50 protein-coding genes, 1 pseudogene and 1 riboswitch (1 of these 52 running past the window's edge) are annotated in these 57671 nt (G+C 34.2%); of the genes and pseudogenes, 37 read left to right on the top strand and 14 right to left on the bottom strand.

Translation table 11 applies throughout. The features are described 5' to 3' along the window. Positions 1–115: 115 nt before the first annotated feature. From gldB to EG358_RS15425, 8 genes and pseudogenes are all read left to right on the top strand, one after another. Complete coding sequence (gldB, locus tag EG358_RS15460; RefSeq protein WP_076560921.1) at positions 116–1102, top strand: gliding motility lipoprotein GldB; 987 nt, start codon at positions 116–118, stop codon at positions 1100–1102. Positions 1103–1212: 110 nt separating this feature from the next. Beyond that, positions 1213–1539 carry a gliding motility protein GldC gene (gldC, locus tag EG358_RS15455; protein WP_076560627.1) on the top strand — a complete coding sequence of 109 codons (327 nt, stop codon included), beginning with the start codon at positions 1213–1215 and terminating at the stop codon, positions 1537–1539. 98 nt (positions 1540–1637) lie between these two features. After that, a complete protein-coding gene (locus tag EG358_RS15450; protein ID WP_076560629.1) occupies positions 1638–2777 on the top strand; it encodes a cystathionine gamma-synthase in 1140 nt (379 codons plus the stop codon). Positions 2778–2838: 61 nt separating this feature from the next. Beyond that, a complete protein-coding gene (locus EG358_RS15445; RefSeq protein ID WP_076560631.1) occupies positions 2839–3288 on the top strand; it encodes a GNAT family N-acetyltransferase in 450 nt (149 codons plus the stop codon). A gap of 78 nt (positions 3289–3366) precedes the next feature. Further along, the gene (locus EG358_RS15440) at positions 3367–3870 is read left to right on the top strand and encodes a DinB family protein (RefSeq protein WP_076560633.1); all 504 of its coding nucleotides are present in this window, start codon (positions 3367–3369) and stop codon (positions 3868–3870) included. Positions 3871–4004: 134 nt separating this feature from the next. Then, positions 4005–4428 (top strand): annotated as a pseudogene (tnpA, locus tag EG358_RS19965) (IS200/IS605 family transposase). A 64-nt stretch (positions 4429–4492) separates the two neighbouring features. Beyond that, entirely contained in the window at positions 4493–5041 is a 549-nt protein-coding gene (locus tag EG358_RS15430) for an L-threonylcarbamoyladenylate synthase (protein WP_076560635.1), read from the top strand. Between the two features lie 173 nt (positions 5042–5214). Beyond that, complete coding sequence (locus EG358_RS15425; protein ID WP_076560637.1) at positions 5215–6636, top strand: CCA tRNA nucleotidyltransferase; 1422 nt, start codon at positions 5215–5217, stop codon at positions 6634–6636. A gap of 107 nt (positions 6637–6743) precedes the next feature. Here EG358_RS15425 and EG358_RS15420 read toward each other — a convergent pair whose 3' ends face one another. The 3 genes from EG358_RS15420 to cdd form a co-directional block, all read right to left on the bottom strand. Then, positions 6744–7793, bottom strand: coding sequence for a DUF5074 domain-containing protein (locus EG358_RS15420; RefSeq protein ID WP_076560639.1), 1050 nt, complete (start codon positions 7791–7793; stop codon positions 6744–6746). Between the two features lie 12 nt (positions 7794–7805). Beyond that, complete coding sequence (locus EG358_RS15415) at positions 7806–9644, bottom strand: TonB-dependent receptor plug domain-containing protein (protein WP_076560641.1); 1839 nt, start codon at positions 9642–9644, stop codon at positions 7806–7808. Between the two features lie 35 nt (positions 9645–9679). Next, a riboswitch (cobalamin riboswitch) is annotated at positions 9680–9857 on the bottom strand. Positions 9858–9925: 68 nt separating this feature from the next. Next, on the bottom strand, positions 9926–10408 hold the full coding sequence (gene cdd, locus EG358_RS15410; RefSeq protein ID WP_076560643.1) for a cytidine deaminase: 483 nt from the start codon (positions 10406–10408) through the stop codon (positions 9926–9928). Between the two features lie 108 nt (positions 10409–10516). Here cdd and namA point away from each other — a divergent pair, with 108 nt between their 5' ends. Genes namA through EG358_RS15395 form a run of 3 tightly spaced genes read left to right on the top strand, consistent with a single transcriptional unit; the run spans position 10517 to position 12241 of the window. Further along, positions 10517–11569, top strand: a complete 1053-nt coding sequence (gene namA, locus EG358_RS15405; protein ID WP_076560645.1) for an NADPH dehydrogenase NamA — start codon at positions 10517–10519, stop codon at positions 11567–11569. Between the two features lie 27 nt (positions 11570–11596). Continuing rightward, the gene (locus EG358_RS15400) at positions 11597–11890 is read left to right on the top strand and encodes a DUF2752 domain-containing protein (RefSeq protein ID WP_076560647.1); all 294 of its coding nucleotides are present in this window, start codon (positions 11597–11599) and stop codon (positions 11888–11890) included. 18 nt (positions 11891–11908) lie between these two features. Then, on the top strand, positions 11909–12241 hold the full coding sequence (locus tag EG358_RS15395; RefSeq protein ID WP_076560649.1) for a CCC motif membrane protein: 333 nt from the start codon (positions 11909–11911) through the stop codon (positions 12239–12241). A gap of 94 nt (positions 12242–12335) precedes the next feature. Here EG358_RS15395 and EG358_RS15390 read toward each other — a convergent pair whose 3' ends face one another. After that, a complete protein-coding gene (locus EG358_RS15390; RefSeq protein ID WP_076560651.1) occupies positions 12336–13535 on the bottom strand; it encodes an MFS transporter in 1200 nt (399 codons plus the stop codon). A 170-nt stretch (positions 13536–13705) separates the two neighbouring features. On the opposite strand from EG358_RS15390, the gene EG358_RS15385 reads away from it, so the two are divergent. The 9 genes from EG358_RS15385 to EG358_RS15345 all read left to right on the top strand — a co-directional run bounded on the left by EG358_RS15385 (position 13706) and on the right by EG358_RS15345 (position 27774). Continuing rightward, complete coding sequence (locus EG358_RS15385; RefSeq protein ID WP_076560653.1) at positions 13706–14536, top strand: CPBP family intramembrane glutamic endopeptidase; 831 nt, start codon at positions 13706–13708, stop codon at positions 14534–14536. An 88-nt stretch (positions 14537–14624) separates the two neighbouring features. Next, complete coding sequence (gene rdgB / locus EG358_RS15380) at positions 14625–15200, top strand: RdgB/HAM1 family non-canonical purine NTP pyrophosphatase (RefSeq protein ID WP_076560924.1); 576 nt, start codon at positions 14625–14627, stop codon at positions 15198–15200. Between the two features lie 147 nt (positions 15201–15347). After that, positions 15348–16262 carry a ribonuclease Z gene (locus tag EG358_RS15375; RefSeq protein WP_076560655.1) on the top strand — a complete coding sequence of 305 codons (915 nt, stop codon included), beginning with the start codon at positions 15348–15350 and terminating at the stop codon, positions 16260–16262. A 6-nt stretch (positions 16263–16268) separates the two neighbouring features. Further along, the gene (locus tag EG358_RS15370) at positions 16269–17036 is read left to right on the top strand and encodes a TIGR02757 family protein (protein ID WP_076560657.1); all 768 of its coding nucleotides are present in this window, start codon (positions 16269–16271) and stop codon (positions 17034–17036) included. Positions 17037–17043: 7 nt separating this feature from the next. Continuing rightward, complete coding sequence (locus tag EG358_RS15365; protein WP_076560659.1) at positions 17044–17598, top strand: coiled-coil domain-containing protein; 555 nt, start codon at positions 17044–17046, stop codon at positions 17596–17598. Positions 17599–17773: 175 nt separating this feature from the next. Next, positions 17774–20143 carry a choice-of-anchor L domain-containing protein gene (locus tag EG358_RS15360; protein WP_115596383.1) on the top strand — a complete coding sequence of 790 codons (2370 nt, stop codon included), beginning with the start codon at positions 17774–17776 and terminating at the stop codon, positions 20141–20143. 171 nt (positions 20144–20314) lie between these two features. Next, complete coding sequence (locus tag EG358_RS15355) at positions 20315–23911, top strand: choice-of-anchor L domain-containing protein (protein WP_076560663.1); 3597 nt, start codon at positions 20315–20317, stop codon at positions 23909–23911. A gap of 450 nt (positions 23912–24361) precedes the next feature. After that, positions 24362–26857 carry an ATP-dependent Clp protease ATP-binding subunit gene (locus EG358_RS15350; RefSeq protein WP_076560665.1) on the top strand — a complete coding sequence of 832 codons (2496 nt, stop codon included), beginning with the start codon at positions 24362–24364 and terminating at the stop codon, positions 26855–26857. A gap of 68 nt (positions 26858–26925) precedes the next feature. Further along, on the top strand, positions 26926–27774 hold the full coding sequence (locus tag EG358_RS15345; protein WP_076560667.1) for a lytic transglycosylase domain-containing protein: 849 nt from the start codon (positions 26926–26928) through the stop codon (positions 27772–27774). A gap of 51 nt (positions 27775–27825) precedes the next feature. Here EG358_RS15345 and EG358_RS15340 read toward each other — a convergent pair whose 3' ends face one another. The 5 genes from EG358_RS15340 to EG358_RS15320 form a co-directional block, all read right to left on the bottom strand. Continuing rightward, positions 27826–28956: a pepsin/retropepsin-like aspartic protease family protein gene (locus EG358_RS15340; RefSeq protein ID WP_076560669.1), complete on the bottom strand. Its 1131-nt coding sequence runs from the start codon at positions 28954–28956 to the stop codon at positions 27826–27828. Positions 28957–29167: 211 nt separating this feature from the next. Continuing rightward, entirely contained in the window at positions 29168–31450 is a 2283-nt protein-coding gene (locus EG358_RS15335) for a cation:proton antiporter (protein ID WP_076560927.1), read from the bottom strand. A gap of 186 nt (positions 31451–31636) precedes the next feature. Further along, positions 31637–33358 carry a cellulase family glycosylhydrolase gene (locus EG358_RS15330; protein WP_076560671.1) on the bottom strand — a complete coding sequence of 574 codons (1722 nt, stop codon included), beginning with the start codon at positions 33356–33358 and terminating at the stop codon, positions 31637–31639. A 131-nt stretch (positions 33359–33489) separates the two neighbouring features. Next, on the bottom strand, positions 33490–33852 hold the full coding sequence (locus tag EG358_RS15325; RefSeq protein WP_076560673.1) for a hypothetical protein: 363 nt from the start codon (positions 33850–33852) through the stop codon (positions 33490–33492). Next, positions 33853–34815, bottom strand: a complete 963-nt coding sequence (locus tag EG358_RS15320) for a Gfo/Idh/MocA family protein (RefSeq protein ID WP_076560675.1) — start codon at positions 34813–34815, stop codon at positions 33853–33855. A 122-nt stretch (positions 34816–34937) separates the two neighbouring features. Between EG358_RS15320 and EG358_RS15315 the strand changes: the two genes are divergently transcribed. The 4 genes from EG358_RS15315 (at position 34938) to EG358_RS15300 (ending at position 37880) form a co-directional block, all read left to right on the top strand. Beyond that, positions 34938–35588 carry a protein-L-isoaspartate(D-aspartate) O-methyltransferase gene (locus EG358_RS15315; RefSeq protein ID WP_076560929.1) on the top strand — a complete coding sequence of 217 codons (651 nt, stop codon included), beginning with the start codon at positions 34938–34940 and terminating at the stop codon, positions 35586–35588. Positions 35589–35934: 346 nt separating this feature from the next. After that, positions 35935–36330 (top strand): DUF1801 domain-containing protein, encoded by a 396-nt coding sequence (locus tag EG358_RS15310; RefSeq protein WP_076560679.1) that lies wholly within the window; start codon positions 35935–35937, stop codon positions 36328–36330. 144 nt (positions 36331–36474) lie between these two features. Further along, on the top strand, positions 36475–37443 hold the full coding sequence (locus EG358_RS15305) for a 2-hydroxyacid dehydrogenase (RefSeq protein ID WP_076560681.1): 969 nt from the start codon (positions 36475–36477) through the stop codon (positions 37441–37443). Positions 37444–37580: 137 nt separating this feature from the next. Next, the gene (locus tag EG358_RS15300) at positions 37581–37880 is read left to right on the top strand and encodes a hypothetical protein (protein ID WP_076560683.1); all 300 of its coding nucleotides are present in this window, start codon (positions 37581–37583) and stop codon (positions 37878–37880) included. Positions 37881–37959: 79 nt separating this feature from the next. Here the strand turns inward: EG358_RS15300 and EG358_RS15295 are convergent, their stop codons facing one another. Next, positions 37960–38496, bottom strand: coding sequence for a dihydrofolate reductase family protein (locus EG358_RS15295; RefSeq protein ID WP_076560685.1), 537 nt, complete (start codon positions 38494–38496; stop codon positions 37960–37962). 310 nt (positions 38497–38806) lie between these two features. On the opposite strand from EG358_RS15295, the gene EG358_RS15290 reads away from it, so the two are divergent. The 3 genes from EG358_RS15290 (at position 38807) to EG358_RS15280 (ending at position 42186) form a co-directional block, all read left to right on the top strand. Then, entirely contained in the window at positions 38807–40801 is a 1995-nt protein-coding gene (locus EG358_RS15290) for a S9 family peptidase (RefSeq protein WP_076560687.1), read from the top strand. Positions 40802–40962: 161 nt separating this feature from the next. Then, positions 40963–41451: a DNA-deoxyinosine glycosylase gene (locus tag EG358_RS15285; RefSeq protein WP_076560690.1), complete on the top strand. Its 489-nt coding sequence runs from the start codon at positions 40963–40965 to the stop codon at positions 41449–41451. 54 nt (positions 41452–41505) lie between these two features. Continuing rightward, positions 41506–42186, top strand: a complete 681-nt coding sequence (locus tag EG358_RS15280; RefSeq protein ID WP_076560692.1) for a hypothetical protein — start codon at positions 41506–41508, stop codon at positions 42184–42186. Positions 42187–42220: 34 nt separating this feature from the next. Here EG358_RS15280 and EG358_RS15275 read toward each other — a convergent pair whose 3' ends face one another. Then, positions 42221–42913, bottom strand: coding sequence for an AIM24 family protein (locus tag EG358_RS15275; protein WP_076560694.1), 693 nt, complete (start codon positions 42911–42913; stop codon positions 42221–42223). A gap of 198 nt (positions 42914–43111) precedes the next feature. Here EG358_RS15275 and queA point away from each other — a divergent pair, with 198 nt between their 5' ends. The 5 genes from queA to EG358_RS15250 all read left to right on the top strand — a co-directional run bounded on the left by queA (position 43112) and on the right by EG358_RS15250 (position 47643). After that, positions 43112–44161 (top strand): tRNA preQ1(34) S-adenosylmethionine ribosyltransferase-isomerase QueA, encoded by a 1050-nt coding sequence (gene queA, locus EG358_RS15270; RefSeq protein WP_076560696.1) that lies wholly within the window; start codon positions 43112–43114, stop codon positions 44159–44161. A gap of 47 nt (positions 44162–44208) precedes the next feature. Next, positions 44209–44556 carry a four helix bundle protein gene (locus EG358_RS15265; RefSeq protein WP_076560698.1) on the top strand — a complete coding sequence of 116 codons (348 nt, stop codon included), beginning with the start codon at positions 44209–44211 and terminating at the stop codon, positions 44554–44556. 41 nt (positions 44557–44597) lie between these two features. Further along, positions 44598–45632 (top strand): 23S rRNA (adenine(2503)-C(2))-methyltransferase RlmN, encoded by a 1035-nt coding sequence (gene rlmN, locus EG358_RS15260; protein ID WP_076560700.1) that lies wholly within the window; start codon positions 44598–44600, stop codon positions 45630–45632. Positions 45633–45714: 82 nt separating this feature from the next. Continuing rightward, a complete protein-coding gene (locus EG358_RS15255; RefSeq protein ID WP_076560701.1) occupies positions 45715–46593 on the top strand; it encodes a hypothetical protein in 879 nt (292 codons plus the stop codon). Between the two features lie 72 nt (positions 46594–46665). Next, positions 46666–47643: a polyprenyl synthetase family protein gene (locus tag EG358_RS15250; RefSeq protein WP_076560703.1), complete on the top strand. Its 978-nt coding sequence runs from the start codon at positions 46666–46668 to the stop codon at positions 47641–47643. Positions 47644–47940: 297 nt separating this feature from the next. Here the strand turns inward: EG358_RS15250 and EG358_RS15245 are convergent, their stop codons facing one another. Continuing rightward, positions 47941–48237 carry a hypothetical protein gene (locus tag EG358_RS15245; protein WP_076560705.1) on the bottom strand — a complete coding sequence of 99 codons (297 nt, stop codon included), beginning with the start codon at positions 48235–48237 and terminating at the stop codon, positions 47941–47943. A 139-nt stretch (positions 48238–48376) separates the two neighbouring features. Between EG358_RS15245 and EG358_RS15240 the strand changes: the two genes are divergently transcribed. Both EG358_RS15240 and EG358_RS15235 read left to right on the top strand, forming a co-directional pair. Then, positions 48377–50809, top strand: a complete 2433-nt coding sequence (locus EG358_RS15240) for an alpha-ketoacid dehydrogenase subunit alpha/beta (protein WP_076560707.1) — start codon at positions 48377–48379, stop codon at positions 50807–50809. Between the two features lie 93 nt (positions 50810–50902). After that, complete coding sequence (locus EG358_RS15235) at positions 50903–51613, top strand: tetratricopeptide repeat protein (protein ID WP_123890125.1); 711 nt, start codon at positions 50903–50905, stop codon at positions 51611–51613. Between the two features lie 49 nt (positions 51614–51662). Here the strand turns inward: EG358_RS15235 and EG358_RS15230 are convergent, their stop codons facing one another. Then, positions 51663–52052: a winged helix-turn-helix transcriptional regulator gene (locus EG358_RS15230; RefSeq protein ID WP_076560711.1), complete on the bottom strand. Its 390-nt coding sequence runs from the start codon at positions 52050–52052 to the stop codon at positions 51663–51665. Between the two features lie 170 nt (positions 52053–52222). Between EG358_RS15230 and EG358_RS15225 the strand changes: the two genes are divergently transcribed. Continuing rightward, entirely contained in the window at positions 52223–53284 is a 1062-nt protein-coding gene (locus EG358_RS15225; RefSeq protein WP_076560712.1) for an NADH:flavin oxidoreductase, read from the top strand. A 313-nt stretch (positions 53285–53597) separates the two neighbouring features. Here the strand turns inward: EG358_RS15225 and EG358_RS15220 are convergent, their stop codons facing one another. After that, positions 53598–54800 carry a C1 family peptidase gene (locus tag EG358_RS15220; protein ID WP_076560714.1) on the bottom strand — a complete coding sequence of 401 codons (1203 nt, stop codon included), beginning with the start codon at positions 54798–54800 and terminating at the stop codon, positions 53598–53600. A 383-nt stretch (positions 54801–55183) separates the two neighbouring features. Here EG358_RS15220 and EG358_RS15215 point away from each other — a divergent pair, with 383 nt between their 5' ends. Further along, positions 55184–55702, top strand: coding sequence for an RNA polymerase sigma factor (locus EG358_RS15215; RefSeq protein ID WP_076560717.1), 519 nt, complete (start codon positions 55184–55186; stop codon positions 55700–55702). An 11-nt stretch (positions 55703–55713) separates the two neighbouring features. Then, positions 55714–57671, top strand: partial view of a vWA domain-containing protein gene (locus EG358_RS15210; RefSeq protein ID WP_076560719.1) — the 5' portion only. 562 nt of this gene lie beyond the right edge of the window; the window shows 1958 of its 2520 coding nt (coding positions 1–1958); it begins with the start codon at positions 55714–55716; its stop codon lies beyond the right edge, outside the window.

Raw genomic sequence — 57671 nt, 5'->3', positions numbered from 1 at the left:
TGGTATTGTTTTAAAGATTTTTTATATAAATCTAATAGCCACAAAAAAATCCTTTTTCAGCATAAGTTTGTATTTATATCCTTATTTTTGTAAACTTAAATTTCATGTAAAAATAATGAAGATTTTTAGAATTGCAGCACTTTCATGCCTTTTAGTTTTAAGTTTAGCCTCTTGTAAAAAAGAGCAGGAAACTGATTGGAAAGTAGAAATAAAAAATCCTGCCGAAAAGGTAGAACTTACCGATATCTCAAAAGAATTTTACGACGTAAATGTTCCTTTGGATCAGTTTAAAGCTAAATTTCCTTGGTTTCAGGGAACAGTTTCTGATGCCGATTTCGCTGAAAACAGAGTGAATCCTGATGAAGTGAAGATTTACAAAGAAGCAATTTCAAAAATAGATCAGACAAAACTTCAGAAAGAACTTCAGGATCTGTTTTCGCACATCAAATATTATTTTCCGAAGTTTAAAACACCGAAAGTATATCTGTTTTCATCAACATTACAGATGATTCAGGATCCTATATTTTTTGATGAGAAAACTAATTTCCTTTTTGTTGATGTAAGTGGTTTTATGGGAAATAATAACCCAAATTATAAAGGTTTGGAAAATTATTTTCAGAAATCGATGAATCCGAATAATATCGTACCTAAAGTTTCAAGAATGTTTGCAGAGCAGGTTGTTCCTTTTTCTCCCGATCATCAGAAATTTATCGATCTTTTGGTTTATAATGGAAAAATAATGCTGCTTCAGGATGCTTTTCTACCCGAAATTCCAGATTATCTGAAAATGGATTATGATAAAAAGCAATACGACTGGTCTGTTGCCAATGAAGCCAATATTTATAATTATTTTGTTGAAAATAATTTAATTTTTGGAGACGATCACCGTTTGGTTGACCGTTTTATCAATCCGGGACCGTTTTCAAAATTTTATACAGAAATTGATAACGAATCTTCACCAATGGTCGGTGTGTTTATCGGATGGCAGATTTGTAAAGAATATTTAAAGAAAAACCCTGAGACGAAATTGACCGATTTCCTTAAAATGGATGCAACGGAAATTTTCAATAAAGCAGGATATAAACCGAAATTAGAAGAGTAAGTAGTGTTGATGGGGATTGGTTGATGGTTGATAGCTTTTAATATTATGTAATTCTAACAACTAACAACTAAAACCTAAAAACCAATTAAACATATTAGAAAAATAGAAAAATGAGAAAGACTCAAATAACGATAGATGTAGAATTAGACGAAAACCACATTCCTGAAAAAATGACATGGAATGCTCAAGATGGAGGAGTAGAAAAAGAAGAGACAAAAGCTGTAATGATTTCCGTTTGGGACGAAAAAGCATCAGAAGCTTTAAGAATCGATCTTTGGACAAAAGAAATGCCGGTTGACCAGATGAAAATGTTTATGCATCAGATTTTAGTCTCTATGGGAAGTACGTATCAGAGAGCAACAGGAGAAGATGATGTTGCAGCATGGATCGAGGAGATAGCAGAAGAATTTGCCATTAAATCAGCAATAAAAATGTAAAATCAATTTGAAAATTTGATAATGAATTAATTTGAAAATTAAACTTACTGTGTACATTTTCAAATTCTCAAATTTTCAGATTAATAAATTATAAAATAATGAATTTCAATACAAAAGTTATACACGGCGGACAACATCACGAATCTGCAACAGGTTCTGTAAACGTTCCGGTTTTTTTAACATCTACTTTCGCACAGAAAAGTCCGGGAGTACATTCAGGATACGAATATTCTAGAGCGGCAAATCCTACAAGACAGGCTTTGGAAGACTCTTTGGCAAGCATCGAAAACGGAGCAAGAGGTTTAGCTTTCGGTTCTGGTTTAGCAGCCATCGACTGTGTTTTAAAGTTATTAAATCCTGGTGATGAGGTTCTTGCAGTAGACGATTTATACGGCGGAACCTACAGAATGTTTACCAGACTTTTCGAAAAATATCAGTTGAAATTTACGTTCGTGAATTTTGATGATGTATCAAAAATTGCTGACGTCATTACTGATAAAACTAAATTGATCTGGGTTGAAACACCAACAAACCCGTTGATGAAATTGGTGGATATCAAAGCGGTGGTAGAAATTGCAAAAGGAAAAGATATTCTGGTTGCAGTTGATAACACTTTTGCAACACCTTATCTTCAAAGGCCAATCGATTTGGGAGCTGATATTGTGATGCATTCTGCGACAAAATATTTAGGAGGTCACTCTGATGTTATTGCAGGAGCTTTGATCGCTAAAGATGCTGAATTGGGAGAAAAACTTCATTTCATCCAGTTTGCAAGCGGAGGGATTTTAGGACCTCACGATTCTTATTTGGTGTTGAGAGGGATTAAAACCTTGGCTTTAAGAGTTCAGAGACATTCTGAAAACGGAATGGCAGTAGCAAAATATCTAGAATCTCATCCTGCAGTTGCACAAGTGATTTACCCAGGATTGGAATCTCACCCACAATATGAATTGGCAAAAGCTCAGATGAAGGATTTTGGAGGAATGGTTTCTTTCACTTTCAAATCAGGTAAAAAAGAAGATGCTATTAAATTCTTAGAAAAAGTGAGAGTTTTCACATTGGCTGAATCTCTTGGTGGAGTAGAATCTTTGGCAAATCATCCTGCTTTGATGACTCACGCTTCAATTCCTGCTGAAAAACGTGCTGAATTGGGAATTACTGATGATTTAGTTCGTTTAAGCGTTGGAATTGAAGATGCAGAAGATTTGATTGCAGATTTGGAGAAAGCATTCTCTTAAAATAAATGAATTTAAGCATCCTTTTTTATAGTGGATGCTTATTTTTAATTAAATTTCGTACATGAAAAATACAAGAAAAGCTACAGTTCAGGATGTATCTCAATTAGCGGAATTGTTTGATCAATACAGAGTTTTTTATCATAAAGAATCTGATATTCAGGCTGCTGAAAATTTTCTAAAAGAAAGAATAGAACGTAACGATTCCGAAATTTTTGCTGCCGAAAGTGATGATAAATTAGTAGGTTTTGTTCAGTTATTTCCTTTATTTTCATCAACAAGAATGAAGCGTTATTGGCTATTGAATGATCTTTTTGTAAATGAAAACTACAGAGGAAATGGCTTTTCTAAAGAATTGATTGAAGAAGCAAAAAGGTTAGCAAAATCTACCGATGCTTGCGGAGTTCTCCTTGAAACAGGAAAATCTAATGACATCGGAAACAAACTGTATCCAAGTTGCGGATTCGAAATTTACGATGAAGTGAATTTCTATGAATGGACAAATAAAATTTAATGTAACAATGTATCAATTTAGCAGTTTACCAATGATTGTTACATTGTTAGACTGCTATATTGTTAAATTTTAAAAATTATGACTGATTTTCAAAAATATATTCAAAGATATTTAGATTTAATTCCATCTGAAAACTGGTTGGAAGAATTGAAGAAATCGGGCGAGAAAACCGTTTCTTTATTTTCATTTTTAACAGAAGAACAATCAAAATTCGCTTATGCAGAAGGAAAATGGACGCTGAAAGAAGTTCTTCTTCATTTATCAGATACCGAAAGAATTTTCCAGTACAGAATTTTGGCTATCGCAAGAGGTGAAAAATCTGAATTACCTGGTTTTGATGAAGAATTGTATGCTCAAAACTCTTTTGCAAACGAAAGAAATTTAGATTCTTTATTGGAAGAGTATCAATTGGTGAGAAAATCTTCTCAGATTTTATTGGAAACAATGAATTCTTCAGTCTTGAATAATATTGGAACTGCGAATGGTAATCAAATTTCTGCACAAACTATCGGGAAACTGATTGTTGGACATAATATTCATCATTTGAATGTGGTGGATGAAAGGTATTTGCCGAAGTTGTAAATATTTAAAAGACTTTATCAAAGAACTTAATTAATATCAATAGGAACGGGCTTTAGCCCGTTTTATGTTTTAAATTCCAATATTGGCTTCAGCCAAAATCTAAAATTTTTATAATTTTGGTGAAAACAACACAAATGCCTTTCATTAAAATTTATATTCATCTTGTATTTTCTACTATAACCGAATTCCATTTTTAAACTCGACAGAAGTGCGAGTGAAGGTTTGGAAACATATAAAAGAAAACGCATCTAGCAAAGGAATTTATTTAGATATGATTAATGGTTATTCAGATCATTGCCATTGTTTAATTTCTTTAGGTTCGAATCAAAATATTGAAAAAATAATACAACTTATAAAAGGAGAATCTTCTTTTTGGATAATAAAAATCAATTGACTAAAGACAAATTTGCTTGGCAGGATGAATATTTTGCAGTTTCTGTGTCAGAATCTATGATTGAATCAGTTCGAAATTATATTAAGAATCAAGAAATACATCATAAGAAAAAATCGTTTGCAGACGAATATCAAGAATTTATCGATAAATATAATTTTAAATAGGCTTTGGCTAAAGCCGAATGAATGCTTAATTTTGAAGGCGGACTAAAGTCCGCCCCTACTGAATATGGAAAACATAATACAAATATTAAAATCCGGCGGAACAATTTTATATCCAACAGACACCATCTGGGGAATCGGTTGTGACGCAACAAATATAGACGCCATTAACAAGATTTTCGAGATTAAAAAACGTGAAAAAAACAAATCGATGATCATTTTGGTGGAAACTGAAAAAAGATTGCAGGATTTGGTAGACGTTCCGGAGATGGCGTGGGAAATTATCGATTTGAGCGAAAAACCTGTAACGATAGTTTACGAAAACCCAAAAGGTTTACCCAAAGAACTTCTTGCAGAAGACGGAAGCATCGGAATTCGTTTGGTGAAAAATGATTTCTGTAAAAAATTAATTACAAAATTAAATAAGCCATTGGTGTCAACTTCTGCCAATTTTAGTGGAGATAAAAGCCCGTTGAAGTTTTCAGATATTTCAAAAGAGATTATTGATCTTGTAGATTTTGCAGTAGAAGAAGACAGAGAAAAAGTCTCGCAATATTCGGGCTCTTCTGTGATAAAGATCTGGAGTGACAACAGAATAAAAATTCTTAGAGAATAAAAATTTATATTTAATTATCTTTGCAAAACTTCATAGCCATTAAGGAGTCAGAAATTTAGTTTTTAAACCTGAAAATCTGATTTTTTAGTGGTTTTACATTAGATAAAGACTGGAAATTTTAAATTAATTGTAAGTCTAATATCTGAAATCTAAAATCTTACATCTTTAAAAAAATGTTCATCAACCTCAATCAAAATCAAAACTTAAAACTTTTCAAAATTATTTCTGAAGTTGCTGCGGCAAACAATCAGTCGGTGTACATCGTTGGTGGTTTTGTGCGTGATCTTTTAATGAAAAGAAAAGCGTCTACCGATATTGATTTTGTGACCGAACAAAGCGGAATTGAGCTTGCTCAAAATGTAGGAAAAGAAATTGATCCGAAAATGAAAGTTTCGGTTTTTAAAACCTACGGAACAGCGATGATCCGATACAAAGATCTTGAACTTGAATTTGTAGGCGCAAGAAAAGAAAGCTATACCGAAAATAGCCGTAAACCCGAAGTGGAAGGCGGAACAATAGAAGACGACCAGAAAAGAAGAGATTTTACCATCAATGCAATGGCAATTTCTTTAAATAAAGATAATTTCGGTGAATTAATCGATCCTTTTGATGGAATTGGTGATTTAGGAAAAGGAATTCTGAGAACACCTTTAGCACCGGCTCAAACATATTCTGACGATCCTTTGAGAATGATGAGAGCGGTTCGTTTTGCTTCGACCTTAAATTTTACAATTGAAGAAAATTCTTTAAACGCAATTAAGCAGGAAGCAGAAAGAATCAAGATTGTTTCTATGGAAAGAATCATGGTTGAGTTTAATAAAATCATGTTGTCAAAAAAGCCTTCCGTTGGTTTGAAATTGATGGAAGAAACGGGCTTGATGAAATTAATCATTCCTGAATTGATTGATTTGAAAGGTGTAGAAGAAGTAGAAGGACAAACCCATAAAGATAATTTTTACCATACTTTGGAAGTCGTTGATAATATTTCTGAAAATACAGATAATCTATGGCTTCGTTGGGCTGCTTTGCTTCACGACATCGGAAAAGCTCCGACCAAAAAATTCGTGGAAGGAACAGGCTGGACTTTTCATGGGCACGAATTTTTAGGCTCAAAAATGGTGAAAACGCTTTTTCAAAAACTAAAATTACCATTGAATGCTGATATGAAGTACGTTCAGAAGATGGTGAAACTTTCGTCACGTCCGATTGCATTAATTACTGATGACGCTTCAGATTCTGCGCTAAGAAGGCTTTTATTTGATGCCGGAGAAGATATGGAAGATTTGTTTACCCTTTGTAAAGCAGATATCACAACTAAAAATTCTAAGAAACAGGAGAAGTTTAAAAAGAATTTCCAATATGTTGCCATTAAAATAAAAGAAGTTGAGGAGAAAGATCAGGTAAGAAACTTCCAGCCACCAATTTCGGGTGAGGAAATTATGGTAATGTTCAATTTGAAACCCGGAAGAGAAATCGGAATTTTAAAGGAAAAAGTAAAAGAAGCAATTCTGGAAGGCGAAATTGGAAATAATAGCGAAGAAGCAAGAAAATTTGTGATTGCTGAAGCTCAGAAACTGGGTTTGACTTTAGTTTAAAATAAATAAAAATTTGGAGCAACGGTTTATCTGTTGCCTTTTTCACACAATAAACAAAAAATGCGGCTTCCTTTTGAAACCGCATTTTTATTTTTCAAAATGAGAAATTAGTTTTTATAAACCGATGTAGCTCCCATTCCTGCTGTGAACTTACTGATAACAGTTCCTCCGGTTGTGTACACGGTGATTTCACTTGGCTGAGTAAATCCTTTTACATCAGAAGTGAAGATTCTTCCGTCAATAACGCTGAATCCGTAAAGAGTAAAGTTTGCTCCACCATCAACCGCAGTAATAATAGGATTGGTAGGTGCAGCCGTAGCATTCATATCCATAGAATAAACTTTATTGCTTGAAGTGAAGTAAAATCTACCACCATCAATCTGAAGGTTAGTACCATTAGCAATTCCTGTAAGAGTGGTTGTTTTTACAATACTTCCCGCTGGGTTGATCTGATAAATATAAGAATCAGCAGTTCCCTGAGCAATTACATACACATTGCTGTTGTACGTAATTGTTTTGGTGATATCTCCGTTTGGCATCGGTGTCGGTGTTCCTTCGATTGCATTAGTGGTCGTGTTGATTTTTGTGATGGTATTCCCAAAACCGTACGAAGCATTTTGCACAAAAATATTTCCTCCTGCTTCAACTACTCTCTCAACGGTGCTTGTAGATGCGAAATCGATTTTCTTTACAAAAGAATTATCAGACAATTTATAAACATTTACAAATTTTGCTCCGCCGTATTTATCATTTGAAACGTAAAGATTTCCATTTGCAATCGCCATATAACGAGGATTGTTTAACTGAGCTGTGATTTCTCCTGCTTTTTTAAATGAATAGCGGTCTACAATCTGAATTTTGTTTGAGTTATTAAGCAAAAGATATGCTTTATCTCCGTTTAAAATCATTGTCTGAAGTACATCACCAAGGTTTTCTTTATTGTTGTTTGCTTTGTAGATGTCATTCTGCATTAAGCTTAAATCTTTTGTAATAAAAGTAACATCTGCATTTGGTGACCCAAAATTACCTTCATTGGTAATAAGAAGTCCGTTTTGATAAGTGATTTCCGGAATTGTCTCTTCGTATTCTGATGTACACGAAATCGAAAATAACAGGACGAATCCAAAAATAAACTGTAATAGTCTGTTTAATTTCATAATATAATTGATTTAAAAATTTATTGTTGCGTTTATACTGTAATTTCTTTTAGGTAAAGGATAATACGCCATTGTTTCGTAGACAGTATCTGTAATATTGTTCACCTTTATCCCTAAAGTATAGTTTTTCATAAATGTTGCTGAAAGACCTGCATTCATCACAAAATACGGGTAGATCGCATATTTTTTGCTTTCATCAGACGTTGTATAGGTTAAACCGTTAAACATTCCCTGTGCGTAAACACGTAGAAATTTATACTGATAATCTACATTTGATGAAAACTTATGAAGCGGAACATAAGTAAGCTGCTTCTGAGTTTCCAAGTTAATAGATTTCGCATAAGTATAGCCCGCTACAAGCTTTACTGAATGATCTTCATTAAACAACTTTTGATAACTAAGTTGTGATTCTAAACCATAAGATTCTACTTTGTTAGTGTTGAATGGCGAATAGTATCCCAAACCGGTATCCAGCCAACGAATCATATCTGTGATTCGCATATAATAAGGGCTCAAAGTCAGCTTAAAATCTCCAACTTTAAACTCATGGTTCATATCGGTCTGAATTGATGTTTCAGGTTGCAGATCCTGGTTTCCGCCGGGAGTCCAATACAAGTCGTTAAAGGAAGGGAATCTGAAGTTTTTAGAGAAATTCAAATTCAGACTGTACCAATTATTGGCTTTCCATTTTCCTGAGAAAGAGTAGAGAAGAGGCGACTTGATATCTTCAACAAAATCTTGCTTAATTCCTGCTTCAAACCGAAGATTAGGTGTTGCAAAGTATCTCAATAGACCTGCGGCAGATCCTACATTTCTTTTTACTTTGCCGGTAATTCCTGAAGTTCCCAAACCTTCTCCCTGGTTTTGCTGAAATTCTCCAATTAAATTGATATTCCATTTGGGATCAATAAAATAGTTGAAGTCGTTTTTAAGAATATAATTTTTATTAATTCCGCCACTTGTGTAAGAGTCATTATAATTTCCGAAATATTGAAAATTATCTTCCGTATAAGCTGCCTTTAAGCTGTTTGAAATTTTAGAATTATTGATATCCCAGGAAAGTAAACTTCTTACCGTTTGCGATTCATATTTACTCTTGTTTCCGTTTTCTGTAAAAATAGGATAGTTTTGGGTTGCATCATAAAAATGACTTTGCCAGGAAATAGTTTGGTTGCTTGCAATTTTATAAGAAGTACCGATATTTAAAGTTGAGTTGTAGAATTTCCCATTTCTGTTGATGTAATTTTCCTCAGGAACTTTATAATCATTTTGGCTGATCAGATAATTTCCTGAAACTTTAAAACTGAATTTATCATTGCTGAAAGCAGCCTTTGCAAAATTATTATAAGTTCCGAAAGATGCAATTTCAGAATTAAACAATCCATTAAAACCTTTATTGAAACTCAGATCGTTATTCAGATGAATACTTCCGCCAATGGCACCGCTTCCGTAAATTACACTTCCGCCACCTGATTTTATTTCCATTTGATCGTATCCGAAAAGGGCAATATTGTTGATATCACCTTGTCCCAAAAACTGAGAATTGATGTTGATTCCGTTCCATACAAAAGCTGTTTGTTGAGCCGTTGTTCCTCGAAATGAAGGTGAAGAAACTGCTCCACGACCATTTTCTTTAATATAAACAGGCGACTGAAATCGTAAAACCTCAGAAAGATTCGAAGAGTTTTTTTGAATATCTGCAGCAGATAAAGTAGTTAAAGAATGAAAAAGTTTTACTTTTTTCATCTGATTGTCGAATACAAATACGGTGTCAATATCTTTTTCCTGACTATAATAAATCGTCAGGCAAGAAGACACAGAAAGTAGGGTTAATGCTCTTTTTAAAATCATGTCATACGCTGCCTTTCCTCCGAAAGCAATTCTATTATTAATGTTAAATTTCGGCAGGTCTCCTGACTTTCGCTTTGCTACACCTTCCCGTTTTGGCAGTGGTTTTTTTGTAGAAAATCATAGTGCGATTTACAGTTGCGGGGACAGCTTGGGATTTTCACCCAATTCCCTCTTAGTTCCAATCTCTTGGAAACCAAAATTTTTGCAAATATAGTTTTTTTGAAAAGAAAGATTAAATTTTATTAAACACAAATCTGCGGTATTAATTTGTGTGACAAACCTTACAAAAATGTTCCGTCAAAATAAAAAGGAAGCAAATCTTTTATAGAGGTTACTTTGATCACCTCATCATTTAAATTGGAAAAATAAAGCTCAATATTTTCGTTTTGCTTTGTCTCGTATTCTATAATACTTTGTCGGCAAGCTCCACATGGAGGAATTGGTGGGTTTTTCTCTGAAAATTCTTTTGGTCCGCCCACGATAAATATTTTTTTAATCTTTTGATCCGGAAAGTTAGCTCCGATCCAAAAGAGAGCCGTTCTTTCTGCACAAAGCCCGGAAGGAAAAGCAGCGTTTTCCTGGTTGTTTCCAGTATAAATTTCACCATTTTCCAATAAAACTGCGCATCCTACAAAAAAGTTGGAATAGGGAGCATACGCATTTTCTCTGGCCTGAATTGCTTTTTCAAAAAGGCTTTTTTCTATTTCTGTCAGTTCATTTTTGCTTGTAAAATGCTCGAAACCGATCTTTATATCTTTTTTCATTTTATTTCCTTAAAAAGGGCGGTAAATGTAACCCTTTTTAAGGAAGCTGGCAACATCTTTGTTACGATACTAAATTTGTAATTTTAACTTTTAGAAAAATTAAATTCGATGTTATATTCTCCAATAAAATTTAGAAATGTAGAGCTTAAAAACCGTTGGGTAATGTCTCCGATGTGTATGTACTCTTGCGAAAACGGTGTTGCCAACGACTTTCATTTTGTACATTACGGAAGCCGTGCTCAAGGTGGAACGGGACTTCTTGTGGTGGAAGCGAGTGGCGTAGAATCCAAAGGCAGAATTACCAATCACTGCATGGGAATCTGGAATGACGAACAGGCTGCTGAACTCCAGAAAATTGTAGAATTTGTACATAAGAATTCAGACAGCAAAATAGGAATTCAGATTGCACATGCCGGAAGAAAAGGTTCTACGTGGGAAAATAAACAAATCTCTTTGCAGGAAGGCTGGGAAACAGTTGCTCCAAGTGCAATTCCGTATCATCCGACAGAAAGAATTCCGCACGTTTTGACGGTTGATGAAATAAAGGAACAGGTTCAGAATTTTAAGAATGCAGCAAAAAGAGCAGTAAATGCAGGTTTTGATGTCGTTGAAATTCACGGTGCACACGGTTACCTGATTCATCAGTTTTTATCACCACTTTCTAATGTAAGAACTGATGAATATGGCGGAAGCTTTGAAAAAAGAATCAGATTTTTACTGGAAATTGTAGATGCCGTCAACGAAGAGCTTAATGAATACGTAGCGTTATTTGTAAGAATTTCAGGAACGGAATATGCTGAAAACGGTTGGGATATTGATGACAGTGTAGAGTTGGCAAAAATTTTAAAAGATCACAATGTTGATTTGGTTGATGTATCAAGCGGCGGAAATATTCATGGAGCAAAAATCTCAGTTTTTGACGGTTACCAGGTTCCGTTTTCTTCTGCTGTGAAAAATCAGGCGAATGTGAAAACAGGAGCGGTTGGTCTGATAACAAAAACCGAACAGGCAGAAGAGATTTTACAAAATAATGAAGCCGATCTTATATTTGTAGCGAGAGAGATTTTGCGAAATCCTTATTTGGCAGTTCAGGGCTCATTTGAAATGAATGAAGAATCTTTTTTTCCACATCAATACCTTAGAGCGAAAATTTCTTCTTAATTTTAGGATCAAATTTAAAAGACAACAATGCGTATAGAAGACTTTATGCTTCCGTGTCCCAGCAAAAAGTTTTTGGGAATTGAATGTTTCGGGTGCGGATCACAACGGGCAATTTTGATGGTTTTTCAGGGAAAGTTTTCAGAAGCTTTTCAAATGTTTCCGGCAGTTTATACATTGTTGCTGTTTTTCTGCTTTGTAGGAATCAATTTTATCGACAAAAAAAGAAATTACGGACAGATTTTGATTTTTTTAGCAATAATTAATTCACTGATCATGGTTTTTTCTTACTTTTATAAACATTTTATTATTCATTTAAACTAAACATTAAAAAAACAAATTATGAATCAACAAAAACTACCTAATGCTACTGCAGTACTTGTTTTAGGAATTGTCTCTATCGTTGGATGCTGTTGTTACGGTGTCTTGGGATTAATTGCCGGGATCATCGGGCTTGTATTGTACAAAAAAGACAATGCGTTGTACCAAAGTAATCCGACATTATATTCTGATTACAATAACCTTAACACCGGAAGAATCCTGTGTATTATTGGTTTGATCTTAAGCGCACTTTATCTTGTTTTAAATATTGTGATGATTGCTGTTTTCGGATGGGATGCACTTTCAGATCAAGAATTGATGCAGGAACGTATCAGAGATTTGATGGGACAATAATAAGTCTTGTTTAAAAATATAAAGGTTGCAATTTTTTTTGCAACCTTTTTTGTTTGAATTAAATGTTTAAATTTATTACATGAAGTCTTTTAATTTAAGCCTCATTCAGTTTCTTTAAGTTTGATTTTTTCTTCAGAAAATAAGCCAGCCCCAATCCTATAAAAACCATTGCTGCACTGAACGGAAAGATAAACTGCATTCCGAAAAAATCGGCAACACTTCCGATTATCGGACCTGCAACGCCCAAAGAAATATCAATAAAAAGCCCATAACCAGCCAAAGCAGAACCCTGACTTGATGGCGAAACACTCTTTATGGCAACAACACCAAGCGCAGGAAAAATTAAAGAAAAACCTAATCCTGTAACACCAGCGCCAACCAATGCCATTTGAGCGTTGGTAGCAAATGCAATAATTAAAAGCCCGATGGTTTCTACAAAAAGACAGGCAATGGCAACTTTTATTCCACCATAATTATTGATGACATTGCTGAAAACCAATCTTCCAGCAACAAATAATCCTCCGAAAACACTTAAACACAAAGCACCATTATTCCAATGAAAATAATTGTAATATAACGTTATAAATGTAGAAATGCTTGCAAAACCAATTCCTCCCAAAGCCAGACAAACTCCAAAAGGAGCTACTTTTCCCAGAACTTTCCAAAAAGACTGATTTTCTTTTGGATTCGTGTTGGTCTTATTTTCTTTGGTTTTAGCAAAGAAAAATCCGATTATTCCTAAAATAATAGAAAGAATTCCAATACCGTAAAGACTGTATGCGTGTTCGATTACAATTCCTAAAGAAGCTCCGATTGCTAAAGCTCCGTAGCACGCAACACCATTATAAGAAATGATTTTTGCGGTATGTTTTTCACCTAAAGCCATAATTGCCCAGTTAATCGGGCTTGCTCCGACCATTCCTTCGGCACAACCTGTTAACAGACGGGTAATAATCAGAAAACCAAGGCTTAAAATCGGAGAAAATTTAAAATAATAAGCGAAAATTAGAAAAATCCCTGTTAGTGAAAAACTAAGCATGCTGAATAAAACGGCTGGTTTAGGACCTTTTCCGTCAATAACTTTCCCGGAATATGCTCTCAGAAAAAAGGTGGAAATATATTGTAAGCTAATTACCATCCCTGCAATTAAAAGACTGTAACCTAAACTTTTGCTGATGAAAATCGGTAAAACCGAAAGCGATAGACCGATGATGAAATATCCTACAAAAGTAAAAGATACATAAGAAATGAGTTGGAGGTTGATATTTTTTGGTTGGTTTATTGAACTTTCCATGAGATAAAAAATTAATCTGCAAAGATACTTCGTAAATATTTTTTAGCTTCAGGATTAAGATTAAAAAAAGATAAGATTTGTCATACTTTACAGATGTCAGAAGTTGAATATAGGTTTTCATTTCATATAATTTCAATTATCTTTGTTTCTCTTAAAAAAATCATCAGTACATGGAAAACTCAAAATATCCAAACTATATTTTTGACTGGATGGGAGGTCTCATCCTTTTTGCAGGATATATTTTTGGAAGTCTTTCGGTTGGCTTCATAGGCCTTGCAGGGAAATTTATTTTTGAGGTAGATTTTATGCAGAAGCCTTGGTTTATGATGCTTGCCAATGCTGTTGTTTTTTGCCTGATGATTTGGGCTTTTGATTTTTTAATAGTACGTCAGAAAACAGGTAAGAAATTGAATTTCAATTTTTCACCTACCAATTTTTCTACCTATCTTCTTATTTTTCCGATGATGATCGGAATGATGTTTATCGGAGAATTTATCACTTCGCAAATTCCTACAACCGGACCTTTTTTCGGAGATTTTTACGAATTTTTTGAAAATCTGATGGCGGGTCTTACCGATGATCCTGTCGTGATGGTCATTACTGCGGTGATTATGGCGCCTATTTTTGAAGAAATTGTTTTCCGCGGAATTGTCCAGAAAGGAATGATCAATAAAGGAGTGAAACCCTGGAAAGCGATACTTTTTGCAAGTCTTCTTTTTGGTTTGATACATGCGAATCCGTGGCAGTTTGTAGGCGCAACTTTGCTGGGAACTGTTTTAGGATTGGTTTATTATAAAACAAAATCGCTGCTTTTGCCAATGCTATTGCATGGTTTTAATAATCTTTGCTCGGCGATCCTGATATTTTATACTCAAAAAGAAAGTTTTGCAGAAGCTTTTGAAATTCAGGAATGGATGATTCTGGTGATCGGAATTGTAGTGTTTTCTGTATTTTTCTACCTGTTTACATTTAGAAATAAAGTGCGTTATTCTGAAATTTAAATTCAATTTAAAACACAAATCATATAAACTGAACAATCATTTTGTGGTATTATATGAATAATATTTGTGTTTAAATAAACATATAATAATAAAAATGGAAATATTAGTTGCCACACACAATCTTCATAAAAAAGAAGAAATTCAACAGATTTTAGGAAATGAATTTACCGTAAAAAGCCTAACCGATTACGATATTCATGACGAAATCGTTGAAGATGGAGACTCTTTCAATGCCAATGCTTTAATTAAGGCTAAATACTGTTTCGAAAAAACAGGCATTCCAAGCTTGGGAGACGACAGCGGTTTGGTGGTGGAATCTTTAGATGGAAGACCCGGTATTTTTTCGGCAAGATATGCCGGAGATCATGATTTTGCTAAAAATATTGAAAAGGTGTTGAGCGAAATGGAAAATATTGAAAACAGAAAAGCTTATTTCATCACCGTATTATGTTATTATGACGAAAACGGTGCTCAATATTTTGACGGAAGAGCTCACGGGAATTTACTCAAAGAAAATAAAGGGCACCAAGGTTTTGGTTATGATCCTATTTTTGTTCCCGAAGGTCATGAAATAACTTTCGCAGAGATGAATCCTGAAGATAAAAATAAAATCAGCCACAGAAAACAGGCATTAGATTTGTTTCTTGATTTCTTGAAAAAGTAGGTTAAGGTTAAGGTTAAGGTTGCAAAAACTTTGTGTTTTTAAAGAACTTTTTTCTTATTTTAAATAGAGTTTAAAACGTAAACTCAACTTCAGCCTCATTTTCAACCTCAACCATTTGTTGTACATTTGCTTTAATAAACTATTGATTTGAGTACTTATTTAACGATATTAGGCTTTAATTCGGCAATACCCACGATTAATACTTCACCTACAGCTCAACTTCTGGAAATGGAAGAAAGATGTTTCCTGATTGATTGCGGCGAAGGAACACAGGTGCAGCTGAGAAAAGCAAAGGCAAGATTTTCAAAAATCAATCATATTTTTATATCGCATCTTCATGGCGATCACTGTTTTGGTTTACCGGGTTTAATAGCTTCTTTCCGACTTTTGGGAAGAGATACTCCTTTGCATGTTTATGGTCCGAAAGGAATAAAAAAGATGCTGGAAACTATTTTTTCCATTACCGAAACGCATCGAGGTTTTGAGGTTGTATACCATGAATTAGATAAAGATTATTCAGAAAAAATCTATGAAGATAACAGGGTAGAAGTATTTACTATTCCTTTGGATCACAGAATTTACTGTAATGGATATCTGTTTAAAGAGAAGCCAAAAGAGCGTCATATTAATATGGAAGAAGTCTCAAAATATGCTGAGATCGAAACGTGTGACTATCATAATTTAAAAGCAGGCAAAGATTTTGTGCTGAGTGACGGGTATGTTCTTAAAAATGAAATTCTTACAACAACTCCGGCTCCGTCTGTTTCTTATGCATTTTGTAGTGATACAAGATATTTGGAATCTGTTATTCCGATTATAAAAAATGTAACGGTTTTATACCACGAGTCTACATTTTTGCATGATCTTAAAGAAATGGCAGATTACACAGGTCATACAACCGCTTTAGAAGCAGCAACAATTGCAAAGAAAGCCGAAGTTGAAAAATTAATTTTAGGACATTTTTCTAACCGTTATGGTGATTTAACCGTTTTTACGGATGAGGCAAGAACCGTTTTTCCGAATTCTTATCTTTCAAAAGCTTTGGAATGCGTTAAATTTTAAAATTGTATGAATTTTTCGGAATTAAAAGATTTTTTAGACGAAAAAGCGGATGTTTACAATAATCTTGAATTCATTCAGGATGATCCTGTTCAGATTCCGCATCGCTTTTCATTAAAACAGGATATTGAAATTGCCGGTTTTTTGGCGGCAACAATTTCCTGGGGAAACAGAAAGTCTATTATTAAATCGGCTGAAAAGATGCTTGATATTATGGGAAATTCTCCTTATGATTTTGTAATGAATTTTTCTGAAAAGGATTTAAACAGCATTAAAGACAAAAGTATTCACAGAACTTTTAACGGAGAAGATTTTGCGTATTTTATTAAACAATTCAACAAAATTTATAAGGAAAACGAAAGTCTTGAAAATTTATTTCTAATCAACGAAAATGAAAATAATTTTCAGCATTCTATTGAAAGATTTAGGCAAACTTTTTTAGGAATTGAAAAACACAGAACGCATAAGCATGTAAGTTCGCCATACAAAAACTCATCTTCAAAAAGGATTATTATGTTTTTGCGATGGATGATAAGAAAAGATAATCGTGGCGTAGATTTTGGAATCTGGAACAATATTGATCAAAAATTTTTATCAATTCCTTTGGATGTTCATACCGGAAATATATCTAGAAAATTGGGTCTTATTTTGAGAACACAAAATGACTGGAAAACCGTTGAAGAATTAGATTTAATCATTAGAAAATTTGATGAAAATGATCCCGCAAAATATGACTTTGCTTTGTTTGGATTGGGCGTAACGAAAGAATTACTTTAAAACAGAAATGATGAAAACACCACACGAAAAAATAGAATTTCTTGAGAGAATGGCAGACGGAATCACCTCCTGGATTGGTTCTATACCTTCTCTTATCATCCATACATTACTTTTTATTACTTCATTTCTACTGCCTGTTTTTGGTATTGTAGATGTAGATAAAATGTTGCTTGTTTTAACGACAGTACTTTCACTTGAAGCTATTTATCTTTCCATCCTTATTCAGATGTCTGTGAATAAAAGCCATGAAAAAATTGAGGACATTCAGGAAGATATTGAGGAAATTAGTGAAGATATAGAAGATATTCAGGAAGATATTGAGGAAATCAGCGAAGACCTTGAAGAGATTAGTGAAGATCTTGAAGAGATCAGCGAAGATATTGAAGATATTCAGGAAGATATTGAAGAGATCAATGAAGAAGAAGACGATGAAGATCACAACGAAAGAGCAAAAAAAGCTATTCTTAAAAGTAACGTAAACTCTAATAAAAACGAAATTAGATTTCTAAAAGATAAAATAACCGAGCTTCAGAATAAAATCGATGAAATGAAAAAAGATTAATTTGAAGTTCACTTTGATAATATAAAATGAAAGACCGATCAATGAGATTGGTCTTTTTTATTTATTATCAAAATTTCATCAGAATATACATAAATGAACATATTATTGATAATAATAAATCATGTATGTATTTTAAATCGGAAAAATTTGGTATTTTTGGGCAAACAATTACAAAATGCTAAATTATAGACTAAAAAATTACCTTTTTCTTTTCGCATTATTGTTTATTTCGGCTTCTGTTTTTGCTCAACAAAGGCAGCCGCCGAAAAACAATGTGAACGAAACCAATAAAAAAGCGGGAGTATTTATCGATGTAAATGCTGCAGGATATGTACCGTCTACGTATACTCCGGAACAATTGGTGAAAAATGTTCTGATAAACGGAGGATCCACATGTTCTATTCCGAATGTATCTAATGTTACCATTACTCCGACTCAACCGGTTTCAAGTGACGATAGATTTTGGGGATATTTTCATAAAGGTACCACCAACTTTCCTTTTACAGATGGTATTGTTTTAACAACAGGGCGCGCTCGGGAAGCTGGGAACGTGGCATCTAGTGCCAGTTATACGATTCCCGGGGCGGGAATAGATGATCCGGATCTGTTGGTGGCAGTTCCTAATCCTAGTACTACTGATCATTATAATGACAATGTCATGTTGGAGTTTGATTTTGTACCCAACTCCAGCCAGATAAAATTCAATTATATTTTTGCTTCTGAAGAATATTCAGGTACTTTTCCGTGTCAATATTCAGACGCATTTGCATTATTAATAAAACCTGTTGCGGGAGGTCCTTACGTGAATTTGGCTGTTTTACCAAACAATGCGGGACCTGTTGCGATGACAAATATTCATCCTCTTATTCAGGGGGCTTTAGGTTGTCCTGCAATCAATGAGATATATTTTGGAGGATATAATACACCTACTAATATTGTAACAAATTACGATGGAAGAACTGTTCCTTTAACTGCAGTGGGAACGGTAACACCGGGAGTTGCATACCATTTTAAAATGGTTTTGTCTGATTACAGAGATTGGGGGTATGACTCTGCAGTATTTATTGAAGGCGGATCTTTTGATATCGGAATTAAATTAGTAGATGGAAATGGAGTGCAATTGCCAGCCACCTTAAATGTATGTGATAATATTCCTCAGACTTTAGTGGCTCAAGTTTCAGGGATTACTGGAGCGACTTACCAATGGTATAAAGATGGAGTATTAATACCAGGTGCAACAGCTGTAAGTTATACTGCCACTGCGCCGGGTGTTTATGAAGTAAAAGTGTCTGTTCCTGGAAATACTTGCCCGGCATCTGCTACAATTACAATAGTAGGCGGAACGAGTCCGGCAGCTCAAAATGCAACTTTAAAACTTTGTACAACTCCAACTTTAAGTACTTTTAATTTAAATGATGCTAAGCCACAAATTAGTACAACGACCGGTGCTATATTTCGTTTTTATGTAAATCAGGCGGATGCTCAGGCACAAAATAACAATTTTATTCCTAATGCGAATTTAGCTTCATATAACGGAACAGACGGTCAGATTTTGCATGTCGTGGTATCAAACGGAGGCTTTTGTAGTAAACTGGTGACTTTAACTTTGCGTAAGGAAGCGACACCAGTTGCTGAGCTTGTTGCTACAAAATTGAAAATTTGTTTAGGTGAATCTGTTACTTTAACTGCTTCAGGAGGAGTTACTTACCAATGGAATAACTTTGCAGGAACTGGTGCTGTACAGACACTATCGCCAACGCAGACGACAACTTATACCGTTTATGCAATCGGTGCTCAGGGATGTAAATCATTACAGCCTGCAACTATTAAAGTAGAAGTTGTACCGGCAATTACTTCTAATCTTTCAGGTGGATTTATTTGCGAAAGCGATAGAATGACTTTGGATGCAGGAGCCGGACCAAATTATTCATATTTATGGAGCAATGGTGCAACTACACAGACGATCGTAGCTGAAACTGCAGGAATTTACTTTGTAGATATCACTAACGGAGTTTGTACTGAAAGATTTACAACAGAAGTAAAACAGGCACTGATTCCTGAAATTATCAATGTAGATTACAGTCAAAGCGGAACATTAATTATTACTGCTTCCAATTTGGGCAGTGGTGTACTTGAGTATTCCGTAGATAATGGTGTAACTTGGCAAGGCTCTAATGTTTTTAATAATATTCCAAACAATAAAATAATCTCGATACGAGTTAGGGTAAAAACTACCACTTGTGTAGGATTCTTAGAGTATTTCACCTTTATCATGCAGAATGTAATTACTCCAAACGGGGATAATGTAAATGATATAATTGATTTCAGAGGGGTAAGTAATTATAATAAATTCCAGGCAGCAATATCAGACAGATATGGTAAAGTGGTATTTAATGCAGAAAAAACAAGACCTTTCTGGGATGGTTATTTCCAGGGTAAAAAACTACCTACAGCTTCTTACTGGTATCAGGTGACATTTGAAGATCCTGCAAGCAAGAAGCTTACCGTAAAAACCGGCTGGATTTTACTTAAGAATTTTGAATAATATTCAATGTAACATATTTTAAAAAGACCGATTTTGTCGGTCTTTTTTTTGTTTAAATTCTAAATGAAACTGAAAATCTGGTCTTTATATAATTGTGTTAAAACCAATGTAATTGTTTTTCGCTTAAATTTTAATCAAAAAAAATAGTATTTTTGTTAAAAATAGTTTAAAATGTTAAATGGTCGATTACAATATTTGCTTCTTGTTTTCATGCTTCTTGGTAATTTTACGTTTTCCCAGAGAAAAATAAGTAAAAGTACCAGTAAGCCATCTAGTCTGACGATGAAAGCAGGAGCGTTTATTGATGTCAATACAGCAAATTATGTCGAATCCTCTTATAGTATAACACAATTGGTAACAGATGTGCTTATTGCTGGCGGATCAACATGCTCTACAGCAAATGTTTCTAATGTAGTCGTTTCTCCAAATCTCTCAGCAGGTGATCAAACCAGAAGCTGGGGATTTTTTAATAAAGGAACCACCAATTTTCCTTTTGCAAAAGGTATTGTACTTACTACGGGGCAAGCCAGAAAAGCAGGTAATTCTTATATCTCATCGTTTCTTCAAGATGTTTTGCCAACGCAAGGCGACGTAGATTTAGCTACCGCATTAGCAGTATCTAATAATGTACTAAAGGACGCTAGTTATATTGAATTTGACTTTGTGCCTACAGCAACCGAAGTAACCTTCAGATATTTATTTGCAACAGAAGAATATGATAGCGACTTTCCTTGTAATATTGGGGACGGGTTTGCTTTATTATTAAAAAAAGCTGGAGATCCTACCTATACAAATTTAGCTGTATTACCCAATGGGGCAGGGCAAGTAAGTGTGAGAAATATCAGACCTTCAACAGAATTTGACGGTTCAGCTTTAGCTTGTGGCGCTTTGAATGCTTCTTATTTTGCAGGATATAATTTCAATAATATTGAAACTAATTTTAACGGACGTACAGTTCCTTTGACAGCAAAAGCAACTGTTGTACCGGGACAAACATATCATTTTAAAATGGTTTTAGCCGATTATCAAGATTCTCTTTATGATTCTGGTGTATTCTTAGAAGCAGGTTCTTTCGATATTGGTGTGCAGATTTTAGGTCCGGGAGGAGTTCAGCTTCCTGCATCAATTAACGTTTGTGATAATGCTCCACAAACTTTTACAGCTTCTACCCAAGTTCCGAATGCGACTTATGTTTGGTATCTTAATAATGTGGTTATTCCAGGCGCAACCGGAGCTTCATACACGGCTACACAACCGGGAGTTTACAAAGTTGAGGTCACCCTTCCGGGGAATTCATGTCCTGGTTCTGCTACAGTAACGATTGTTGGCGGAACTTCTCCGACGGTACAAAATGCGACATTAACAAGTTGCTACACAGCAGGCAACGCTATTTTTGATTTAACATCAGCTCAAGCGGCAATAAGCACAACTCCGGGAGCTAATTTTTCATACTATATCAATCAGGCGGATGCAAATGCAGGAAACGCCAATACAATTGCAGCTCCTACAACATTCTCTAGTGCAGGAAATCAGACCATTTATGTATTGGTAAAAAATGGTTTCTGTTCTAAAGTTGCACAACTTCAATTGGTAAAAGCTCCGCAAATTACAGCCACTATCGCAACGCCAACAGCTTTAACGTGTACGAATAGTCAAGTAACGCTTAATGCTTCAGCGTCAGTTTATCCTGCGGGATCTACATTTGCATGGACGACCACCGGAGGGAACATTGTATCAGGAGCGAATACATTAAACCCTATAGTTAACACAGCAGGTACTTATACTTTAACCATTACAAATACATACCAACCCGGTAACGTTGTTTGTACAGGTACGGCTAATGTGACTGTTGTAGGAGATAGTGCCCCGCCAACAACCACACTTACAGCAAGTAAAATTTTAATTTGTGCAGGTGAAACGGTAACACTTACTGCAGGAGGTGGTGCTACTTATACCTGGAATGGGCTTACCGGAACAGGAAATACACAAACAGTAACTCCGGCTACAACTACAACATATACCGTTACAGCAAACGGAGCAAACGGATGTACTTCTACAACGCCTGCAACAATAACGATTGAGGTTTCACAACCGATCACAGTACAGAATGCAACACTCCTGAAATGTTATCAGCAAGGAAATATTACATATGATTTAACATCAGCACAACCACAGATTACTACTGTGGGAACTGCAACTTTTGCATATTATTTACTTCAGGCAGATGCAAATGCAGGAAATGCCAATACGATTGCTGCTCCTACAACATTTCAAAGTGCAGGTAACCAGACGATCTATGTATTGGTCAAAAACGGAGGCTGTAGCTATGTAGTAACATTACAGTTGCAAACTACTGCTGTTACCAATTTAACAATAGCTGCTCCGCAAACAATTACCTGTACGGTTCCTCAGATTACACTGAATGCAACGGCATCTACAGTTCCCGCTGGTTCAACGATTTTGTGGACGACTGCAGGTGGAAATATCGTTTCAGGAGCCAATACTTTAAGCCCTGTAGTGAATGCAGTAGGTGCTTATACTTTAACGGTAACTAATATTACCCAACCAGGAAATTTAACATGTACTTTTACAGCAACCGTAAATGTTATTGAAGATAAAGTTTTACCTGTAGTCACCTTAACTTCTTCTGTTGCACAGATTTGCCCGGGTGAATCTGTAACACTTACAGCTGCAGGTGGAGTAACGTATACTTGGGCAAATTTAACAGGAACAGGCAACACACAGGTCGTTTCGCCCGCAACTACAACAGTTTATTCTGTTACTGCAACAGGCGCAAATGGATGTGTATCTGCAGCTCCGGCAACCATTACGATCATTGTGGGGCCACCAACAGCTTTCATATCAGCATCAAAAGCAAAAATCTGTGCAGGTGAGTCTGTAACATTAACGGCAAGTGGTGGTTTTACCTATAATTGGACAGGTCTTACAGGAAATGGAAATACACAAGTTGTAACTCCGACAGTTACTACCACATACGAAGTTTTTGCGTTGGGAGGAAACGGTTGCGTATCAACGATACCTGCAAAAATTACCATTGAAGTTGTTCCGGCAATAGTTTCTGCGTTAGCAGATGTATATGTTTGTGCCGGAGATCCTGCAACACTAGATGCAGGTGCAGGACCAAATTATACTTATCTATGGAGTACAGGTGCCACTACACAGACGATTACTACCAATGTTCCGGGTTCTTATTCTGTTGAGATCAGCAATGGAGTATGTTCTAAACTGTTTACTGCTCAGATTATTAATCCAGATCTTCCGCAATTTACCAATGTGGTTTACGATAAGGAAATGCTTACTATTTCGGCTACAAATCCTACTGGTGGAGTTTTGGAGTATTCTATTGATGGTGGAGTAAGTTGGCAGGTTTCAAACATATTTTATAATGTATTGAGAAACGCTAACTACAAATTAATGGTAAGAACACAGGGCGCAAAATGTGGTAATTCGCTAGAGTTTTTTACGTTCGTATTAAGCAATGCTATTACTCCAAATAATGATGGAGTGAATGATTATATTGATTTTAAAGGAATCAGCAATTACAAAAACTTTGCAGCTTCAATATTTGATAGATATGGTGCCGAATTATTCAAGGCAGATAACAAATCAAATACCATGTGGAACGGATCTTTAAAAGGTATTAATTTACCAACAGCCACGTATTGGTACCGTGTACAATGGGAAAACCCGGCAAGCAAAAAACTTGAATTAAAATCCGGATGGATTCTTCTAAAAAATAGAGATTAATCTATTAAAATAATAACAACAAAGCCTTTCTTACTTGGAAAGGCTTTGTTGTTTTATAAGGTATTATTAATTTTTAAAGTAATTCAAATTAAATCTTGGTGCGAAATTATTTAAAGCAAATGTGAATTGACTTGATAAAGATTCTCAAGCTTTGCTAAGTAAATTTATTTGCCTTTGTTTCTAAAATATAAAACTGAAATATAAATCTTTGTGTCAAAAGTTTTTCATGTTTAATGATTTTAGAACTCTTTTCACTATTCTTATCTTAATTTGATTAATCAATCAATTAATATTCTTTTCGAAATAAAGAATAATATCTTAGCAAACTTGTTTTCAAGACAAATAAATCACGGCAATTGTAAATAAACATTATTTAATTTTAATGATTGACAAAAAAAACTTATTTTAGTTATACCAAAAAATGTCAAAAATATTAATATTAAAATATAAATGGGAGTACTTGTTACCAACGAGACAGTAAAGCAACTGTTTCATATTGCACAGTCGATTGCAAGAGAAAATTACAACGCCACTTATAGCGGTCCGCATATTTTGCAGGCTTTAATGCATAAAGATATAGGCTTAAACGAGTTTCTGAAAACCATAGATAAAGATCCCGGATATTTCTACGAATGGGCAGATGTACGCATCGAAGATTATCCCAAGACGAGCCATCTTCCGGCAGAAGTTGGAGAAGGAGAGTTTGTAGATCAGATTTTGGAAGAAGCAGATGACATTCGTTTAAAGCTTGGCTTAGATGAGATTACTCCGATCTGTATTCTTACAGCGATTGTGAAACCGCAGGTTGCTTTTACGCTGCAACAGTTAAAATCACTTCCTTTAAGAGAACATGAGATTTTCAATTTATATCGAAAAGATACTCCTTTTGCTGCTTCAGATAACGGCGATATTTCATCTCTGTTTGGAGGGTCTTCAGACTTTTCAGATTCTTCTTTTCCATCCATTAAAAGCTATTGCGTAGACCGAACAGTACAAGCGAGAAATGGTGAAATAGAAAATATAATAGGAAGAGATAAAGAGCTTAGGATGTTGGTGGAAATTCTCTGCCGCAGAAGTAAGCCCAATGTAATTATCGTCGGTGAACCCGGAGTTGGTAAAACAGCTTTGGTAGAAGGTTTTGCAACAGAAATCATCAAAGGAAATGTTCCGGAAATGCTTAAAAATGCAACTTTACTTGAATTGGATACAGGAGCTTTATTGGCAGGAACTTCTTATAAAGGTGAAATTGAAGACCGTCTGAAAAAGGTAATCAACGAATGCAAAAAAATTGAAAAAGCAGTTTTATTTATTGATGAAATTCACACGCTTTTAGACCCGAAAGGCAGCATTGGAAATATCGGAAATATCCTTAAACCAGAATTGGCAAGAGGTGAAATTACCGTAATCGGAGCGACCACTCAGGAAGAATATAGAAAAATTATAGAACCTGAACAGGCTTTTAACCGTCGTTTTGAAGTTTTAACAGTTCTTGAGCCGGACGAAAAAACTTGTGTGAAAATGATCGATGTTTTGCTGGATGGCTATAAAAAACATCACGGTATTGAAGTTGAAAAGAATGCAATTCCCGAATGTGTACGTTTGGCAAAACGTTACGCAAAAGGTAAAAAACTTCCCGATGCAGCGATTGATCTTTTAGATCGGACAATGGCGGCAATAAAAATGCTCGACGAACTTTCAGAAAAAGAATTGGAAAGCTGGAAAGAAATCTATGAAAATATTTTGACAGAAGAATATTTTGATGAAAAAGATAAGGCAGACGAATTGATTTGGAATTACAATTTATTACGAGATAAAATCAGTCCTATTTTGTGGGGTTCTCTAAGTGAACAACCGCAAATCGACAATTCGATGCCGACAGAATCAATTCAAAAAATAATAGAAGAAACATATGCCGAACTTTTACAACATGCGGCTATAAAAAGAGAAAAAGTAGACCGTTTGGAATTGGCGGCGGTAATGGCTGCGAAAACGAATATTCCGATTGGGAAAATTCAGGCTCAGGAAAAAGAAAAGCTTCTGAATATGGAAGGTCTTCTGATGAACAGGGTCGTTGGTCAGGATCACGCTTTGAAAATTCTTTCGGACGCTATTGTAGAAAACCGAAGTGGATTAAACAAGCCTGGACAACCCATTGGATCATTTTTTCTTTTAGGCCCAACCGGAACCGGAAAAACAGAATTGGCAAAATCGATGGCAGAATTGCTTTTCAATGACGAAAAAGCAATGGTGCGTTTTGATATGTCGGAATTTAAAGAAGAACATTCAGCAGCGCTTTTATACGGCGCACCTCCAGGTTATGTGGGTTATGAGGAAGGTGGAATGTTGGTGAATAAAATCAGACAACAACCTTATACCGTAGTTTTATTTGATGAAATTGAAAAAGCGCATCATTCAGTTTTTGATGTGTTTTTACAGATTATGGACGAAGGAAAAGTTCATGACAAGCTTGGAAAAGAAGGAGATTTCAGCAACGCTTTGATTTTGTTTACTTCAAATATCGGAAGTGAAGAAATTGTAAAACAGTTTGAAGAAGGAAAAGTTCCCGAATCGAATTCATTGATGCAGATTATGTCGAATTCTGGAAAATTCAGACCCGAATTTTTGGCTAGAATTACAGAAATTATTCCGTTTGCACCGATTACAGAATCTATTGCAGAAAGAATCTTTAATATTCAGCTGAAATCACTTCATAACTCATTAACAAGACTGGGAATGAGCTTGAAAATTAGCGATGAAGCGGTAAAGAACTTAGCCTTAAACGGATTCAGCAGTAAATATGGAGCAAGACAGATTTCCGGAGTAATCAGATCGCAACTGGCAAGACCAATTTCGAAAATGATAGTAAGAGAAGAAGTGAAATCCGGGCAAAATCTTTCGGTAGAATGGAATAACGAAGAAGAAAAAATCAGCTGGAAAGTAGATTAATTGTTGCTCAATCGGAAATGAAGTTTTGAAAAAACGTCTTTGCGATTGAGTAGCTTTACCCAAATAAAATGAAAACGAATCTCAAGAAAATTATAGTATCGGCAATATTCCTGAGCTGTTCACATTTTGTGAATGCGCAGTTTCTTGCTGCTTCAGACACTTCTGAAAGCAGTGTAAGAAAATACAAGAATATCATAGAAGCCAACAAGGAAATTGTGACATTTATCGAATTTTCTATGGTTGAGAAAGGGTTGCCAAAGCATTTGAGAAATTTAGCTTTAATAGAATCTCATTTTAACCGAAATATTACTTCACATGCAGGAGCTGTAGGAGTTTGGCAGTTTATGACCGCTCATGCCAATCAATATGGATTAACAGAAGACCGCCGAAATGATTTATACAGAAGTACAAAAACAGCTGCGGTTTCGCTGAAAAATCTGTATAAAAAATATAACAATTGGGTAACCGTTGTTGCTGCTTATAATTGTGGAGAAGGAAATATTGCCAAAGCGATGCAGGCTGCAAACTCTACACAATACCATGTTTTTTCTAAATATTTGCCTGCGGAAACCATTAATCATGTGAAGAAATACTTGAATGCATGTTATGCAACAGGAGAATTAAACTCGGTTTTGGCAAATTATAATGATTCCAGAACGATTCATCTTTTAAATAATAGGGCGACAAACTCTCAGGAAGTTGCTTTGTCGGAAACCGAAATTAATGCAGGATTTAAGTTGGGGGTAATTGCAGAAGAATTAAAAATTAATATGAATGATCTTCTGGGTTGGAATCCTGAAATTGTAAGCACATTAGAGAATGATGGAGAAAGCAAACTCTTTCTTCCTACAGATTTGATGCCCGATTTCTTAATGAAAAAAAATGCAATTCTTTCTAAATCGATACGCACAAAATAATTTAAAATAAAAAATCCGAAGAGTAATACTTCGGATTTTGTTTTATAGGACTTAAACAGATTCTATTTCAATTTCTTTTGTTTCATTATTCCGCTCAATAACAATTTTCATTTTCGAACCGAAAAATTTTCTTAGAAAAGAGTACATTTCACAATTGTTTGTTGGAGGTGTTTCACCATTAATACTTATCAAAGTGTCACCTGGAACCAAATTTTCGACTTTTGCAGAAAGTCTTGTTATCATACTTTTTTCTTTCTCGACATTATAACCGACAGAAAAACCTATATTATATAGAGCATTATCATTAATGCTTTCAGTATTCTGATTTACCTGTTTTATAAAAAGTTTGTGATTTTTTAAATCTAAATAGGAAATAAACTGTTTGCTAAAATCAAATCCCATATTATTAAAATCATTTTTTGATGTTTCAAAAACCTGATTTTTTACAGTGAGGTTTCCGACCTCTAGTGGAGAATTGTAAACTTTGTAATGTATATCTTCATCATTATTAACGCCATGTATTCCAATGCTACTTCCTTTACTTTTATAGGAAATGTGTTGTGCTGTTTTGATATAGTTCTCAAGCTTATAATTTGTTGTACTTATTCCGTAAGCGCTTCCTGTATCAAAAAGAGCGTATCTTGTCTCTCCTCCAATCTTTATGGGAACCGCCGGACTTTTTTTTTGAAGTTTTATTTTGGTAAAACCCTTCAATTGACTTTCATTAAAATCCGAGTGATGATGAAAAATAATTTTTTTACTGTCAGGATTTATTTCCACAATATAATTTTCCATGACATCACGTCCGATAATTCCACTTATCTTTAAGTTCGTGCAACTCATTTTTGAGAATAAACTTAAATCTGTATAAATAACTTCTTGGTTAAGGTAGTTTTGATTTAAAAAATTAAAAGAAAAATTCACTGCATTCATCGATTTCCTTTCACTCCCAATTCCACCTATATTTTCAATCTTTTTTGAGATTGGAAGATTAGGAAAAACCTCAGAATTTATACATGTTTTATATGCTCCGGTATCAAAAACGAATTGATGATTTTTACCTTCTACCCATACATGAACAATAGGAAATCCATCTATAATTTCAAACGGTACTGATAACTCCTGAGCTTGGTTTTTCGTAAAAGATAGAAATAGAATAAAGAATAAGAAAAGTTTGTACATGGTAGATTAAAAATATTTAATATTAAAAATAATGTTTTTTGTCCCTTTATGAAATTTATCTCTTTCTAAAGATATAAAAAAATGTCGAAAATGCTTTAAATACAAAAGATTGACGTATATAAAACCTCATTATGCAAAACTTAAAAGACCGAAACTCATCAAGTTTCGGTCTTTTTTAAAATATCAATATCTAAATTTATGAAAATTATTTTTAAGGATTTGAAATGATCAATGTAGATGGAATATCCGACAACCAAAGGCTTTTAGAATCGATCAAACCTCGCCAGCTTTTTTTGCTGATTAACATTAAATCTTGGGCCTGTAAAAACTCCTTTTCAATCTGTTTTTCGTTATATAAAGTGATGTGATTGGGTGCAACCTGTTCGATGCTTCTGATGAGTTCTTTCACTTCGATATTGTTTCTGATTTGCCCCGCAACATCGAGAATAATGATTTGGGAGTTGTTATTGTTAATCAGTCTTTTTGCATATTCAAGTAAATAAAAATCACTTAAATTAAAGATAGGGATAAATACTCTGTCTGCCGAATTAAAATCTCTGTCTACCAAAACTCCAACTGGGATATTTGTATTATCGAGAATCTGCAGTGTAGAATCATCGAATGGCGAATTGTTGAAAATATTACTTTTCCCTTTTACAGTGTTCAATAGTTTTTCAGGATTGATAATTTTGGTGGTGAAACCTAAAAGTCTTCCGAGTAAACTTCCTTCATACATCGATTTTCCGAGCATAATCAAAAGAAGGTCGTAATTTCCTTTGTTTGAAATATTCGTCAGATCATTTTCAATATCGGTGGAAGCTTTGAAAAGGGTAGCGACTTCAAGCTGAAGTTCCTGGGAAGTTTCAATCACATTTTTAAACTGTTCTTTCTCAAAATTATCAATATCAAAAGCATGCAATTCATCTACAGGAGCAATATTCATGGCGGTTACGCTTTTGTTGCCATTCATTTTATGCGTAAGATTATCGGCAAGTTTCAGTAATGTACTTCCTGATTCCGGAGTTTCAAAAGATAAAAGGACTCTGTATTTTGCATCGTTTTCATCATGTTCTTCCTCTTCCAGTGATGATTTTTTTCCTTTAAAGAAATAATTGATCATATCAAGACAAGGCCCGGTCATAAATGTGGTGAATAATGCCATGATGACCAACATTGTAAATAATTCGGGACCTAAAACTCCAAGATCGTAACCGATATTTAAAACAATTAATTCTGTTAAACCTCTCGTATTCATCAACGCGCCAATGGTAAGACTGTCTTTCCAGTTTAGTTTTAAAAATTTAGCAGTTAATGCACTTCCCACAAATTTCCCGATTACGGCGGTAAGAATAATAAATCCGCCTATTTTCCAAAGATGTGGGTCATTTAGTAACCCGATTTGTGTTCTTAAACCAGTAAATACAAAGAAAAGAGGAAGCAATAATACCAAGGCAACATCTTCTATTTTTTCGATGAAAAGATTTCTGAATTTTACGTTTTCAGGCATGATTGCTCCAGCCATGAAAGCTCCGAATAATGCATGAATTCCGATAACTTCTGTGGCATAAGATGAGATAATTAAGATTAAGAAAAATACGGCAACCAATGCTTTGCTGATAAAACCTTTTCCTTTCTGAGATTCTGCAATTCTGTGTAAGAATGGTCTTACCGCTTTAATCATAATAAAAACATAAACGATTGCCATGATAATTACGAAGATAGATCCCGAGAAAGATCCTGCTTTTACCACTGCAATTACGGCTGCCAAAATACACCATGCTGTAATATCATCGGCTGCAGCACAGGTAATAACGACGGTTCCGATTTTGGTTTTGTGTAAATTTCTTTCCTGTACAATTCTAGCGAGAACCGGAAATGCAGTGATACTCATTGCAATCGCTATAAATAAAGCAAAGGAACTGAACTGAATTCCTTCCGGAGCAAATTCTTTATAAATAAAATAAGACAGCCCAACTCCCAACGCAAAAGGGATAATGATACTTGCGTGACTAATCACGACTGCATCGTGCGCTTTTTTTCTTAAAACACTTAGATCAAGCTCCATTCCGACAATATACATGAAGAGAATCAAACCAATCTGGCTTAAAAACTGTAAGTTTCCTAATGATTCTGTCGGGAAAATAAATGCTGAAAGCTCAGGAAAATACAATCCGAAAAGTGATGGCCCTAAAACAATTCCGGCAATCATTTCTCCGATTACGGAAGGCTGTTTTAGTTTCATACAAATCCAGCCGAATAATTTTGCCACCAAAATAATGGTAACAATCTGAGCCAGTAAAAGTGCTAAAGGATGATGAAGATTTGATAAAAAAGAATCAGTGAAATTTTCCCACATCGTAGCTCCTGTGGCTTTGCTTGGAGGAATATTTTCTCCTATTTCGAGGGTTTTTCCTTCCACAAAAAACCAGTACATCAATGTCGAGAAAAATATAATCGTTGCTACATAAAAAATGATATTTCTATATTTCCCCATAATCATTAGTCATTTATTTGAGTGTAAATTTCTAAAGAATAAACGGATGTAAAAACTTGTTTTTTTTGAAATGTAACGAATACGCAGAATAATGTAATGAAAAGAATAAAGATGTAATTTAAACCTGATTAAAATCCATCCCATTTAGAAAATAAAAAGGATGGGATGGATTGTGTAAGGTTTTTACTATTTTAATTCAAAATAAGCCAGATTGACGCCGTCGTTTTCAAAAATAATTCTGATTTTATTTTCTCCTTTTTTAAGGTTGATGCCCTTTTTGGAAACAGTTTTCCAATTTTCAGTTCCGCCTGTTGCATCTAAAGAAATTGTTGATAATAGTTTTCCTGTTGCATCTTCAATTCTGATTTTTGCATTGCTACTGCTGGCATATTTTAGGTCTAAAGAATATACTTTATCGGTTTTGGAATTGATTGTGTACTGAAGCCATTCTCCTGACTCAGTTTTACCGACGTAATATTGATTATCTTTTGTTTTATAAATATCAACACCATCATTTCTAAGCTGATTTCCCGAATTCCATTCTGATCTTTTTGCCGGATCACTCACCCAAAGATTGATAAAATCTTTATCTGAATAAGCAGATCCCATTTTTCCAAGATCATAGTCCGTTGCAAATATTTTTCCGGGAGCCTGATGATTTTTGAATGGCTTCGTAGAATCATCAATTGTCTGTCTGAACATCGCATCGATTACATCTTTTTTAATCTCGGTATTGCTAAATTTATAGTTGTCTGCAATTTTCATTAAAGCTTTCTCTGCAAATTCTTTCGAAGGTTTCTCACCGCCATTTTTCCAGTAATCTAATAGTTTTTGATATTCCGGAGTGATTTTTACATTGTTGATTCCTGCAATATTATCAATTTTTTTCATGGGCCAAAATGCATAACCGATGTTGTGTTTATCCAGTAACTGAATCAGTTCCGTAAACCAGACATTAGAATTTTCACCAGTTTCTCCCAACCAAATAGGAATATTATATTTTTCCCTTAGATCTAAAATAAACTTTAACGTTGCATCATCATTATAATTCCAGTATTTATGAAAACTAAAAACGAGATTGTCGTCCCAAAGCGGTGTTAAACCATTGTAATTATTTCCCCAACCGTTTCCTTCAAGAAAAATAATATGTTTTTTGTCAACGGTACGAATGGCTTCGGTGATTTCTTTTTGAAGCTTCCAAAGGGGAGCATTTGACATTTCATCTGTTCCGTTCTGATTTTTCCCTGTGAAATTAATATTCGGTTCGTTAATCAAATCATATCCGCCGATCCAGGGTTCATCTTTATATCTTTCTGCTAATTTTTTCCAAAGTGCAATTGTTTTTTTCTGATTTTCCTCACTTTCCCAAAGAGAAGGTTTCGATTTGTCATTATCAGAAATATTCACGTCATTTCCTTGTCCGCCCGGAGCTGCATGAAGATCAAGAATTAAATAAATTTTATTGTCTTTACACCATTTCAAAAGATCATCGGTCATTGTAAAACCTTCTTCCAGCCAGGTATTTTGTCCTTTTATCTTTTCTTTTTCGATAGGCAAAGTGTAAAGATTATAATGCATTGGAAGACGTATCGAGTTAAACCCTGACTTTGCTAAAAAATCAATATCCTGTTTTGTAATTCCGTTTTTTAAATAGGCTTTATAGAAATTTTCCATTCCATCCTTACCGATCAGTTCTGCAATTTTTTCTTTGATCTTATATTGTGGTCCTGCAAAATCTGCAGTTTTCAGCATATAACCTTCCTGCAGCATCCATCCTCCTAAACCTAAGCCTCGAAGTTGAACATTTTCTCCTTTATCATTAATTATTTTCTGTCCTTGTGTTTTTAACAACTGTGATGTCCCAAATTGAGACAATAAAAAAGCAGATAATAGAATGGCTCGTTTCATAATGGTTATTTTAAATATTAGGGAAAATTTTTAGAATTTTGAATTTAACAAATATATTTAAAAATGTTGAAAATAATCGCATCTAGAAATAAGATTAATTAAAAACAAAAACGGAATTAAGTAATTCCGTTTTAATTATTCTTTATTGTTGCTTTCAACCGCAGACTATCAAAAAACTGATGGCCAAATTTGGCATTTAAATTATTATTCATCATTTGTATGTAACAATGCTCATTATTAAGATCGGTACTTGATAGCGGTATAAAACCTTCGGGTACTATTGTGTCGAGAGTTATGTTGTTTTCTTGCAATAGACGGCTGTAAAGCTTTCTGTCAAAATCATTTGATTGTAGATAATCAAAATATATAAATTTATTATTGTTAAAATCATTTTTAGCTTTTTTATGCTGTTGTTCACAGGATAGATATACTTCTTGTTTTTTATTACAAGAAATAGTCAATGCAAATAAGGCGAAGAAAAAACCTAATCTCATTTAACTAATCAATTCCATTATTTTTAAAGCCACTTTCAACGCTTCAGTTCCATCTTCCAGAGAAACTTCTACATTTTTATCTTCTAAAATGGCATCAGCAAAAGAATTTAATTCATCCAAAATCGCATTATTTGCCTGAATATTTGGGTATTCAAACAAAATCTGATTTTTTTCACCTTCCGCATTTTCAATAATCATATCAAAAGGAGTAGGATTTTCTGGCGCATCTTTCATTCTGATAACCTCAGCTTTTTTCTCTAAGAAATCAACAGAAATATAAGCGTCTTTCTGGAAAAAACGACTCTTTCTCATCGCCTTCATCGAAATTCTGGAAGTCGTCAAATTGGCAACACAGCCATTTTCAAACTCAATTCTTGCATTAGTAATATCCGGAGTTTTACTTACCACACAAACGCCGCTTGCATGAATGTTTTTTACTTTCGACTTTACCACACTCAACAAAATATCAAGATCGTGAATCATCAAATCTAAAACTACAGAAACATCAGTTCCACGTGGATTAAATTCTGCTAAACGGTGAATCTCAATAAACATCGGATTTTGAATGTAATCTTTTGCTCCAATAAATGCAGGATTATATCTTTCAACGTGACCAACCTGTGCTTTGATGCCGTTTTCTCGACATTTTGAAAGGATATCTTCAGCCTGTTCAAGCGTTTGAGTTACCGGTTTTTCGATGAAAAAATGAAGCCCTTTTTCGATAGCTTTCAGAGCATAATCATAATGATACAATGTTGGTGTTACAATATCCAACATTTCAATCTGATCTAATAATTCATCAAAATTTTCAAAATATTTGTATCCGAATTCAGCTTCCAGCTTTCTTCCGTTTTCTATATCTTTATCGTGGAAACCTACGAAATCGTATTTGTCAGATTGATTAAGAAGTCTTAAATGTATCTTTCCTAAATGTCCTGCGCCTACCAAACCTGCTTTTAACATAGCGTTGTAATTTTTGTAAAGATAATAATTTTAGGTGTTCGGAAATAGATGATAGGTTTTAGGTTGATACGTATTGATTGTTTTTTTACTTTTGTAGCTACACTATCTAATAACTGTTGATGATGCACGATTCGTTTGTACATAAAGGGAAAAGGAAAAATTTGGTTGAATATCTCAGACACAAGATTGGGATATCGGATGAAAATGTACTTTCTGCAATAAATGAAGTACCGAGACATCTTTTTATTGAAAGCATTTTTGAAGATTTTGCGTATGAAGACCGTGCTTTTCCGATATTGGCGCATCAGACGATTTCTCATCCTTCAACGGTGGCAGAGCAGTCTGAACTTTTGCAAGTGAAGGCAGGAGAAAAAGTGCTTGAAATAGGAACGGGTTGTGGTTACCAAACTGCAGTTTTATTGGCAATGAAAGCTTTAGTTTATACCGTTGAAAGACAAAAAGACCTTTTTGATTTTTCTAAAAAGAAGCTGCGTGAAATGCATCTTTATCCAAAGTTTCAAAGCTTTGGAGATGGCTTTGCCGGACTTCCTACTTTTGCGCCGTTTGATAAAATTATAGTGACTTGCGGAGCATCTGTTTTACCGACAGAATTATTAAAACAACTAAAAGTGGGTGGGAAAATGGTTATTCCTTTGGGTCCGACCGACCAACAGGTTTTATACCGATTCACTAAAATTTCTCCTACAGAAATTGAAAAGGAAGAATTCGGAGCTTACAAATTTGTTCCGATGTTGAATAATACAAATCAGTAGGCTGAAGATTAGTTCCCATAACCTGCAGATATACTATGAGCCAAGAAAAAAAGAATGCAATAAAATCAATAGTATTTTATTTAATCGCAATATTGATAATAGTTTTAATAAATGTTTCTGGGAAATTTAAATCTGGGCCATGTACGCCAAACTTAGATGTTTTATCGGTTTTCATTTTAGCTATACTAAACGTTATTTTATTAATCATTAATGGAATAAAAGCATTTATAATGAAAAAAGAAACGAAACTTTCAACAATTCTACATCTAACTGTTATAGTAATTTGGATCATTGTATTACTTATAAATTAATTTGAATCTAATCAACTTTTAACCAAAATGATAATATGATTAACCCTGATATTTTTGATTATAACGAAAGACAGTCAGATTCAGACAAAGAAATTTGCAATTTACTTTCAGAATTATTTGATCGTGAATTGAATGATGCTGAGAATAAAATCTGGCATACACATCCGGTCTGGTTTTTAGAAGGAAATCCGATTGTGGGTTACAGTAAACAGAAAAAAGGAGTCCGGCTGATGTTTTGGAGCGGAAAATCTTTTAATGAAGAACAGTTGAATGTAGAAGGTGAAAAATTTCAGGATGCATCTGTATTTTATAATAATATGAATGAAATGAATGAAACTGATATTCTACGTTGGCTGAAAAAGTCTGTGGAAATTCAGTGGGATTATAAAAATATTGTAAAAAGAAAAGGCGAATTGATCAGATTGAAATAATTCATTTAAAACATTAATCTGAGATTTTTCGGAACGAAAATTGGACTTTAATTTGAATGAAATCAAGAAAATAAGTCAATAATAATTAATAGGAACCTCACTTGTAAAAGTAGTGAGGTTTTTATTTGTCTAAATAATAAAATAATGAAAGTTTTTATAAACAAAAGAATTCCCGAAACAGGAATTACAATGCTGGAGGAAGCCGGTTTGGAAGTTATAATCCCTGAAAATGATGATTTGTCACATGAAGAATGGTTAGAATACTGTAAAAATACCGATACAATTTTAAATGTTGGCGCTAATAAATTTGATCAGGAATTTTTTGAGAAATGTCCAAACGTAAAGGCAATTGCATTGTTCAGCGTAGGTTTTGATCATGTTGATATTAAAGAAGCTACCAAAAGAAATATTCCGGTAGGAAATACGCCAGATGTTTTGAGCCGGGCTACTTCTGATGTTGCATTTTTACTGATGCAATCGGTTTCCCGAAGAGCAAGTTTTTATTTTCAAAAAGTGAAAGATGGGAATTGGGGGAATTTTGATCCACTTTATGAGCTCGGGCAGGAATTGTATGGTAAAACGTTGGGTATTTTCGGCTTAGGAAGAATTGGTTTTGAAATGGCTCAAAAATGTAAGAAAGCTTTCGGAATGAATATCATTTATCACAACAGAAATCATAATGAAGAAGCCGAAAAAGAACTGAATGCAAAATATGTTTCTTTTGATAAATTGATCGAGCAATCGGATGTTTTGAGTATTCATGCCAATTTTAAACCTGAAAAAAGTGATCTTTTTAACGCTTCAGTTTTTGAAAAAATGAAAAAGAACTCAATTTTTATCAATACGGCGAGAGGAGGTTTTCATAATCAGAAAGATTTGTATCAGGCTTTGGTTTCAGGGCAGATTTGGGGCGCTGGTTTAGACGTTACCAACCCGGAACCTATTGAAGATAATGATCCTATTTTACAATTGTCGAATGTGTGCGTTCTTCCACACATTGGTTCGGCAACGATAGAAGCCCGAAATGGAATGGCAAGACTGGCTGCAGAAAATATTATTGCTTTTTCTAAAGGACAAAAAATGCCGCATATTGCAAATCCGGAAGTATATTAAACTTGGGATTCGATTTAATTTGAAATCTTTAAAAGAAAGTTGCAATTTTCCAACTTGATTCTTTCAACTTTTTCCTTGTCTCTTATCCAATTGGAACCATTTTTGTCTATTCTAATTCAACACTAAATATAATTATTATGATAACTGAAGATAACAAAAACGAGCAAGACAGAAAACTGGAGGAAATGGATTACAGACCAAGTGAAGATATTTTCAATAAAGAAGAACACATTCCTTTAGACGGAGACGGAAATCCCATCACCAATCCCGGGCACGTCAACGACGGAATGCCTTATGGCTTAGATATTCCGGGAGCAGAGGATGATGATAATTTTGAACAAATCACAGATCAGCTTCCTGATGAAGAAAATAATCTATACAGCAGAAGCGATAATGAAGATGATCACGAAGAAGAAAATGACGATGTAGTCAGTTAAAAGTTTAATCCCCGCTATTAATTTTGCGGGGATTTGCATGTTTAGAAAAAATTCGTAAAACTATTTCTATAGTTTGTTTTTATTCTGATTTTCTTTTATAATAAAGCTGTGTCAGTCCCGTCTCGTATGTTTTTGCACTCACAAACTGAAGCTCCTGTTCTGGTCTTCCGTCTTTAAAAAGTCTTGTTCCGTTACCTAATAAAACAGGAACAATAGAAATTATAAATTCATCTACCAAATCGTTCTTTAATAATTCGTTTATTATTTCTGAGCCACCGTCACAATAAATATTTTTTCCGTTTTCAGATTGTAGTTGTTTTACCAAATCAGTCAGATTTCCTGTGTGAAAAGTGGTTCTTCCAACATTGGGTTTTTCAGTTCTTGTAATGACATAGACATCTCTTTTCCCATTATCGTAATGAGATGATCCTAATTCTTTAAGCACATAATCATAAGTTTTTCGCCCGATAATTAAGGTGTCACTGTTTTCTGTAAATTCTGAATAACCATAATCTTCACCTTCTTTTTCTACAATTTTCAGGAAACTGAGATCATCATTCGGTTTAGCAATATAACCGTCTAAACTTGTGGCAATAAAAAGTGATACTTTTCGCATGGTTTTATTTTAAATCTTAATAATAATTTTTAATGATTCCGAAGTGACATCGTTAATCATAAAATACATGATTGTAAATGTATGTGTAGCTTTTGTGTTTTGCAAATTTAAAACTAACGAAAACCAGTGTGACTGTGTAAAGGTTTTTACAATTATTGATAATGTAGGGTTTACAATTCGAAAAGATTCAAAACTTATTCTTCAATTTTTCACTTCTTTTTATTTTAAATATTAACTTTGGCAATCTTAGAATAATAAAAGAACCGAGGAGATTTCAAAATCCCGAAAGTTCATAAAAATAGTACAGAATATGAAACTTAAGTACAGTCTGCTCGCTTTGGCAGCGCCTTTCTTAATGAATGCACAACAACTCATGACACCTGAAATTCTTTGGACTTTGAAAAAAGTAGGAGTGCAGGCTGTTTCACCCGATCAATCATCGCTGATCTATAAAGTAGGACAGGTTGATCTAAAAACTGAAAAAACAAAAAACGAAAACTATTTCCTGAATGTGATCAATAATCAGTCTTCTAAAATTGATTTAGGTAAAAAAGCTTTAGTTCAATGGGATAAAAACGGATTGTACGCTCAGGAAGGTGAGAAAATCTATCTTTCAAAAGACAGCGGAAAAACGTGGACAGAATTTTACACCATTGGTGAAGCTGATAACATCGTTATTTCTCCTGATGGAAAGAAAATTGCTTTCAGCAAGCAGGTTTTGGTGGAAAAACTGATGGGGAAAGATAAATATGCAGATACTCCAAAAACAACTGCACAGATTTACACAGATCTCAATCACAGACACTGGGATTATTTTAATGAAGGGAAATACAACCATGTTTTTGTGGTTGATACTTCTTCAAGTGTAGATTCTGCTAAAGATTTATTGGAAGGAAAAACGTGGGATTCTCCGCAAAGACCTTTCGGCGGAGCAGAAGATTTTGTCTTTAGTCCGGATTCTTCAAAACTTCTGTATGTTACAAAGCCTAAAAGTGGTAAAGAATATTCTACAAGTACAAATACAGATATCTTCGCTTACGATTTAGCGTCAGCAACGACAAAAAATTTAACTGAAGGAATGATGGGTTATGATGTGAACCCAAAATTTTCACCAGATGGTAAATGGTTGTTGTGGCAAAGTATGGAGCGAGAAGGATATGAAGCAGATAAAAATGATATTGTGGTAATGGACTGGAAAACCGGTGCAAAAAGCAATATGACAGGAAACTGGGACGAAAGCGTAACCGGAACAACTTTCTGGAGCAGCGATTCTAAAAGTATCTACTTTAATGCAGCGTTTCGTGGAACTGTTCAGTTATTTTCTGTAGATCTTAAAAATGCAAAAGTTAGCCAGATTACAAAAGGGAATTTTGATGTTACTGATATTTTTGCGGAAGGAAAAAAATCTCTTTTGGTTTCAAAAACCGATATCAACCATGCTTCAGAATTATTCTCTGTAAATCTTAAAAACGGAGAATTAAGCCAGGTTACAGACGTCAATAAAGACACCTATGCGAAATTAGCACAAGGAAAATCTGAATTAAAAATGGTGAAAACCACAGACGGAAAAGAAATGGGCGTGTGGTTCCATTATCCACCAAACTTCGATCCGAATAAAAAATATCCGACTTTAGTATATTGTCAGGGAGGTCCACAATCTGGACTTACGCAATTTTTCAGTACAAGATGGAATTTTGCTTTAATGGCAGCAAACGGTTATGTTGTTGTTGCACCAAACCGCCGCGGGATGCCGGGTTGGGGAACCAAATGGAACGAAGCAATTTCAAAAGATTGGGGCGGACAACCGATGAGAGATTATTTGGCAGCAACAGATTATGCTAAAACTTTGCCTTACGTTGATGGTGACAGAGTTGCAGCCGTTGGAGCAAGTTACGGTGGTTACAGCGTATTTATGTTGGCTGGAATTCACGAGAACAGATTCAAAACATTCATCGCTCACGATGGATTATTTGATATGAAATCTTGGTATTTAACCACGGAAGAACTTTGGTTTGCCAACTGGGATTTGGGTTCACCTTGGGAAAAGCCTCTTCCAAAAGCATATACAGAATTTAACCCGAGTAATTTTGTGGATAAATGGAATAGACCAATTATGATTTTTCAGGGTGGAATAGATTACCGTGTTCCTTACGAGCAAGGTCAGGAAGCTTTCCAGGCTGCGAAATTGAGAGGTCTGAAATCAAAATTAGTATATTTCCCGAACGAAAACCACTGGGTTCTTCATCCTCAAAACGGCTTAGTTTGGCAGAGAGAATTTTTTGATTGGTTGAAAGAAACGCTTTAATAATTAAAAATGAATAATTAATTTAAGTATTCAAAAATATCAATAGGAACGGGCTTTAGCCCGTTTTTTGTTTAATAATGAAAATATTTAGTTTGATTTAAAAGAAATTTTTGCGCTTTTTGCGTTAAATAAATTCAATTCAAAATTTATATCTTAAGATTATGGAGAACCGAATTTCATCATTTCCACCATTTATTGATAGTCAATCTAAAATTTTAATTTTAGGTTCAATTCCCGGTGTGAAATCTTTAGAAAAACAACAATACTACGCTCATCCGCAAAACAAATTCTGGAAGATTATTTTTGAATTGTTTAATGAAGAATTTACAGAAGATTATTCTGAACGAATTGATATTTTAAAGAAAAATAACATTGCAATTTGGGATGTCATCGATTCCTGCGAAAGAAAAGGAAGCCTTGATTCTGAAATTAAAAACGAAGAAGCCAACCAGATTGGAACGCTTTTAGAAAGTTATCCAAACATTCAGGCAATATTTTGCAATGGCGGAAAGTCATATAAAAATCTACAGAAATTATTAGGTAAAAACTTTAGAATTCCAATATATTTATTGCCTTCAACAAGTCCGCTTCACACCATTTCTTTTGAGAGGAAATTTGAGGATTGGAAAAAGGTATTAGATTATTTATAAACTTTAAATATTTCCAATTAAAAAGATATATTTGTGTTCCACAAATTATTTACAATGAAGAAATCTTTTTTACTTTTATTATGTCTTATTTCAATGTTTGTTTTTTCTCAAGAGTATCATTTTGATCATTTTATAAGAGAGCAATCTAAACGAATAAAGCCAGATAAACAAGAATGGATTAGTGAATCATTCTATGATTCAGTCAATAATAAAAAATTAGTTTTAATAACTCAAAATAATAAAACCATAGCTACAATTTATGAGAAAGAAAATCGTATAAGACATGTTTTTAAAGTGAATAAATCGAACGGTAATCTCACTTTTGCTTATAAATATTCAAATCAGTTTCCGGAACAAAAGACGAAAGATTATGATAAAGAAAATGTAATTAAAGTCGAAAAAATTGATTCTTTATATTATAATATTATTGTTTTCAAAAATGCAAGATTAAAAAGAAAGAAAATCTCAGGAATTGTGAAAATTGAAAAATCACAATTTGATTATGTAAATTTTAGTGCAGATTATAGTAGAACAGATGAAATTAATGAAAAAATAAAATCATTTCTAAATCCTAAATTCAAATACATTGTAAGCAGTCAGCAAACAAAATATTATACTTCCGGTTATGCTTTTGAAGAATCGACTCAAAAAATTGAGAAAACCGATTTAAATATTATGGTACCTGAAAAATTAGTATTAAAAGAATATAATTATTGGTCAGATTTTGAAGAGTAAAAATGCGATTCAATCGAATCGCATTTTTTAATATTTATTTTTCAAGTCGATAAACTTCCTCATAAGGCTGAATCAAAACCCAACCATTACCTGAAAATTTCATCTGAAACTCTTCGCCGCTTCCTCTTCCAATTAAACTTTTAAAAGAAACATTGGTTTTCAGTTCTGGGCTTAGGTTTCCAGACCAGGCTACAGTTGCGTTCGGATCTGTGAAAACAGGTGCATCCGGAGTTACCAATAAAGTTAAAGGTTCACCGTGAGTTGTAATTGCGATATGTCCTGTACCGGAAAGTTTTACCTGAAACAATCCGCCCGACATTACTCCGGCAATGCTTTTCAGCATGGTGATATCACTTTTTATGCTCTGTTCGTGTGCTAAAATATCATTTCCGTTCACACAAACTGTTTCGTTATTGAGATGTAAAATTCTTACTTTTTTACCATCATCTGCAACATATAGTTTCCCTGTTCCTTCTGCTTTCATCAACTTTGCACCTTCTCCGCTGATTGCTTTTTTTAACAAATTTCCAAGTCCGCCTGAAAGCATTCCTTGTCTTTCAAAATTAATATTGCCGATATAACCAACCATGCTTCCGGTTTTTGTCCAGACAGATTGATTGTTTAGGTTGATTTCTAAAAGTGCTGGTTTTTCCAGTTCGAAATAATCTCTTTCAAGAGGGTTTTCTTTTGTTTCATTGACAAAAGATTCAATAGAATATTTGCTCATCGTTTAATATTTTGATTAAGCCAAAATAGTCATTTTTTGCTGATAAAAAATCAAAAAGAATAAAATTTAAGCCTCAAAGCCTCATGAATAAAGAGGCGTGAAATAAACACTTGACAAAGGGGTATAGAATGTTGTATATTTGCACTTCGAAAATTACACCATGTAATTTTACATAATTTTTAAACCGTAATTTAAAAAATGAAAACATCCGATTTTAATTTCGACCTTCCTGAAGAATTATTGGCAGAACACCCTTCTGAGCATAGAGATGAAGCTAGATTAATGGTTCTCGACAGAAAAACTCAAACCATTGAGCATAAATTATTCAAAGATGTAGTAGATTACTTCGATGAGAAAGATCTTTTCATCTTTAATAATACTAAAGTTTTCCCGGCTCGTCTTTACGGAAATAAAGAAAAAACAGGAGCTAAGATTGAAGTTTTCTTATTGAGAGAACTTGATAAAGAAACTCGTGTTTGGGATGTTTTGGTAGATCCTGCAAGAAAAATAAGAATTGGTAACAAATTATTCTTCACTGAAGACGAATCTTTGGTTGCTGAGGTAATCGATAATACAACTTCAAGAGGTAGAACGTTAAGATTTTTATTTGATGGTTCTTATGAAGAATTCAGATCAAAATTAAAAGAATTAGGAGAAACTCCACTTCCAAAATATATCAAAAGAGATGTAGAGCCAGAAGATGCTGAAAGATATCAGACGATTTATGCAAAAGTAGAAGGAGCTGTAGCGGCGCCAACTGCAGGTTTGCATTTCTCTAAGCATTTGATGAAGAGACTAGAGATCAAAGGAATTGATTTTGCTGAGGTAACACTTCATGTAGGATTAGGAACTTTCAACCCAATTGAGGTAGAAGATTTGTCTAAACATAAAATGGAATCTGAAGAAATCATCATCGATGAGAAAAATGCTGAAATCATCAACAGAGCTGTTCAGGAAAACAGAAGAGTTTGTGCAGTAGGAACTACAACGATGAGAGCAATTGAAACTTCTGTTTCTTCAAACAGAAAAATTTCGGCTTTCAATGGTTGGACTAATAAATTCATTTATCCACCACACGATTTCGGAATTGCCAACACAATGATTACGAATTTCCATACGCCAAAATCAACTTTAATGATGATGATTGCTGCGTTTGCCGGAAAAGATTTCCTAATGCATGCCTACGAAGAAGCCGTAAAAGAAAAGTATAAATTCTATTCTTACGGTGACGCAATGTTAATTATATAAAACAAGTAAAAAGAACCAAGTTAAAAGTATAAAAGTTAGAGGTTAAGATGAGAGAAAACGATTTACTTACGAGAACTTTTGAATTTGGAGTTAATTGTCTTATATTTTTAAGAAAACTACCAAATGATTCTGAAAGTAAATTGATAAGATTTCAGCTTGGAAAATCTGCTACATCAATTGGTGCTAATTATGAAGAATCTCAAGCCGGATCTTCTAAAGCAGACTTTAGAAATAAAGTGAAAATTGCTTTAAGAGAAGCCAGGGAAAGTAATTTTTGGCTTCGGGTTTTGGAAAAATTAGATGGTTATGATTCTGATGAATTTAAATTTCTATTGAAAGAAAGTTCCGAATTGAAAAATATTCTCGCTGCAATAGTAAATAACACTAAACTTTAAAAACTTTTTAATTTCTACTTTTAACTTGGCTCTTTAATATTATGAAAGATATAAGAACTCTATCCCTCGACCAGCTTAAAGATTATTTTGGATCTTTAGGAGAAAAACCGTTTCGTGCGAAGCAGGTTTACGATTGGCTGTGGAGCAAAAATCTGCATTCTATAGAGGAGATGACGAATCTTTCAAAGCAGCTTCGTGACAAAATTTCTGAAGAATATACCATTAATCCAGTTTCTGTAGATCAGCTTCAGAAAAGTACAGACGGAACCATTAAAAATGGAGTGAAGCTTCACGACGGCTTATTGGTAGAATCTGTTTTAATTCCTACAGAAACCAGAACCACAGCTTGTGTTTCTTCACAAGTAGGATGTTCGTTAAACTGCGAATTTTGTGCTACAGCAAGACTCAAAAGAATGAGAAATCTTGAAGTCGCTGAAATAGTAGATCAGGTTGCTTTAATTGATAGCCAAAGTAAAATGTATTTCAACAGACCGCTTTCCAATATTGTATTTATGGGAATGGGCGAGCCGATGATGAATTACAAAAATGTGGTTGAAGCGATCCGAAAAATCACTCAGCCGGAAGGTTTGGGAATGTCGCCAAGAAGAATCACTGTTTCTACATCCGGAATTCCGAAGATGATAAAAATGTTGGCAGATGATGAGTTGCGTGTAAAATTAGCTTTGTCCCTACACTCAGCGATTGAGTCTAAGCGTAACGAAATTATGCCGTTCTCGGATAAATTTCCGTTGACAGATATTATGGAATCTCTTCAATATTGGTACAAAAAAACGGGTTCAGTAGTCACTTTCGAATATTGTGTGTGGAAAGGCATTAATGACGGAGATGAGGATATTAAAGCATTAATTAAATATTGCAAACAGATTCCTTCTAAAGTCAATTTGATTCAATATAACCCAATCGGTGACGGAAAATACGACCAATGCAATAAAAAAGCAGAAGACAATTATGTTCGTCAGCTTGAGAATGCCGGAATTACCGTTATGATTCGGAAAAGTCGTGGTGGTGATATTGATGCAGCTTGCGGACAGTTGGCTAATAAAGTTACAGACTAAATTCTATTAATCATTGCCTTTTTCTAAAGGTTTTTGATTATTCTTAACAGTCAGTTTATACTTAAAATCCTATTTTTGTAGAATGAAGAAGATCATTCTATTATTTGCCCTATTCTTTTTTCAGACTGCTTTTTCTCAACAGGCAGAAATTTTTAAGCTTAAAAAATATAGAATTGCAGTTCTTAATGATTCGATTCAGGAAACTTCAGGACTGAATTTTTTTGATGGAAAACTTTACACTTTTAACGACAGTGGAAACCCGGCAGAATTGTATGAAATTGATAAAAATTCAGGAAAAATTCTAAAAGTTTTAAAAACAAATGCCGAAAATAAAGATTGGGAAGCATTAACTAACGATGGCAAAAACTTCTACATCGGAGATTTTGGAAACAATGCTGGAACAAGGCAACATTTAAAAATTTATAAAATTCCTTTTCAAAATAATCAGCTGCAAAATGATTCGATGAAAACGATTTCATTTTATTATCCTGAGCAAAAAGATTTTACTTCAAGAAATATCAACACAGATTTTGATTTGGAATCTATGATTTATTTAAATGGTAAAATCCATATTTTTACTAAAGAATGGGCTTCAAAATCTACCACGCATTACACGATTGATCCAGAAGTTTTTGAAAATCAGCCCGCTCAAAAAATAGAATCTTACAAAACAAATTTTGTCGTAACAGATGCTTCTTATTTTGATAAAAAGCTTTACGTAGTGGGTTACACCAAGAAAACAGAAGTGTTTTTAAATATCTTTAATGAATCTGAGCCTGGAATATTTTTCAATGAAAACTCCAGACATCTTTACTTGGGAAGTGCTTTAACGATTGGTCAGATCGAGGGAATTGCTGTTGATGAAACCGGAGTTTATATTTCCGGCGAAAAATTTTATTCGCCTATTAAGAAGACCAAGCCATTTTTTTATTTTATTCCTAAAGAAAAACTCAAACTTTAATTTCTGTTAAAATTGGCGGAAAAAAATTATCTTTGTGAGAATTAATAAATACTCACCCATCATTCTTACTTCGTGGCAAACATTGTAGAAGAAATCAAGCAGCCGATCAATGAGGAAATGAAACTTTTCGAACAAAAGTTTTATGAATCTATGCAGAGCAGAGTCGCTTTACTCGATAAAGTTACCCGTTTTATTGTTACCACAAAAGGGAAACAGATGCGTCCGATGTTTGTGTTTCTGTGTGCAAAATTAATTGGCGATGTTAACGAAAAAACGTATCGTGGCGCTTCAATGATTGAGTTGATTCACACGGCAACTTTGGTTCACGATGATGTGGTGGATGAAAGTTTTAAACGTCGTAATTTCTTTTCAATCAATGCATTGTGGAAAAATAAAATTGCGGTTTTAGTAGGTGATTTTTTACTTTCAAAAGCGGTACTGCTTTCTACCGATCATAAAGACTATGATTTGCTTTCCGTGATTTCAAGAACGATCAGAGAAATGTCTGAAGGCGAACTTCTTCAATTGGAAAAAGCCAGAAAACTTGATATTACCGAAGATGTTTATTATGAAATTATCCGCCAGAAAACAGCAACCTTAATTGCCGCCTGCTGCGAAATCGGCGCTCTGTCGAATAACGCAGACGAAGCTTTAGCCAAGAAAATGATGCAGTTTGGAACATACACCGGAATGGCTTTTCAGATTAAAGATGATTTGTTCGATTATTTAAGTTCAAATGTCATCGGAAAACCTGTCGGAATCGATATCAAAGAACAAAAGATGACTTTGCCGTTGATTCATACTTTAAAAATAGCCGGCGAAACCGACAGAAAGTATTATTTCAATACGATTAAACGTTATAATAACGATCAAAAAAGGGTGAAAGAACTGATTGCTTTTGTAAAAAGTTCGGGCGGTTTAGATTACGCAATTACCGTGATGAAAGATTTTCAGCAAAAAGCAAAAGATATCCTCAATGAATTTCCGGATTCTCAGGTAAGAGAATCTTTGCATAAAATGCTTGATTACGTTATCGAAAGAAAGTTCTAAAAGATTTTTTTGTTTATTTAAGTCTCGCAGATTAAGGAAATTTTGCTGATTTAAAATAATAAGCACAATCTGCAAAATCAGCGAGAGAAAATATAATGACTAATTTTAATACATAATATTTTTAACCGCAAAAGCGACAAAAGAAATGCTAAAAAAGAGGATGTCAAAGTCCACAAAATGTAGAATCTTTGGTTATTATTTGTTTTGCTTGCTTTTGAATAGCTAATTCATCATAAAATCTTTTGTTGCTTTTGCGGTTAAAACTCATGAAATATCTTTTTCATGTACGAAAAATTACTAATCTAAAATCATCGTTGTTACCATAATCACCGACAAAACAATACAAAATAATGCGGATAAAAATAAATAATCCGCAATCTGCTCGTATCTGTTCTCCATCTTTTCCTTCCGTGATCTTATTGCCAAAAATGAGAGAAAACTGCTGCATGCAAAAAGTACACATGCGACTCCTGCGAATTCATCCAGATATGTATTGTGGCTCGTTTTTGTGATTTTCAGCGAAGTGATAATCAGCATCGAAAAACCTAGTAAATTGCTGGATGCATTGAGTATATGAGATGATTTTTTTTCCATTTTCTTTATATTATGTAAAATTAAGACATCATAATCTTGATTATCAAATTTTTAAAAAACATTATTGAAAATTAAAATTAATATAAAAAGTGTATATTAGCAAAATACTTCATTAATAAAAAATATTTAATATTTGGCTATGCAGACAACCTATATTGAAACTCAACAGATCTCCTTTCAAGATTTTAAAAATCAGATACTTGAAGACTATAAGTTAGGAAGAATCTCTCGTGAAATGTCTTACCTGGGCAGAAGAGAAGTACTTACCGGAAAAGCTAAATTCGGAATTTTTGGAGACGGAAAAGAGCTTCCGCAGCTTGCAATGGCAAAAGTTTTCAGAAACGGAGATTTCCGTTCAGGATATTACAGAGATCAAACTTTTGCATTAGCAGCAGATGCTTTGACGGTTGAAAGTTTCTTTGCTCAGTTGTATGCAGATACAAGTGTAGAAAGAGAGCCTGCTTCTGCCGGAAGACAGATGAACGGGCACTTTGCGACAAGAAGTTTAAATGAAGACGGAAGCTGGAAAGATTTAACTGCGCAGAAAAATATTTCTTCCGACATTTCTCCTACTGCAGGTCAAATGCCTAGATTATTAGGTTTAGCACAAGCTTCAAACATATATAAAACCGTACAGTTTGAGGGTTCTGAAAAATTCTCCAATAAAGGTGGCGAAGTTGCTTTCGGTACCATCGGAGACGCTTCTACAGCAGAAGGTCACTTCTGGGAAACATTGAATGCTGCGTGTGCGCTTCAGGTTCCGATGATTGTTTCGATCTGGGATGACGGTTACGGAATTTCTGTTCCTACAATGAAGCAGAGAGCAAAAGCTGATATTTCTGAAATGTTGAGCGGTTTCCAGAGAAAAGAAGGTGAAAACCAAGGTTGTGAAATTATTCAGGTGAAAGCTTGGGATTATCCTTCATTATTGGATGCCTACGCAAGAGCTGAGCAATTTGCAAGAATGGAATCTGTTCCGGTTGTAGTTCACGTAATTGAAGTGACGCAGCCACAAGGTCACTCGACTTCAGGTTCTCATGAAAGATATAAGAATGAAGAACGTTTATCTTGGGAGTCTCAGTTTGACGGATTATTGAAATTCAGAGAATGGATTTTAAATTATTCAATCGAAATTGAAGGGCAAGAAGAAATTATTGCAACTGTTGAAGAACTTGACTCAATCGATGATGAAGCTAAAAAAACGGTAAAAAACGGGCAAAAAAATGCTTGGGAAAATTATCAGAAAACGATTACTGAACTAGCTTTTTCAGTTTTGCCTTTAGTTGAAAACCTGAAAGGACAAAATTCTGAAATTGAAACGTATATTAATCAATACAATAAATTAGTTTCAAAAGCGAAGAAAGATGTCTTCCATTTGGTAAGAAAATCTTTGTTGGCGACAAGAGGAACAAATTCTGCAGAAAGAAACCAATTGATGCAGAAATACAACGAGATTTTTGAGGTTGAAAAAGACAATTATTCTTCTCATTTGTATTCTCAATCTCAATGGAAAGCTGAAAATATTCAAGAAATCAAGCCCATCTATTCTGATGCTTCGGAAGATGTAGACGGAAGAGTAGTGGTAAGAAATAATTTCGATAAAATATTCGAAAAATATCCTCAAACTTTAGTCTTTGGTGAAGATGCCGGAAATATCGGTGACGTAAACCAGGGTCTTGAAGGAATGCAGGAAAAATATGGTGACGTACGTGTTGCTGATACAGGAATCCGTGAGGCTACCATTTTAGGTCAGGGAATCGGAATGGCGATGAGAGGTTTAAGACCAATTGCTGAAATTCAGTATTTAGACTATATTTTGTATTGTTTACAGGGAATGAGTGATGATTTGGCGACCGTTCAGTACAGAACAAAAGGTGGTCAGAAAGCTCCTTTAATTATCAGAACAAGAGGTCACAGATTGGAAGGAGTTTGGCATTCTGGTTCGCCAATGGCGGGAATTTTGAACCTTTCAAAAGGTATTTTGGTATTGGTGCCGAGAAACTTAACCAAAGCTGCAGGATTCTATAATACGATGCTTCAAAGTGACGATCCAGCCGTAATTGTTGAATGTCTGAATGGTTACAGATTAAAAGAAAAACAACCGGATAATTTAGGTGAATTCACCGTTCCTGTCGGGAAAATTGAAGTTACAAAAGAAGGAAAAGATGTTACTTTGGTAACTTATGGTTCGACTTGGAGAATTGTAATGGAAGCAGCGGAAGAACTTGAGAAATTAGGAATCTCTGCAGAAGTTATTGACGTTCAGTCATTAATTCCTTTCGACTTAACGCATGAAATTGCTGAAAGCGTGAAAAGAACCAACAGATTGGTGGTAATCGACGAAGATGTAGAAGGTGGAACCTCAGCGTTTATTCTACAACAGATTTTAGAGAAGCAAAAAGCATTCAGATTCCTAGATTCTGATCCGTTGACGATTGCTGCAAATGACCACAGACCGGCTTATGCAAGTGATGGTGATTATTTCTCTAAACCATCTTCTGATGATATGGTTGAAAGAATTTACGCAATGTTTAACGAAACAAATCCTCAGAAATATCCTGCGATATTTTAATTGAGATTTTAGATAAATTTTGAAACCGCTTTCTTTTTGGAAGCGGTTTTTTTGTACATTAGAAAACTGAAAATATTAAAAACTTATATAACGTTGAAGAGATTCTCTATTATAACAGTCCTAATTTTGCTAGCAAGTTGTACTCAGAAAACTGAACAATATTGCGATGACGCATTTGTTCGGGGAAATAATTACATTTTAAACTCAGACTTTCTAAATGCAAAGAAAGAGTTTGTAAATTCTATAAAATCAAATCCTAAAAATTCAAATGCATATTACGGTCTTGCATTTACTTATTCTATTGAAGGTAATAATACTGCGGCAATAAAAAACTATTCTGAAGCAATAAATTTAAATAAGAATTTTACTTTAGCTTATTATGGTAGATCGAATAGTTATTTTGCTTATGGAAATTTAAAAGAAGCCAAATCTGATATCGAAAAAGTTATTGAGTTAAATGATAAATTACCTTCAGCATATCAATTATTGGCTAATATAGAAAGTCAAAATTCAAACTATTTAAATGCGATTGAGAGTATTAATAAAGCAATTAATCTGGAACCGGAGAGTTCAGTTTCTTATTTTGTAAAAGGCACTTTGCAAGGTAATAGTGGTGATTTGGAAAATGCCATTAACAGCTTATCAAAATCCTTAAAATTGAACCCTAAAAATGGAATGGCTTATATTTATAGAGGAACATTTAAATCTCAACTCGAAGATAAAAAAGGGGCTTGTGAAGACTTTCACAGTGCAGAAAAATTAGGTTTTAAAGCGAAAACTTATATTGATAATTATTGTAAATAATAATTTACAGTAAATAAGCCGAGAATATGTTATATTGAATGAAAGAACTTCAAACGCTAGTTTGTTTTACTTTTTTATTTTCTAATATAAACTTACAATCTTCAGCTTTTTCAGGATCATAAACATGATATTTTGTTTCCCATTCTTCCAATTGATATAAAATCGGCAAAAGCGCCAAACCTTTTTCTGTCAACGAATATTCTACTCTTGGCGGAAGTTCTTTAAACTCTTCACGAATGATCAATCCGTCAGTTTGCATTTCTCTAAGCTGATCGGTCAGAACTTTTCTTGAAATTACATTAATGCGCACAGCAAGTTCTCCAAAACGTAATTTTCGGTCTTTGATAACCAATACGATGATTGGTTTCCATTTGCTTCCCAATGCAGACATTGCTTTACCAAGAGGACAGCTGTATTCCATTAATTCACTCTTTTTCATAAGGAAATTTTTATTTTTTTAAAAACTTTAGAGAATCAAAGATTCCATACGTTACTTTCAGGTTACTAATGTAAGTTACTGCGAAGTTACCACTATTTTTTCATTGAAAGATACAAAAACAAACTATTATTAGTTACTTTGTGTAACAATTACAAACAAATACTTTAAAAATGAGTACAGAATCATTATTTAAACCATTTCAATACAAAAATTTAGAACTAAAAAATAGAATAGTAATGGCTCCGATGACAAGAGCGCAATCTGATAACGGAGTTCCCACTCAGCAAATTGTAGATTATTATGCAAGAAGAGCTGCTTCGGAAGTAGGATTGATTCTTTCTGAAGGAACAGTAATCAACAGACCCGGATCAAAAAATATTCAGAATATCCCGGATTTTTATGGAACTGAAGCTTTAAACGGCTGGAAAAACGTCATCGATGCAGTTCACCAAAATGGAGGGAAAATGGGACCTCAGATTTGGCACGTTGGTGATACCCGAAGTTCAGAAGATTATCCTTTAGTTGATATGGAAAAAGCTTCTACAATGACTTTGGAAGATATTCAGGATACCATTGCTCAGTTTGCGGCTTCGGCAAAATCGGCAAAAGATTTAGGATTTGATGTTTTAGAAATTCACGGAGCTCATGGTTATTTAATCGATCAGTTTTTTTGGGAAGTAACCAATACCAGAACCGATGAATACGGTGGGAAAACAATAAAAGAAAGAAGCAAATTCGCTGTAGATGTTGTAAAAGCAATGCGAGCTGCAGTAGGTGAAGATTTCACGATTATTATCCGCCTTTCTCAATGGAGACAGCAGGATTATAAAAGCAGATTGGCAGTAAATCCTAATGAAATGGAAGATTGGTTGTTGCCATTAAAAGAAGCCGGAGTAGATATTTTCCACTGTTCACAAAGACGTTTCTGGGAACCTGAATTTGAAGGTTCAGATCTGAACTTCGCAGGTTGGGCAAAAAAAATAACGGGTCAGCCAACAATTACCGTAGGCTCTGTAGGATTAAGCGGTGATTTTATGTCAGCTTTTGCAGGAGAAGGTTCCGAAAAAGCAGATCTTAAAAAGTTGGTAAGAAGACTTGACCGTGAAGATTTTGATCTGGTTGCGGTAGGACGTGCTTTGTTGAGCGATTATCAATGGGCAAAGAAAATAAAAGACGGCAGAGTAGAAGAGCTTACAGATTTTGCTGGTTCTAGTTTAGGAGTGCTTTATTAAAAAAAACTACAGTGAATTGCAGGTTTGCTTCGTGGTCAATTTATTATTTAAACTTTATTTCCACTATTCACCTGAGAAGTAAAATGGGCAGTTCACTTTTATTTTATATATAATTTTACCTATAATTTTTTTAATTTTTAGAGGAACCGTTTTCAATTTTTTTGAAAGCGGTTTTTTATTTTTAATAATACTGAATTCTCTTAAAGCAAAGTTCGCAAAGAGATTAATCAAAAAAACCGCCCGAAAAAATTCAGACGGTCTATTAACAAGTTTAAATATCTAAAATTGTCACCTAGTAGACAATAATGATTTCTTACAAACCAATGTTTTTGCTTGGTTTCAATTGCTTTTTAATGTTTTTAGGAATTGCATTTTTGTGAACCAAAATAGCAGTAGATTTATACTCCACATAAGGTTTTGTTACATACAAATATCCTTCAAAATCATTGGTTACACCCCAAGAATTTTTCACCATATAATATTCTTTACCAGACTGATCCTTTGCCAAACCAACGATGTGCATTCCGTGGTCATCGGTTGTAGAAAGATTGTTTAAAGCTTTCTGACGCATGTCTTCAGTAATGGTTTTATCTTTTTTAGGCTGAGTGAATAGATCTTTTTTTACTTCCGGAGTAATTTGGTCTAAATCTACATCAGGAACGTAAGCAACTCCATTTTTGTATGAAAAATAAGGCTCAGAAACGTCTGTTGCCCAACCTACAGAATATCCTTTGCTTACTGCATTGTCGATAATCGCAGTCAGTTCATTCATTGGGATATTCCAGTCAGAATCATGGCTCCAGTTATCAGGAATCGGAACTACAAATTTTTGGTAATAAGGATAATCTTTGTATGAAGATAGCTCAACATAATCTTCAGGATTAATTCCTACCACTTCTTTAGCAAAAGTTTTCGGCGTATAATTTTTTCCTTCATAGGTAAAGTTAGCAGGCACTTTTCCTAAATATTCATCCAAAATAGCATCGACAGAATCCATCCAGCTATCTGAAAGTTTTCCTTTTGAAGAAGCTGCTACAAGACTATCTAAAACTGGTTTCAGTTTTTCCTGCATTTCTTTAAAATTATTTAAAGTCTGCCCGGCTTTCAAACCTGTGTAAGCTTCCTGTGGAACTGCTCCGTATTTTTTGTACATATTCACAACATCGTGAAGCTCACCTCCATCTCCCCAACTGATTGCTCCGCTGTTTAACACGTATAATTTTGCTTTATCGTGATAAGAATTTCTTGCGGTAAAGATTTCAGCCAAATCAACCGGCTTTTTGCCCATCCTCTGCATTTCAGACTCAAGGAAAGAGTTTCCTGAATAGCTCCAGCATGTTCCTGATGAACCTTGGTTTTTTACCGAAGTTGCACCCACATCTTTTAACGTGGTAAATTGGAAATTGGCATTTTGAGACTGATTGTTTTTCAACTTGTTGATCAGGTCATCCTGAGCAAACATCATACTTCCTGCGCATAAAACAAAAAGTAATGACGCAAATCTTTTGTTTTTCATAAGTAACGATCTATTTATTTTTAAAGGTGATTTTCAAATTGGATTCGATCAAAATTTCTCCTCTTAATCAAACCCAATTTTATCAGCTTTAAAATTATATTCTAATAGTCTGCAATGTTAAGGATATGTTACAAGATTTTATGTTAAAAAAGGGTTAAAATTGAGTGGGAGGGTTTTAGGGAATTAGAGTTGGGGTGTTTTAGAGTTTTAGAGTGATTTTATTAGTTTTAACTTAAGATTTATAAATATTAATAATATACGAGTTTCAGTCTATCAACTATCAACTAAAAACTATCAGCAACTTTCCTTATTTTTAAAAAAAGTTTACAATGTTTCCAACCTGCCCGAAGTTTCCTGCATCTATAAGAGTATAAAGCCTGACTATGGAAAAAGAATTACTGATAGAATGCCAACGGAACGACCGCAATGCACAGCGGAAAGTTTACGAAAAAATGGCGGGCAAACTGTATGCGGTTTGCAAACGCTATCTGAAAAACGATGAAGACATACAAGAAGTATTGGCCGATACTTTTTATAAGATCTTTACGAAACTTAATCAACTGCAAAACCATGATATTTTTGAAGCTTGGGCAAAAAAAATTGCGGTGAATGAATGTTTGCAAAAACTCAGAAGTATGAAAGCGCTTTATATTTCATTAGACGATCAGTTTGTAGAATCTCCGGATACTTTAGCTGATACAGTTTCTTTTGAAAAAGATATTTTGAAACTTCTGAATTTTCTTCCTGAAGGTTGCAGAGCAATTTTCAACCTATTTGCCATTGAAGGATATCCGCATAAAGAGATTGCAACAATGCTTTCGATAAGCGAAGGAACATCAAAATCTCAGCTGAATTTTGCACGGAAAAAACTTCAGGAATTATTGGTAAATCATAACATTTAAACTTTTACACAATGGAAAATAATCACGATATAGATAAAAAATTCAATGAGGCTTCTCACTCTTTGGAAGAACCTGCTACTTTTCCGGGTTTTGATAAAGTTTGGGCTAAAGTTGAAGAAAAATTAGATAAAAAAGAAGATAAGAAAAGAATCATTCCAATTTGGTTTCCTTATGGAATTGCTGCAAGTTTGATCATTGGTTTGGGAGCATTTTACTTTATTAGTATAAATAATGTTTCTGAAATTAATAAACCTGCAATTGCTCAAAATACGGTTTCTCTTAAATTAAATTCAGATGTTCAGGCGGTTGATAGTACGGTGAAATCTAATATTGAAAAAGAAATTTATTCTCAAAAAGAAAGTCATAAGCCTGAGGTTTTGGTATATGAATCATTTGTTCCCGAACCTAAAATTTCTCCCATTTATAATAATGAAATGCCATCGCAAAACTCAAATATAACACACGGGAATGTAGTTTATATGGAACCAGATGGTGATGGTATTTTGGATTATGATGACAAAGAAATTAATATTGAAGAAGTTGTAGTGACAGGTTATAGAGCTGAAAAAAAACAATCTTATACTTCAAATGCTACTTCAATAACATCTACAGAAATTTTAAACAATCAAAAATCCAGTTCGCAAGGTTATGTAAATTCATTACCAATAATTGCGATGGGAAATAATAATAGTATTCAATATCAAAATTCTGCACCAAATTATAATATTAAAAATGAATTCAAACAAAATAATAATATTTCACAAACTTTAATTGGAACAGTTTCAGGTCTTCAAATAATGCCAAATTTAGGAATTCCAGGTTCTTCCAAACCAATTTTAATCAGAGGAATGAGTACTTTAAATGCAAGCTCAAATCCTTTATATGTTATCAACGGAAAAATTTCAGACAGTAAAGCTTTTAGCACTTTAAACCCAAATACAATTGAAAGTGTTTCTGTTTTAAAAGACGCTTCCGCAACAGCAATTTATGGAAACAGAGCTTCAAATGGAGTGATCGTCATTAAAACTAAAAAACTATCGAGAAAAGAAAGAAAAGCTTTTGAGAAACTGCAGAAAGTTCAGGATAGTATTAATATTTCAAAACAGATCCAGCAAAGAAATAGTGAAGAATACGATGCTTTTGTAGAGAATCCTTTTGCATTGACGAAAAATCAGTCGGTCTCAACGTTTTCGATTGATGTTGATAAAGCGGCGTATTCCAACATTCGCAGAATGATTAACAATGGAGAATATGTAAATAAAAATGCGGTGAGAATTGAGGAAATGATTAATTATTTTAAATACGATTATCCGCAACCAAAAAATAATCAGCCGTTTTCAATTAATACAGAATACAATGATTCCCCTTGGAATAAACAACATAAATTACTGAAAATAGGATTACAGGGAAAGGAAATTCCAACAGATAAACTTCCCAATTCAAATTTTGTGTTTCTGATTGATGTTTCAGGCTCAATGAATGAACCGAATAAATTACCATTGTTGAAATCTTCTTTTAAAGTACTTTTGGATCAATTAAGACCAACCGATAAAGTAGGAATTGTAGTCTATGCGGGAAGCGCAGGAATGGTTTTACCACCGACTTCGGCCAAAGAAAAAAATAAAATTATTGAAGCTTTAGATAAACTTCAGGCAGGCGGAAGTACAGCGGGTGGACAAGGGATTGAATTAGCTTACAAATTGGCTCAGGAAAATTTCATCAAAAATGGAAACAATCGTGTAATCATCGCTACAGACGGAGATTTTAATGTGGGAGCTTCTTCAACAGGCGATCTTCAGACTTTGGTAGAAGAAAAAAGAAAATCTGGCGTTTTCCTTACGTGTTTAGGTTTCGGAATGGGAAATTTCAAAGATAACCGCATGGAAACTTTAGCCAATAAAGGAAACGGAAATTATGCTTACATCGATAATCTTCAGGAAGCCAATAAATTTCTTGGAAAAGAGTTTGC

This window comes from Chryseobacterium indoltheticum (genome assembly GCF_003815915.1).
Lineage (GTDB): Bacteria > Bacteroidota > Bacteroidia > Flavobacteriales > Weeksellaceae > Chryseobacterium > Chryseobacterium indoltheticum.
This window is presented reverse-complemented; position numbering and strand designations above follow the sequence as displayed.

What these genes read in the sequence shown, in the direction of transcription:
- gldB (WP_076560921.1), top strand. Translation starts at nt 116, where the DNA reads ATGAAGATTTTTAGAATTGCAGCACTTTCATGCCTTTTAGTTTTAAGT.
- gldC (WP_076560627.1), top strand. Translation starts at nt 1,213, where the DNA reads ATGAGAAAGACTCAAATAACGATAGATGTAGAATTAGACGAAAACCAC.
- EG358_RS15450 (WP_076560629.1), top strand. Translation starts at nt 1,638, where the DNA reads ATGAATTTCAATACAAAAGTTATACACGGCGGACAACATCACGAATCT.
- EG358_RS15445 (WP_076560631.1), top strand. Translation starts at nt 2,839, where the DNA reads ATGAAAAATACAAGAAAAGCTACAGTTCAGGATGTATCTCAATTAGCG.
- EG358_RS15440 (WP_076560633.1), top strand. Translation starts at nt 3,367, where the DNA reads ATGACTGATTTTCAAAAATATATTCAAAGATATTTAGATTTAATTCCA.
- EG358_RS15430 (WP_076560635.1), top strand. Translation starts at nt 4,493, where the DNA reads ATGGAAAACATAATACAAATATTAAAATCCGGCGGAACAATTTTATAT.
- EG358_RS15425 (WP_076560637.1), top strand. Translation starts at nt 5,215, where the DNA reads ATGTTCATCAACCTCAATCAAAATCAAAACTTAAAACTTTTCAAAATT.
- EG358_RS15420 (WP_076560639.1), bottom strand. Translation starts at nt 7,793, where the DNA reads ATGAAATTAAACAGACTATTACAGTTTATTTTTGGATTCGTCCTGTTA.
- EG358_RS15415 (WP_076560641.1), bottom strand. Translation starts at nt 9,644, where the DNA reads ATGATTTTAAAAAGAGCATTAACCCTACTTTCTGTGTCTTCTTGCCTG.
- cdd (WP_076560643.1), bottom strand. Translation starts at nt 10,408, where the DNA reads ATGAAAAAAGATATAAAGATCGGTTTCGAGCATTTTACAAGCAAAAAT.
- namA (WP_076560645.1), top strand. Translation starts at nt 10,517, where the DNA reads ATGTTATATTCTCCAATAAAATTTAGAAATGTAGAGCTTAAAAACCGT.
- EG358_RS15400 (WP_076560647.1), top strand. Translation starts at nt 11,597, where the DNA reads ATGCGTATAGAAGACTTTATGCTTCCGTGTCCCAGCAAAAAGTTTTTG.
- EG358_RS15395 (WP_076560649.1), top strand. Translation starts at nt 11,909, where the DNA reads ATGAATCAACAAAAACTACCTAATGCTACTGCAGTACTTGTTTTAGGA.
- EG358_RS15390 (WP_076560651.1), bottom strand. Translation starts at nt 13,535, where the DNA reads ATGGAAAGTTCAATAAACCAACCAAAAAATATCAACCTCCAACTCATT.
- EG358_RS15385 (WP_076560653.1), top strand. Translation starts at nt 13,706, where the DNA reads ATGGAAAACTCAAAATATCCAAACTATATTTTTGACTGGATGGGAGGT.
- EG358_RS15370 (WP_076560657.1), top strand. Translation starts at nt 16,269, where the DNA reads ATGAATTTTTCGGAATTAAAAGATTTTTTAGACGAAAAAGCGGATGTT.
- EG358_RS15365 (WP_076560659.1), top strand. Translation starts at nt 17,044, where the DNA reads ATGATGAAAACACCACACGAAAAAATAGAATTTCTTGAGAGAATGGCA.
- EG358_RS15360 (WP_115596383.1), top strand. Translation starts at nt 17,774, where the DNA reads ATGCTAAATTATAGACTAAAAAATTACCTTTTTCTTTTCGCATTATTG.
- EG358_RS15355 (WP_076560663.1), top strand. Translation starts at nt 20,315, where the DNA reads ATGTTAAATGGTCGATTACAATATTTGCTTCTTGTTTTCATGCTTCTT.
- EG358_RS15350 (WP_076560665.1), top strand. Translation starts at nt 24,362, where the DNA reads ATGGGAGTACTTGTTACCAACGAGACAGTAAAGCAACTGTTTCATATT.
- EG358_RS15345 (WP_076560667.1), top strand. Translation starts at nt 26,926, where the DNA reads ATGAAAACGAATCTCAAGAAAATTATAGTATCGGCAATATTCCTGAGC.
- EG358_RS15340 (WP_076560669.1), bottom strand. Translation starts at nt 28,956, where the DNA reads ATGTACAAACTTTTCTTATTCTTTATTCTATTTCTATCTTTTACGAAA.
- EG358_RS15335 (WP_076560927.1), bottom strand. Translation starts at nt 31,450, where the DNA reads ATGGGGAAATATAGAAATATCATTTTTTATGTAGCAACGATTATATTT.
- EG358_RS15330 (WP_076560671.1), bottom strand. Translation starts at nt 33,358, where the DNA reads ATGAAACGAGCCATTCTATTATCTGCTTTTTTATTGTCTCAATTTGGG.
- EG358_RS15325 (WP_076560673.1), bottom strand. Translation starts at nt 33,852, where the DNA reads ATGAGATTAGGTTTTTTCTTCGCCTTATTTGCATTGACTATTTCTTGT.
- EG358_RS15320 (WP_076560675.1), bottom strand. Translation starts at nt 34,815, where the DNA reads ATGTTAAAAGCAGGTTTGGTAGGCGCAGGACATTTAGGAAAGATACAT.
- EG358_RS15315 (WP_076560929.1), top strand. Translation starts at nt 34,938, where the DNA reads ATGCACGATTCGTTTGTACATAAAGGGAAAAGGAAAAATTTGGTTGAA.
- EG358_RS15310 (WP_076560679.1), top strand. Translation starts at nt 35,935, where the DNA reads ATGATTAACCCTGATATTTTTGATTATAACGAAAGACAGTCAGATTCA.
- EG358_RS15305 (WP_076560681.1), top strand. Translation starts at nt 36,475, where the DNA reads ATGAAAGTTTTTATAAACAAAAGAATTCCCGAAACAGGAATTACAATG.
- EG358_RS15300 (WP_076560683.1), top strand. Translation starts at nt 37,581, where the DNA reads ATGATAACTGAAGATAACAAAAACGAGCAAGACAGAAAACTGGAGGAA.
- EG358_RS15295 (WP_076560685.1), bottom strand. Translation starts at nt 38,496, where the DNA reads ATGCGAAAAGTATCACTTTTTATTGCCACAAGTTTAGACGGTTATATT.
- EG358_RS15290 (WP_076560687.1), top strand. Translation starts at nt 38,807, where the DNA reads ATGAAACTTAAGTACAGTCTGCTCGCTTTGGCAGCGCCTTTCTTAATG.
- EG358_RS15285 (WP_076560690.1), top strand. Translation starts at nt 40,963, where the DNA reads ATGGAGAACCGAATTTCATCATTTCCACCATTTATTGATAGTCAATCT.
- EG358_RS15280 (WP_076560692.1), top strand. Translation starts at nt 41,506, where the DNA reads ATGAAGAAATCTTTTTTACTTTTATTATGTCTTATTTCAATGTTTGTT.
- EG358_RS15275 (WP_076560694.1), bottom strand. Translation starts at nt 42,913, where the DNA reads ATGAGCAAATATTCTATTGAATCTTTTGTCAATGAAACAAAAGAAAAC.
- queA (WP_076560696.1), top strand. Translation starts at nt 43,112, where the DNA reads ATGAAAACATCCGATTTTAATTTCGACCTTCCTGAAGAATTATTGGCA.
- EG358_RS15265 (WP_076560698.1), top strand. Translation starts at nt 44,209, where the DNA reads ATGAGAGAAAACGATTTACTTACGAGAACTTTTGAATTTGGAGTTAAT.
- rlmN (WP_076560700.1), top strand. Translation starts at nt 44,598, where the DNA reads ATGAAAGATATAAGAACTCTATCCCTCGACCAGCTTAAAGATTATTTT.
- EG358_RS15255 (WP_076560701.1), top strand. Translation starts at nt 45,715, where the DNA reads ATGAAGAAGATCATTCTATTATTTGCCCTATTCTTTTTTCAGACTGCT.
- EG358_RS15245 (WP_076560705.1), bottom strand. Translation starts at nt 48,237, where the DNA reads ATGGAAAAAAAATCATCTCATATACTCAATGCATCCAGCAATTTACTA.
- EG358_RS15240 (WP_076560707.1), top strand. Translation starts at nt 48,377, where the DNA reads ATGCAGACAACCTATATTGAAACTCAACAGATCTCCTTTCAAGATTTT.
- EG358_RS15230 (WP_076560711.1), bottom strand. Translation starts at nt 52,052, where the DNA reads ATGAAAAAGAGTGAATTAATGGAATACAGCTGTCCTCTTGGTAAAGCA.
- EG358_RS15225 (WP_076560712.1), top strand. Translation starts at nt 52,223, where the DNA reads ATGAGTACAGAATCATTATTTAAACCATTTCAATACAAAAATTTAGAA.
- EG358_RS15220 (WP_076560714.1), bottom strand. Translation starts at nt 54,800, where the DNA reads ATGAAAAACAAAAGATTTGCGTCATTACTTTTTGTTTTATGCGCAGGA.
- EG358_RS15215 (WP_076560717.1), top strand. Translation starts at nt 55,184, where the DNA reads ATGGAAAAAGAATTACTGATAGAATGCCAACGGAACGACCGCAATGCA.